This is a genomic window from Pseudonocardia oceanicola, from assembly GCF_047200735.1.
Taxonomy (GTDB): domain Bacteria; phylum Actinomycetota; class Actinomycetes; order Mycobacteriales; family Pseudonocardiaceae; genus Pseudonocardia.
On sequence record NZ_JBJZON010000034.1, the window covers coordinates 1 to 57671 of the forward strand.

Consider the following 57671-nt stretch of genomic DNA (forward strand, 5'->3'; position numbering starts at 1 on the left):
AACCATAATGCGCTCTCGGTAGCCCATATCGCGCGTTATGGTTCCCTAACGCGGTCGGTCAGCGGGCCAGCAGGGCCGTCAGCCTCTCCAGGGCGGGGCCGTAGGAGCCGGGCAGCAGGCGGGCCAGGACGTCGGGCACCTTCGCGCTGGAGGCGATGAGGACCCGGGTCTTCCGCTTCTCGACGCCCTCGAGGATCTCCGCCGCGGCCTTCTCCGGCGGGTAGCTCAGCAGCTTCGCGAACGCGGCCTGGTGCCGGGCGATCTCCGCCGGGTCGACGCCGGACCCGATCCGGGCGCTCGAGGCCACGTTCGTCCGGATCCCGCCCGGGTGGACCTGGGTCACGCCCGTGCCGGTCTCGGCCAGTTCGTGCCGCAGCACCTCGGAGAACCCGCGAAGGGCGAACTTGCTCGACGAGTACGCGGACTGCCCGGCCGGCCCGATCAGCCCGTAGAGGCTGGACACGTTGACCAGGTGCCCGCCCGGGGTCGCGGTCAGTGCGGGCAGCAGGTGGTGGGTGAGGATCACGGGCGCCCGGAAGTTGATGTCCATGACCCACTCGAACTCGTCGAGCGTGAGCTGGCGGAAGCGGCCGCCGAGGGCGACGCCGGCGTTGTTGACCAGCAGGCCGAGGCGCGGGTGGTCCGCGGCGATCCGCTCGGCGAGCGAGGTCGTCGCGCCCCGGTCGGCGAGGTCCACGACGTGCGTCTCGACCGTCAGGTCCGGGTGCGCGCCGCGGATCGTGCCCGCCACGGCCTCGAGCCCGGCCGCGTCCCGGTCGACCAGGACCAGGTCGCTGCCGCGGTCGGCGAGGCCGTGGGCCAGCCGCTCGCCGATCCCGCTCGCGGCCCCGGTGAGTACCGCGGTGCTGCCGGCGAAGCGGTACGGCTGCCGGGTCGCGGGCATCAGGAGGCCTCCTGCAGGCTGCGGGCGGTCGTGGGGGTGAAGCGCATGTCGCGGGTGAGGTCGGCCCGCGACATCTTCAGGGCGTCGGTGACGTAGTTCTGCTGCACCCGCCACGGCTCGCTGGTGCCCTGGCTCGGGAAGGCGTCGATCGAGCGCTGCACGTAGCCGGAGGTCAGGTCGAGCAGCGGGCGGCGCTCGGCGGAGGCGGGAGCGGTCGGCGCGGCGGCGGCGTACCCGTGCTTCTCCATGTGGTTCCGCAGCCGGCAGACGTAACGGGACGACAGGTCCGCGCGCAGGGTCCAGGAGGCGTTCGTGTAGCCGATGCAGTAGGCGAGGTTCGGCACCCCGGAGAGCATCAGGCCGCGGTAGGAGAACGTCTCGCCGAGCTCCACGGGCGCACCGTCGACGCTGATCTCCAGGCCGCCGAGGGGGAGCATCCGCAGCCCGGTGGCGGAGACCACGATGTCGGCCTCGAGCTCGCGGCCGGACCTCAGCAGGATCCCCTTCTCGGTGAACCGCTCGACGTGGTCGGTCACCACGGAGGCCGAGCCGTCGCGGATCGCCTGGTAGAAGTCGCCACCCGGGATCACGCACAGGCGCTGGTCCCACGGCTCGTAGCGCGGGGTGAAGTGCTCGTCGACGGCCTGCTCGTCGAGGAAGCGCAGGGCGATCCCGCGCAGCACCTTCTTCACGGTCTCGGGCCGGCGCCGGGCCAACTGGTAGAAGCCCTGGGTGACGGCGATGTTCTTGGCCCGGACGAGCTTGTGCGCGAGCCCGGCCGGGAGCCGGCGGCGCAGGGTGTCGGCGAACGTGTCCTTCAGCGGCAGCGCGGTCAGGTACGACGGCGAGCGCTGCAGCATCGTGACGTGCGCGGCCTTCTCCGCCATCGCCGGGACGAGGGTGACGGCGGTGGCGCCGCTGCCGATCACGACGACCCGCTTGCCGGTGTGGTCGAGGTCCTCGGGCCAGGCCTGCGGGTGCACGAAGGTGCCGGCGTAGTCCTCGAGGCCGGGGAAGTCCGGCTGGTAGCCGCGCTCGTAGGAGTAGTAGCCGGCGCAGAGGTAGAGGAACCGGCAGGTCCAGGTCTCGGTCGAGGCGGAGCCCGCGGAGCCGGCCGTCGACGCCGAGGTCGTCACGGTCCACCGGGCGTCCGTCGACGACCAGGAGGCGCTCTGCACGGTGGTGCCGTAGTGGATGTGCCGGTCGATGCCGGCCTCCCGTGCGGTGTCGCGGATGTAGGTGCGGATGCTCTCGCCGTCGGCCATCGACTTCTCGCCGCGCCACGGCCGGAACGGGTAGCTCAGGGTGAACATGTCCGAGTCGGACCGCACGCCCGGGTAGCGGAACAGGTCCCAGGTGCCGCCGATGGCCTCGCGCTGCTCGAGGATCGCGTACGAGTCGTGCGGGCGCTCCTGCTGCAGGCGGTAGGCGGCGCCGATGCCGGAGAGGCCGGCGCCGACGATCAGCACGTCGGTCTCGTTCATGTCAGCTCCCCTTCGATGCTGGCGACCGGTCCCAGTGTGGTGCGGCGGCTCGGCCGGGTGCTTATCCCTGCGCGACAATGATTTATCCTCACGCGACATGGGGCCCGTCGTGCGCGCCGCGTCGTTGCGTGGCCTTCCCGCGCTGGTCGACGCGCTGGGCGGTGATCCCGCCGAGTTGCTCGCGCGGTTCGGAGTCACGAGCGAGGCCGTGGCGAGCGACGACGCCGTGATCGGCGTCCGGAGCGCCGGGCTGATCCTGGAGACCGCCGCCGCCGAGCTCGGGCGGCCGGACCTCGGCCTGCTGCTCGCCGAGCGGCAGGACGCGGGGGTGCTCGGCCCGCTGGCCGTGGCGATCGAGAACGCACGGAACCTCGGCGAGGCGCTGGACAGTGCGTCGCGTTTCCTGTTCGTGCACAGTCCGGCGCTGTCGATCGCCCAGGTCCCGGACCCGGAGGAGGTGCGCGGGGTACTCGCGGTGCGCTACGGGGCAGCGGTCGACGGGGCCGCCGGGCCCCTGCCGCTGCCGCCGCAGGCCGCGGACCTCGGGCTGGGGCTGCTGCACCGGATCATCCTGCTCCTGCACGGCGGGCCGTACGGGCTCCGGTCGGCCCACCTGGCCCATCCGCCACTCGTTCCGGTGACGCGCTACACCGAGTTCTTCGGCGCCGACGTCCGGTTCGAGCGGAGCGCCGCCCTCCTGCGGCTGCCGGCGGCGCTCACCGCGGCGCCGGTGGCCGGGGGCGACCGGGTGCTGCGGACGCTCGCGCTGGACTACCTGGAGAACCACTTCACCGAGCCGGGCCAGACCGTGGCCGGACGGGTGCGGGGCACGCTGGCCCGCTCGCTCGGCTCCGCGCCGCCGCAGGTCGGCGAGGTCGCCCGGCTGCTGCGGCTGCACCCGCGCACCCTGCAGCGACACCTCGCCGCCGAGGGCACCACCTTCGAGCGGGTGCTCGACGACGTGCGCCGCGAGGCCGCGCACCGCCTCGTCACCACCACGGACCTGCCGTTCGCCCAGGTCGCGGCGATGCTGGGCCTGGCGGCGCAGTCGGGGCTCACCCGCGCCGTCCGCCGCTGGTTCGGCACCACGCCGACGGCCCTGCGCGGCGGCGACGCTCCGAAGCCGGGACCGCGGCCACCGCAGCGGCGGGTGCTCAGGCCTGACGGCCCGCAGCCGGTGTGACGCCCTGCCCCAGGACGTGGCGCCAGGCGAGCGCCGAGCCCCGCCCCGGAGATCGGGCCGACGAAGTAGACCCACCACCGGGGGAACTGCCACGCGACGATCATCGGTCCCAACGCGCGGGCGGGGTTGAACGAACCCCCGGACACCGGCAGCGTCGCGCAGATCCCCGCGGTCACGATCAGCCCGACGGCCAGCCCGCTGGACACCGGACCGGGGGTGCGCCGGTCCACCGCCATGACCGTCACCATCAGCAGGAAGGTGATGACGAACTCGGCGAGCAGCGCCGGTCCGCCCCCGCCCGGACCCGGGTGGGTGGCACCGAGCGCGAGCTGCTCCCGCGCCGTCCCGCCCCCGAAGAGGCCCCAGTTGACCAGCCCGGCCAGCAACCCGCCGGCGAACTGGGCCGCCGCGTAGGCCGGCACCGACCGCCACGGGAACTCCCCGACCGTCGCGAGCGCGATCGAGACGGCCGGGTTCAGGTGGCGCCGGAGTAGCCCTCCTCGCGCTTGTCGAACCGGGCGTAGGCGTCGGGCGCCTCGCTCAGCGGCATCTCCTTCGACACGACGAAGCTCGGCTCGGCGCGACCCGCGATGATCAGGTCACGCAGGTGGCGGTTGTAGGCGTCTGGATCAGCTGGTTCAGCGCGACGGCGGGCTGCTCCTCGCCCTCGCCGACCGTGGCCTGGTAGCCCACGGCGTCGACGCCCTTGTCGGTGCCGTCGCCCTCGGTCTGGTCGTGCACGGCCTCGATCGGGTCGCTCTGCGAGAAGTCGATCGGGATCGCGCCGATCTGCTCGGCCAGCCGCAGCCGCGACGGGACCTTGTCCACCACGAAGACCTTCGACGCGCCCTTGAGCAGCGACGAGTAGGCCGCCATCAGCCCGACCTCCTCGACGATGCCCATGGTCTCGTGCCCGAAGACCATCCCGGACTCGGCGGGCGTGCGGCCCTCGTACATGTGCAGGTCGGACCCGCAGATCGCGGTGGTCGTGACCCGGACGACCACATCGGTCGGGTCCTCGATCCGGGGATCCTCGACGTCCTCCACGTTGACCTGGAACGGCTCCGTACACCACGGCCTTCATGTGGTTCCTCCCGTCACGGCGATCGACAGCGCGGTCGGCCTACCCCCGCCCCCGCCGGGCGACCGACGGCGGCAGGGTGACTCCGATCACCGTGTGCCCGCCGGGCGGCGATCGCCGCAGCATCGCTCGCGAGCAGCCGGGCGCCCCGACGGTCCCGTGCCACCCGGAGCCGAACCGTCGCCCCGTGGCTAACCTCGGGGCAGTGCACCCCCTGCTGCGCGCGGCCGGCTCGCTGGCCGACCGCGCCCTCGGCCTCACCTCCCCGCCCGTCCCGTACGGCCGCACGCGGATCCACGTCCCCATGCCGGACGGGGCCGTGCTCGTCGGCACCCGCTACCGCCCGACCCGCGCCGACGGGCCGCTCCCGGTGGTGCTGATCCGGGCCCCGTACGACCCGCGCGCGGCCGGCCCGCTGTTCGCCGCGCCGCTCGCCCGTCGCGGCTTCCAGGTCGTCCTCCAGAACACCCGCGGCACCTTCGGGTCCGGCGGCCACTTCCGCCCCTTCACCAGCGAGCGGGAGGACGGCCTCGCGACGCTCGCCTGGCTGCGCGCCCAACCCTGGTGCGACGGCCGCGTCGCGACGACCGGCGGCAGCTACCTCGGCCACACGCAGTGGACGGTCGCGCCCCACGCCGACCCGCCGCTCACCGCGATGTCCCCGCACATCACGGCGGCCCGAATGACCGACACCTTCTACACCGGCGGCGCTCCGTCGCTGCTCAACGCGCTCGGGTGGACCGCGATGATCGGTACCCAGGAGCGCGGCGGGCTCCCGCTCCTGCCGCACCCGGTCCGGGCCGCCAAGCTGCGCCGGGCGCTGCGCCGGGTCCCGCTGCAGGCCGCGGACGTCGAGGTCGCCGGGGCGCCCGTGCCCTACTGGCGGGACTTCGTGGAGCACGCCGAGCCCGACGACGGCTACTGGGACGCCACCTACGGGGAGGCGCCCGCGTTCGACCGCACGGGTCCGGGCTCGCTCGCGAACCTGCCCCCGGTCAGCATGGTCACCGGCTGGTGGGACCTGTTCGTCGCCGAGCAGCTGCGCGACTACCGGGCGCTGCGGGCGGCCGGGGTGCCGGCACGGATCGTGGTCGGGCCCTGGCTGCACGGGGCACTCGAGGAGGTCCGGACCGGCCTGCGGACCGACGTGGCGTGGCTGGACCACCACCTGCGCGGCGGCCCGGCGCCCGAGGGTGCGCCGGTCCGGCTCTTCCTGCAGCGGGCCGACCAGTGGCTGGAGTTCGAGGAGTGGCCGCCGCCGGTGACCGCGCGGGAGCTCCACCTGCAGGCCGCGGGCCGGCTGGGTGAGGAACCGGGGTCGGGTGTGAGCGGCATCCGCTACGACCCGGCCGACCCCACGCCCAGTGTCGGCGGGCCACTGCTGCAGCCTCCGGGCGAGCAGGTCGACCAGGCCCCGGTCGAGTCCCGCGCGGACGTCCTCGTCTTCACCGGGGACCCGCTGCCCGCCGATCTCGACGTGGTCGGGCCGGTCACGGCGGTCGTGCACGTCCGGCCCGAGCTGGACCACGCGGACGTCTTCGTCCGGGTCTGCGACGTCGACGAGCGCGGCGTCTCCCGCAACGTCGTCGACGGCATCCGGCGGCTGGACCCACGGACCGTGCCCGCCGCGGACGTGACGGTGGGGGAGGACGGGGTCCTCGCCGTCGCCCTCGAGCTGTTCCCCACCGCCTACCGCTTCCGCGCCGGGCACCGGGTGCGGGTGCAGGTCGCCGGCGGCGCGTTCCCGCGGTTCGCCCGCAACGTCGGCACGGGCGAGCCGTTCGGCGTCGCGACCCGGGGCAAGCCGGGCGCGGTCGAGGTGCTGCACGACGCCGTCCACCCGTCCCGGGTAGCCCTGCCGGTGCTGTGAGTTTCGCGACCGTGCCGTCGCCCTGCCCCTCACGGCGCCCCGCCGGTCGGCGTGAGGAGTCGGTGACGACCCTCTCCCCACTGCGTCATCCGGACGCAACCGCTGGTCCGTAGAACACCGCACGTGACTTCTTCCCGAACCACCATCTACGAGTCCATCGGCGGTGCCGACGCGGTCGCCGCCGCCGTCGACCGGTTCTACGAGCGGGTGCTGGCCGACCCGGCGCTCGTCGGCTACTTCGACGGCCTCGACATGGCGCGCCTCAAGGGCCACCAGCGCAGCTTCATCGCCGCCGCGATCGGCGGGCCCGAGCTCTACGAGGGACGGCCGATGAAGGAGGCGCACGCGAGGTTCCGCATCCGTCCGGCGCACTTCGACCTGGTCGTCGGTCATCTCGTGGCCACGCTGACCGAGCTCGGCGTGCCGGCGGAGACGATCGGCACGATCGGCGAGACCCTGGGCCCGCTCAAGGCCGACATCGCCCCGCCGGAGAACACGCTCGCCGGCTGACCCCTCACCCGCCGGGCCGGGTGCGGCGCGGCGTAGCCGACCGGTGCCGGCCCCCGTGCGGCCAGGTGCGGCCAGGTGCGGCCCGACGGTGCCGATCGAGGCCGCCGGGGTCGGAGCCGCGGCGGGGACGTCACACCCGGGTTGCGGCCGGGGTCCCGCAAATGGTGCACTGGCCGGGTGAGTGCTGAGGGGCCGTCGCGGCGACACGCGTACTGCGTGTGCCTGCTGGCCACCGATCAGCTCTCCGTCGACGACCGGCTGTGTCGCCGGGCCCGGTAGCGCTCCCCCCGACGTCCGGTCGGGTGGCGCGTCGCGAGCCCGCCCACCCGCACCAGCCGTGAGGACGTCGTCCATGAGCACCACCCGTACCGCGCGCGGCGCCGTCACTCCGGGGCCGATCACGCCGGGGCCCGTCGCCGCAGGGCCCGTCACCCCTGAGTCCGTCGACTCTGCCGGCCCCGCAGGCCCGACCGGTCCCGCCGGGGCGCCGGCGCGTGGACGCGGCTCCCGCCTGGGTCGGCTGGGCGTGCGGGTCGGCGCCGCGGTGCGCGCCGCGCACGCCGCCTCCGTGCCGTTCTGAGCCCCGTGCGGTTCTGAGCCCCGTGCCGTTCTGAGCCCCCTGCCGTTCTGAGCCTGTGCTCCACGTCGCTGCACCCAGCTCGCCGGTCTCCGTCACGACGACGGAGGACCCACCGGTGTCTCCCTTGCTGGCGACCCCGAATGACCGTACATTAGGCCCGGCTTCCCGGAAAGTGAGAGCTCCCCCCGAAAGGCCGGCCGATGCCCACGCCCGACCAGATCACCCAGGCCGTCCCGGCCGGAGCCGAGGCCCACGCCGCCGCCGGGATCGACGTCCGGAACCTCGCCGGCGGGACGAGGACCTGGGCCGCGGCGGGCCGGACGGTGTCACGCGACGACGGTGCCCGGGGCACGGTCGCCTGATGGTCGTCGCGGCGGCCCTCGGGCTCCTGATCGGCGCGGTCATCGGGGGACTCGGCGGCGGGGGCGGGGTCCTCACCGTGCCCGTGCTGGTCTACCTCCTGGGGCAGGACGCCCAGGACGCCACGACGAGCAGCGTCATCATCGTGGGTGTCGCCGCGGTGGTCGGCGTGCTCGCGCGGGGCCGCGGAGACGTCGCCTGGCGCACGGGGATCGCCCTGGGTCTGGTCGGCATTCCCGCCGCCTACCTCGGCACCCTGCTCAACCGGCACGTCGGCGAGCCGGTGCTGCTGATCGCCTTCGCCGTGCTCACGCTGATGGCGGCCGTCGCGATGCTGCTCGACTCCCGCGCCCGGCGAGGGGACGACGGCGAGGAGGGCTCCGGCTCCGGCCGCGCCACCGCGTCCGTCGCGCGCCACGGCCGCTCGCCCGGCGGGGCGGCGCTCGCGGCCCGGGCCCCCGCGGGCCGCGGTGCCCGGCTCCTCGTCCGGGGAGCCAAGGTCGTGCTGTGCGGGGTCGCCGTCGGCTTCCTCACCGGCTTCCTCGGCGTCGGCGGCGGCTTCCTCCTCGTCCCCGCGCTGGTGATCGTGCTGGACATGCCGATCGCCCTGGCGGCCGGGACGTCGCTGCTGGTGATCGTGTTGAACTCGATCTCGTCGCTGGTGTCGCGGATCGGCGACCTGCACCTCGACTGGCAGGTCGTCGCGCCCTTCACCCTCGCCGCTGTCGTCGGCACGCTCGCCGGCAAGCGCATCGCCGACCGGCTCTCCGGCGCCACCCTCGGCAAGGCCTTCGCGGTCCTGCTCCTCGCGGTCGGTGCCTTCGTCGGGGTGCAGAGCATCCTTGCCCTCTGACGGTGCCGGAGCTCCGCGGCGGTCATTCGATCCCGGGGTCGTCGGGGTGCTGGTACAGGTCGAAGACGCTGGAGCCGATGTTGCGGGCGATGTGGTCGAGCTGGCCCGCGTGAGCCAGTAGTTGCCGTCGGTGCGCCGGGTCGGCGATCTTCCCGGCCAGGCCGGTCAACCGGGTCCCGAGGGCCAGCAGGTCGTGGATGATCAGGGTGTTGAGGTCGTGCGCGATGCGGTCCCGGTCGTCGTGACGGCTGCGGAGTTCCTGTTCCACCCGGACGCGGGCGGCGGCGGCCACGAGTGCGGCGTGCCCGGCCAGCGAGGCGACGGCCTCGATCTCGCGGGGCCGGTAACGCTCCCGGCCGCGGGCCCGGCAGACGCCGAGCGAGCCCCATGACCCGCTGGCGCCGGTCATCGGTGCGAGCAGGAGCGGCCCCACACCGATCCCGGTGAACGGCGACCCGTCGGTCCGGGGATCGCCGTCGGCATCGTCGACGACGAGGGGCTCGTCCGCGGGCACGACCGCTGCCCCGGCGTGGTCCGCGTCGCGGATGCGCAGGCCTTCCAGGTGGGTCACCAGATCGCCCTCCGCGACGGCGACGAGCAGCTCGTCCGGGTCGTCGGTGGGAACGAGCAGCAGGGCGCCGTCACTGTCGCCGAGGTCGCGCACCGTGGTGACGAGGTGCTCCAGCACGACCGTCGGTTCGGCGCCGGCGAGCAGATCGGTGGTGATGCCGGTGGCGGCGGCCTGCCAGGCCTGCCGCTTCCGCGTGTCGGCGAGCAGCACGGCGTTGTCGATCGCCACCCCCGCGGACACCGCGAGGGCCTGGATGAGCTCCTCGTCGTCGGCGGTGAACGCCCCGTCGTCGTGTTTGTCGGTCAGGTAGAGGTTGCCGAACACCTCGTCGCGGACCCGGATCGGCACGCCCAGGAAGCTGCCCATGGGCGGATGGCCGGGCGGGAAGCCGCACGAGCGCGGGTCCCTGCTCAGGTCCCGCAGGCGGATCGGGTGCGGATCGTCGATCAACGCCCCGAGTATGCCGTGGCCCTCGGGCAGGTGACCGATCGAGGCGACGGCGTCCCCGGGCATGCCCTCGTGGACGAACTCCACGAGGTTCCCGTCCGCGCCGAGCACCCCGAGAGCGGCGAAGTCCGCCCCGATCAGGGCGCGGGCCTCGCTCACGATCCGTCGCAGCAGCACCGGCAGGTCGAGGTTCGAGCCGACCGCCCGGTGCGCGCGCAGAAGTCCGCGCAGCCTGCTCTGGGTGGCCAGGACCTCCTCGGCCCGCTCGACGAGCTGCTCGAGCAGCTCGTCGAGCTCGAGCCGCGGCACGTCGACGAAGCTCAACGGCTCGTCGGGCCGGGGGCCGACCGCGCCGGAGCCCGCCGTCCCGCGCGCGCCCGCCACCGTTCCGGCGGGGGTCGCAGACGTGTCGGGCCGACCACCGGGTGGCTCGGCCTCGTCGTGCGGACCGTGCCGCACCGGCCGGTCGTCGGTGTCGGGAGGAGTCGGTCTCGGGGCCGGGACGGCTGCCCGCTGCCGCGACTCCCACATCCGTGCCGTCGCGAGCGCCTGCTCGGCGCGGGCGTGCCAGCGCTTCGCGGTGACCGTGTGGTCGACGGCGGCCGGGGGCCGGAGGTGGGCGGCCAGCTGCTCGCTGTGGCGAGCGGCCTCCTCGCAGGCCCGGTGCAGCGCCCGGGAGGTCTGTGCGAGCGTGCGGCTCAGTTCCCGGGCCCGGTCCGTGTACTCCCGTTGTCGGTCCTGATCCATGAGGTGCTCCTCGGGCCCGATCATCCGCCTCCTCGGGTACGGCCGGTAGGTGTCGTCCGCACCTGTCTGCCTAGCACCTCGGGTCGCCCGGCGACACCCCGGCAGGTGACCGGCAGGTGGCGGGCCCGGGTCTCCCGGGGTGCGGGTGCCCTCAGGGGGTCGCAGGCGGGCCGGAACGTCTCGTCGCCGGCAGCAGACGAGGGACGAGCCGCACGTAGCCGACCATCCCGATGATCTCCACGAGTGTCTGGGCGACGACCACGACCGCGGCCACCGCGAAGACGTCCGGGAGGGCGAGCGCGAGCGGCAGCACGACGAGGGAGTTACGGGTGGCGCCGGTGAAGACGATCGCGCGCCCCTCCGGCGGGCCGAGCCGGAACAGCCTCGCCACCACCATCCCCAGCGGGGCCATCACGACGAGGAAGATCACGTAGAACGGGGCGACGGCGGCGACGGCCGACAGGTCGCCGCCGAGCGCCGGTACCTGGGAGGCGACCACGACGAGCAGGGTCGCCACCATCAGCGGGACCATCAGCGTCCCGGCCCGGTCGGCGACCCGTTGCCCGGTGCGCGACCGGGCGGCCCAGGCCTGCGTCGACCACGCGACCGCGAGCGGGATCACGATCAGGACGAGGAAGGCCTCGACGAACGGGCCGACGTCGACCACCTCGGCCAGACCGGAGCCGAGGAACAGCAGCAGGAACAGCGGCAGCAACACCATCTGCGCGATGAGCAGCAACGGCGTGGCGGCGAGGAGCCGGTCACTGCTGCCCCCGGCGAGTCCGGAGAACACGATCACGTAGTCGACGCACGGTGCGAGCAGCACCAGCAGGACCCCGACGCGCACGGCCCGGTCGGCGGGCAGGAAGCCGACCATGGCGGCCACGACCAGCGGGACGACGACGAAGTTGACGACCAACGCCGCACCGAGGAACCGTCCCGCCCGCAGCGAGCGGGCCAGCTCCCGTGCGGGGACCTGGAGGAAGGTCACGGAGAGCAGTGCACCGAGGACGGGGTTGATCGCGAGCGCCAGGCCGGGGCCGGCGCCGGGGGCGACGAGGCCGACCAGGAGCCCGGCGACGATGGCCCCGAGATAGATCGGGACCTGGTGGCGGTCCGTCCACGCGACCGCCCCGGCGTCGGTCGTGCCGGGCGTCCTCACCTCGGCGGCTCCGACCGCGCGCCGCCGTCCGGGCTCACCGCGACCCGCCCCTGCGGCTCCTGCCGGCGACGGTCCGGGGCCGGCCCCGTCGGGTACGCACCGACTTCACGACGTCACCTCCGGGCGACCGCCCGTCCACGTGGGGACGACGATAGGCCGTGCCGGCGTACGGCCCTCACCGTGTGCCGCATCGCCGGATCCGGTGCCGGCCGGCCCGGCACCTCGTCGAGGCCTGGCGACGAGACGTGCCCGCCGCAGGGCTCCGTGCGGGTTCCCGCGGTCAGGTGGGGCGACGTCTCGGGGCGTCGGCCGGGTGAGGCACGACGAGCACCGGCCGATGCTGGCGGGCGATCAGTCCGTGGGAGACCGAACGCTCGACGATGCGGTCGAGGACCTTCCCGGGGCCCTCGCCCCGGGAGCCGACGATGATCATCAGCGCGTCGGTCTCGTCGGCGACCGTGGCGAGCAGCCCGACGGGGTCGCCGCGCCAGGCGTGGTAGCTCCACCCGGTGTCGGCGTCGGCCAGGGCATCGGCGACGTGTTGCTGCTGAGCCACGAGGACGCGCTGCGCCTGCTCCTCCCAGTCGGCCGCGTCGGGGTCGATCGGGTAGTCGGCAAGATCGACGCCGTGCACGACGTGCAGCTGGGCCTGCAGTCGGCGAGCGAGGTCGGCGGCGACGGGCAGCGCGGCCTCGCTGGAGGCGTCGCGGCCGTGGCCGAGCACCAGGTGGGCCTGCGGGGGTCGGGCAGGTTCGACCTGCCGGTGGATGCGCCGCTCGTCGAGCTGCTCGACGCCCTGACGATCGGAGCCCGGCTGGGCAGGCGGGTTCATGGTCGTCTCCTTCCCGACGGCTCAGAGGTGGCCGCCACCGACGGTCCAGCCGGCCAGGGCGGCGGCGAGGCCGACGAGCACGCTGCCCACGACGTTGAGCGTGCCGAGCAGCCGGTCACCGCCCTCGGCCAGGCCGAGGGTCTCGTAGCTGAAGGTGCTGTAGGTGGTCAGTGCGCCGCAGAAGCCGGTGCCGGCCAGCGTGGCCACGACGGGGCCCGCCGAGGCGGTGACCACGCCGAGGACGAAGGAGCCGACGATGTTGACGGCGAAGGTTCCCCACGGGAAGCGGCCGGGGAACCAGCCCTTGAGGGTCCGGTCGGTGAGGAACCGCAGCGGGGCCCCGACGGCTGCCCCGAGTGCCACGTACAGCGCGTTCATCGTCTCTCCTGCTCGGGTGAGCGGGGAGTCGGCCGCCCTGCAGCGTGATCGGCCCCCGCTGCGCTGTCGCGCCCGTCCGGAACGCCGTCGGGTCGGGCGGAGCGGCCGTCGCGGGCGACGAGGCGCGTGGCGCCGACACGGGCCACGGCCGCGCCCGCTGCGGCACCGAGGACGGCGAGGACCGGCGTGGCGACCACGTAGCCGATGGCCCACGGCAGGTGCCCGGTGCGGGCCAGGGCGAGGGTGTCGACGGTGTAGGTGGAGAAGGTGGTGTAGCCGCCGAGAAACCCCACACCGAGCAGGGGTCGCACCAGCGGGTGCGCGTCGACGAGCTCGGTGATGACGACCATGAGTATCCCGATGAGGACACAGCCGGTGACGTTGGCCAGCAGGGTCGACCACGGCCACTGGGCCGGGACGTGCGGCAGCGCCGACCCGAGGCCGTACCGGGCCTCCGCGCCCAGCGCCCCACCGGCTGCCACGGCCCCGACCACCGTCACGAGCCGGGGCTGCCGCCGGCGAGGGCCCGGTTCCGGCTCCCGATCGGGATCGATCTCGGCATCGTGCTCGGCCTTCCTCACCGGGCCGGGCTCGATGCCCTGCTCGGTGTCCTGCTCGGTGCCGGGCGGCAGCTCGCGCTCGGCGCGACGGTGCTGTCCGTCGTCACCGCTGGAGGGGTACGGCAGTGGCACGCTCAACCACCTTCTGTGCACTCGCGGCGAACCTCGTGTGTCCGAGCGCGGCGCGGCAGATCCGCCGGGGTCGGCCGCCCGGGCCCCGCGCTCGACAGGGGTCGAGGTCGAGGGCGATCGGCACACGTCACCGACGCCACGGGGGACAACGGCTGGATCACGGCGCACTCCTACCAGGGTGGGTAGGGGCCATCAGCCCGCCATCGGGCGGTCAACGGCGAGCTCCATCGCCGAGCAGGCACTGTAGCCCCACTGCGGCCGACAGGCCACCCGGGCGACCAGCAGCGGACTCCGATCCCCGCCGCCTGCGGGGATCCGGGGGGTGGCCGACGAGGCCGGTGCGGGCTATCTCACCGGTCCAGGCGATGGAGATCGCCTCAACCGCCCGTCAGGGCTGATGGCCCCTACCCCCGTTGCGACCGGGTAGGTGTGCCATGGGCGAGCTTCTCCCCACCCCCTCCCTTCCGCCGCGCGGTCCGGCCCGGCTGCGCGGCCCGTGGTGGTCCGCCCAGCCGGGCACGAGTCGGCCCGGCCCGCACCGCCGAGCCGGGGCACGAGCACCGAGCCGATCACCGGCGCGCGCCGTCGACCCCACCTCGGCGACCGGACCGGCAGGCCCAGGGTGCTACGCAGGTCCGCGCCGGTGGGCACCTGGCTGATCTTCGCGCTCGGGACGCTGCTGGTGATCGTCGCGCTCTCGACCCGTGTCCACCTCCTGGTGGTCCCCGCCGCGGTCGCCAGGAGGTGACGGATCCGAGGGCCCACCCCCGGCGAGTCCGACCTGAGCACGCACACCGCGGCGACCACGCGCGCGTGCTGTTGCCGCACAGACCTGACAGGTCCCACCGAGGAGCAGAGCGAGGATGAAGCTGTCCCGTCGCCAACGCCGCACCCTCGCCGCGCTGGCCCATCAGATCGACGTCGAGGATCCCGAACTGGCCAGGGAGGTGCACCACTCCCGGACCACCGGTGAACACGCCGAAGCTCATCGCGAAGGTGCAGGTGGCCCTGGGAGTTCTTCTCCTGGCGAGCGGGTGGGTCCTGGCGAGCAGCGGGAGCGTCGCGGTCGGCGCCATCCTGATGGCCACCTTGCTGGATCCCCTGGAACTTCGACCGGCCCTGACACACCGTCGCCGTGAGTGCTGCATCGGCAGTCGGGCCCGACCACGGAACCCGAGCACCGGCCTGCGCCTCGCCCCCGGCGTGCCGACCACCACCCGGGACGCCTCGGACGGGCACGATGCCGGGCGCGGGACTTGTGGCGCGGGGTGACGGGACCTTCGGCCGGGGCCCTGCCGAGGGCGTGATCCGCATCCTCGGCACCCATGACCAGCGCCGCGGCCGCCTCCTCCGGTACCGACGACCCCGGGGTCCGCCCCGGCCTGGGTGTGCTCCTCGTGGCCTGCGTCTCCACGCTGGTGGTCAACGCGAACACGTCGGCGGTCAGCATCCTGATCCCGTCGATCAGCACGGACCTCGGCACTCCGATCGACGTCCTGCAGTGGGCGGTCACGGGTTACCTCCTGGTCGGCGCGGCGACCATCGTCACCAGCGGGGCCCTCGGCGACGTCTTCGGGCGGCGGCGGATCTTCATGGGCGGCCTGCTGCTGTTCGTGGCCTCCTCCGTGCTCATCGCTCTGGCCCCGACCGGCGGTGTGGTCGTCCTCGGGCGGGTGATCGCGGGCGCGGCCGGCGCGACGATCCTGGCCTGCGGCCTCGGCCTGCTCTCCGTGGCGTCCTCGGGGCAGGGCCAGATGTGGGGTGTGTCGCTGTGGGGCGGCGCGGCGGCCGTCGGCGCGGCGGCAGGGCCGGTGATCGGGGGTGTCCTCAACGAGGCCTCGGGCTGGCAGGGCCTGTTCTGGGTCAACGCCGCGATCGCGGCCGCGTGCATCCCGCTGACCTGGGCGACCGTGGCGGAGTCGTCCGACCCGGAACGGTCACGGCGCATCGACTGGGCCGGCACCGTCCTCATCGCCGGGGTGCTCGTGCCGTTCGTCTTCGCGGTGACCGAGGGATCGTCGTGGGGGTGGGTCTCGGTGCCGACCCTGGTCTGCCTGGTGACGACCGTGCTCGCGGCCGTGGGCTTCGTCCTCGTCGAGCGCCGGGTGTCCGCACCGCTCATCGACCTCGCACTCCTGCGCAACGTCCTGCTCGTGGGAGCGACGATCGCGATCCTCATCGGTGCCGGGGCGATCGCGGCGATCACCTTCATGATCAGCCTCTACTTCCAGAACCCGCTGGCCTTCGGCATGAGCAGCTTCCAGGCCGGGCTCGCGACACTCCCGGTGGCCGCCGCGGTCGTGGTCGTCGCCCCGGTCGTGAGCCCGCTGGCACACAAGTTCAGCGCCCGGGTCGTCGTCACGGCCGGGTTCGTGGTGCTCACCGCGTCGTTCGCCGTGCTCGCCGCGGTGCGACCCGGTTGGAGCTACGTCGCCTTCCTGATCCCGCTGCTGGGCATCGCGGTCGGGCTGGCCCTCTCCAACGGCCCGGCCTCCTCGGTCGCCACCGCCTGTGTGCCCACCGAACAGGTCGGCTCTGCCTCCGGCATCTCCAACATGGCCCGCTACGTCGGCGGCGCGGTGATGACCGCGGTCGCTGCGGGGATCGTGGCCCGGGTGTCCATGGTGAAGGCCGAGGCGGGCCAGGCGGGCGCGGACGCCCTGGCGGCCGGGTTCGCCCGTGCGTGTCTCGTGCTCGCCATCTTCTCCGCCTTCGGGATCCCACTGGGGTGGCTCGTGGCGCGGCGCACCCGCCGTCCCCGCGCCTCCGACCTCGCCGCGGCGTCCGCGTCGACGATCTACACCCTGCCCCCGCGCGGCGACGGCGAGGGCGGCGACGGGAGGAACGACGGCGGGGCCGAGGTCGGTGGCGACGACCTGGGCGGCGCAGGCCGGCACCGTCTCGGCTCCCGGCGGTGAGGTCGGGCGCGCTGACAGCCCCTCACCACACCCCCCACAACGACGAGCGACGCTGACCCACGAGGAGTCATCCCCGCTGGTCAGCGCCGCTCTGTGCGCCCGGATCAGGCCGCCTGCTTGGTCTCCCAGAAGATCTTGTCGATCTGGGCGATGTAGTCCAGCAGCTCCTGGCCGTCCTTCGGGTCGACCGAGGCCTTGGTCCCGCCGGGGCCGCCGCCGGCCTTCTTGGTGGCCTTGTTGAACAGCTCGTGCAGCTCGGGGTACTTCTCGAAGTGCGGCGGCTTGAAGTAGTCCGTCCACAGCACCCAGAGGTGGTGCTTCACGAGGTCGGAGCGCTGCTCCTTGATCTGCAGGGCCCGCTCCCGGAACGCCGGGTCGTCGTTGCCCTGGTACTTCTCCTGGATGGCCTTGACGGACTCGGCCTCGATGCGCGCCTGGGCCGGGTCGTACACGCCGCAGGGGAGGTCGCAGTGCGCGGTGGCCTCCAGCCGCGGGCGGAGAATGCGGGACAGCCGCATGGGTCCTCCCTGGTGGTGATCGTTCTGGCGTGCCCGACCCTACTCCCGGGGGCGGGGGGCCAGCAGGCCGGAAGGTGGGGTGGAGCGGGTGTTCCGGACACGCGTCACAGGGCATCGCCGCGGGTGGCGTGCGGTGACGGTGCGCGGCCCCTCCATGTCCACCACCCTGTCCGACGACGACGTCGTGCTGGTCCGGTTCGGCGGGCCCGCCCGACCGGGTGACGTGGTCCTGGTGTGCTGGCCCGCCCGTCCCGAGCAGCTCTCGGTGAAACGCGCGGTGCGGCCGGAGGGCGCACTGTGGTGGGTCGAGGGGGACAACCCGTTCGGGTCCACCGACTCGCGCACGCTCGGCCCGGCCGAGGTGGTGGCCGTCGTCACGCGGCGGTTGTGGCCCCGGCCCCGGCGACTCTGAGGTACGGTCCTCACCAGTACCCGACAGCCGATCCCTCGCCCGTCCCGCCGCATCCCGCGGGGCCTGTCGCGAGGGGGCCGTCCGGCACCGATCCGGCGAGACCTGCCCCCGGTGCACGGCGAGTAGGGACGCGCGTGAGCGTCCACCGCACCCGTACCGGAGTTCTCGTCATGACCGTCTCCCCGGAGCGCACCCTGTCCTCGGACCTGACCGCGGGCACGCCCGCCCCGACCCGCGAGGAGATCTTCGCCTCGCACGAGGGCGGCAAGCTGACCACCGGCCTGTCCGCGCCGCTGCGCGACGCCCGCGACCTCGCCATCGCCTACACCCCCGGGGTGGCCGAGGTCAGCCGCGCCATCGCCGCCGAACCGGCGCTGGCCCGCCGCTACACCTGGACCGACCGGCTGGTCGCCGTGGTCAGCGACGGCACCGCCGTCCTCGGCCTCGGCGACATCGGCCCGCGCGCGTCGCTGCCGGTGATGGAGGGCAAGTCCGCGCTGTTCAAGACCTTCGGCGGGCTCGACTCGATCCCGCTGGTGCTCGACACCACCGACGTCGAGGAGATCGTCGAGACGCTGGTCCGGCTGCGGCCGAGCTTCGGCGCGGTCAACCTCGAGGACGTCGCCGCGCCGCGGTGCTTCGAGCTGGAGCGCCGGCTGGTCGAGGCGCTGGACTGTCCGGTCATGCACGACGACCAGCACGGCACCGCGATCGTGCTGCTCGCCGCGGTGCAGGGCGCCTGCGCGGCCACCGCGCGGGACCTGCGCAGCCTGAAGGTCGTGGTCTCCGGTGCGGGCGCCGCGGGTGTGGCGTGCGCACGGATCCTGCTGGCCGCCGGCGCGTCGGACGTCGTGGTGCTGGACTCGCGCGGGGTGGTCGACACCGCCCGGGGCGGGGAGAAGGGTGCGCTGGCCGCCGAGACCAACCCCCGGGGGGTCAGGGGCGGCCTGGCCGACGCCCTGCGCGGCGCCGACGTCTTCGTCGGGCTCTCCAGCGCCACCCTGCCCGAGGAGCTCCTCGCCACGATGGCGCCGGAGCCGTTCGTGTTCGCGCTGTCCAACCCGGACCCCGAGGTTCACCCGGAGATCGCCGCGCGGTACGCCTCGGTCGTCGCCACCGGGCGCAGCGACTTCCCGAACCAGATCAACAACGTGCTGGCCTTCCCGGGTGTGTTCCGTGGGGCACTCGACGCCGGCGCGCGGCGGATCACCGAGTCGATGAAGCTCGCCGCCGCGAACGCGATCTTCTCCGTGGCCACGGACGACCTCGCCGCCGACCGGATCGTCCCCAGCCCGTTCGACCCGCGGGTCGCGCCCGAGGTGGCGGCCGCCGTCGCCGAGGCCGCCCGGCAGGACCCGGCCGCCGGGGTGACCGAGAGCGATCACCGGTAGGCCTCTCACCTGCTGTTCTTCCGCCGGTCGGCCGAGTCGATCACGGAGTGTGCGCGGAGGTGCCGTAACTCACTCGGGTCGGAGTCGTCCGGTCGAGCGGCGTGCCCGGATCGAGTGGAGCAGCCGCTCGTTGTGCTCCGTGACGGGGCCCGTCGGCCCCGGTCACACGGCGAGCACGTGGGGGGCACGGTGAGCGGCTTCGGAGGGCAGGGCGAGGCGGCGGACGAGCCTGCCCGGTCGGGCGTCCCCGACGGAGCCGGCGCGGACCCGACCGAGGAGGAGGGCCTTCTCGACGGGGCCGGCGGGTCCGACGGGCCGGACGGCGCGGGACCGGGCGACCTGCCGGGTCCGGTGCGACGGGCGGACCTGCGGCGCGCGGACAACCGCCCGCCCCGCCCCGGGCAGGCCCGCTTCGCCGACCGCCTCGCCCGGGCGATCTCCGCGCCCTCGGGCGGCCCGGTGCCGGACCAGGCCCGGCCGCGGGCGTCGAGCTCGCCGGGGCGCCCCGGCCTCCCGGAGTACGAGGAGCAGACCGAGCCCGAGGCGCGCACCGATCCCGGCGCGGTACGGCTCGTCGCCCCGCCCGAGCAGGTCAGCGGCCCGCACGCGCTCCCGCTCGAGCCCCCGACGACGGACGCCGGCGGTCTGCGGGCGGTGTCGCCCGCTCTGCGCGACGCCGCGTTCGGCACCGCGTCGCTGCCGCCGTCGGCGCTGTTCGGCGAGCGCCTCGACGTGGTGCCGCTGCCGGCGGAGCCCGCGGTCGTCTGCGACGGTGCCGGCCGGATCCTGCGCGTCAACGACGCCTTCCTGCGCCTGGCCGGCCGTCCTGCCCACCCGCTCGGCCTGCGTCTGGGCGGGCTGCTCACCGGGCCCGACGCCGACGCCCGCCTGCTCCGGGCCGACGGCACCGCGGTGCGGGTGCGTGTGGTCCGCTGGGAGCTGCCCGCCGATCTGCACACCGTCGTCCTCGTGGAGCTGGGCGAGCGCGAGCGCGGCGACCGGCGCTGGACCGCCGAGCTGGAGCGGCTGGCCCGGGTCGGGACCTGGACGTTCGACCTGGCCACCGCCTGCTTCTGGCGCAGCCCCTCGCTCGAGGAGCTGTACCGCGACGTCGGCGTGGTGCCGGACGGCCCGCACGGGCCGGTCGAGGGCGAGCAGGTGGCCGCGCTCTGCCGGGCGCTGCGCACCGGTTCCGGCCCCACCGATCAGCACGTCGAGCTGCGGCTGCCGGGTGAGCGCGTGCTCAGTTGCCGGGCCGGTGTGGAGCGCGGTCCGGACGGTGTGCCCGTGCGGCTCGCCGGCATGGTCCGGGACGTCACCGCGCAGCGGCTCGCCGAGAGCGGCCGGCACTCCGCCCGCCGCTTCGCCGACCTCCTCTCGACGGTGCCGGCCGGCGTCGGGCTGTTCGACGCCGCGGGCCGGCTCACCGACGCCAACGAGGCCTTCTGCGCACTCCTCGACCGGCCGGCGGCGGAGCTGCGCGGACGGACGGCCCTCGACCTGACGGCCGACGCCGAGCCAGGGCCCGACACGGCGGCGCTGCCCGGCTGGCTGCGCCGCATCCCGACCGGCGGCGGCAACGGCTACCGGGTCCCGGCCGTCACGCTGCGGCGCGGCGACGGGACACGGGTGACCGCCGCGCTCGCCGTCACCGCCTCGACCTCGGCCGAGGGCGACCCGTTCTGGCTGGTCGTGGCCACCGAGGTCGCCTCGGCGGGGGTGCCGCGCGAGGCGGACACCATCGTCGACGAGCTGACCGGGCTGCCGAACCGGGCGGCCGCGCTCGACCTCGTCGCCGACCTGCTCGCCGGCCCCGGCGGCGATCGGGTCGCCGTGGTCTGCGGCGACCTCGACGACTTCGCGCGGGTCAACTCCGCCCTCGGCCACGAGGCCGGGGACGAGCTGCTGGTCGGCACGGCCCAGCGGCTGCGCCGGGAGCTCCCCGCGGGCTGCACCCCGGCCCGGCTGGCCGGCGACGAGTTCGTGGTGATCTGCACCGACCACGACCCGGTCGGCGGGCCCGAGGTACTGGCTCGCCGGGTGGCCGGGCTGATGGGCGGCACACTCAGCGTGCACGGGCGCCCGGTGCAGGTCACCGCCACCGTCGGCGTCGCCACCCCGGACGCCCGGCCGGAGGATCCCGTCGAGGCCGCCGACCTGCTGCGCTACGCCGAGGTGGCGATGCACGAGGCCAAGCGGACGGACCGGGGCGGTGTCGCCACCGCGTCGCCGGCCGTGGTCGGCTCGGCCGACCGGCAGCTCGAGCTCGAGGGGGAGCTGCGCGCCGCACTGGTCGAGGACCGGCTCGCGCTGCAGTACCAGCCGGTCGTGGGGCCGGACGGGTCCGTGGTCTCGGCGGAGGCGCTGGTCCGCTGGCCGCACCCGGAGCGCGGGACGATCCCGCCGGGGGATTTCCTGCCCGTCGCCGAGCGCGCGGGGATGCTGCGCGACCTCGACCTGTGGGTGCTGCGGACCGCCGTGAACGAGGCCGTGACCTGGCCGGGGCACGCGGCGGTGGCCGTGAACCTCGCCGGTCTGCTGCCCAGCGAGCCCGGTTTCCTCGACGAGGTGACCCGGATCGTCTCCGGATCCGGCCTGCCGTGGGACCGGCTGATCCTCGAGCTGGTGGAGACCGGCCTGGTCGCGCTGCCGCAGGCCGCGCGCGACGTCATGGCCGAGCTCACCGCGCGCGGTGTCCGGTTCGCCGTCGACGACTTCGGCACCGGATACTCCTCGCTGGCCCGGCTCAAGGAACTGCCCACCCAGACGGTCAAGGTGGACAGGGCGTTCGTCACCGGCGTCGGGTCGGACCCGGCGGACTTCGCGGTCGCCCGCGCCGTCGTCGACATGGCCCGCGCGATGGGGCGGACCACGGTGGCCGAGGGCGTCGAGACGGCCGAGCAGTTCCACGTGCTGCGCGGCCTGGGCGTCGACGCCTACCAGGGCTGGCTGTTCTCGCGGCCGCTCGTGCCGGAGGACCTGCGCCGGGTGCTCGCGGGCGGCCGGCTGCCGACCCCCGCCCGGTCGGCGGGCGCCTGACCGCGGCCCCCGGACGTCGAAGCGATCACGCTCGGCCGTCCGGCTCGCCCCTGTCGGTGCCGCCGGATAGCCTCGTCGGACCATGGCGGCCGGAGGGCGGTCGCCGGGACGAGGGGAACCCGGGTGATCGAGTTCCGCGACGTGACGAAGCGGTTCCCGGACGGGACCGTCGCGGTCGACGGGCTGGACCTGACCGTGGACGCCGGGCGGGTGACCGTCTTCGTCGGGCCGTCCGGCTGCGGCAAGACCACCTCGCTCCGCATGATCAACAGGATGGTCACGCCCACCTCGGGCACCATCACGGTGGACGGGCGGGACGTGACCACGGGCGATGCGGCGGAGCTGCGCCGCGGCATCGGGTACGTGATCCAACAGGCAGGGCTGTTCCCGCACAAGACGATCCGGGACAACATCGCCACCGTGCCGCTGCTGCTCGGCTGGCCCAGGCGCAAGGCGCGGGCGCGGGCGGACGAGCTGATGGAGGTCGTGGGCCTGGCGTCGGAGATGGCGGGCCGCTACCCGGCCCAGCTGTCCGGCGGCCAGCAGCAGCGCGTCGGCGTGGCCCGCGCGCTGGCCGCCGACCCGCCCGTGCTGCTCATGGACGAGCCGTTCAGCGCGGTCGACCCGGTGGTGCGGGAGAGCCTGCAGGAGGAGCTGCTGCGGCTGCAGGGCGAGCTGGGCAAGACGATCGTGTTCGTCACCCACGACATCGACGAGGCCGTGAAGCTCGGCGACAAGGTCGCGGTGTTCCGCACCGGTGGCGTCCTGGCGCAGTACGACGAGCCGGGCGTGCTGCTCGACCGGCCCGTGGACGGGTTCGTCGACGGCTTCGTCGGCCGCGACCGCGGCTACCGCAAGCTGGGCTTCCTGTCCGACGAGCTGCCGCTGGCCGAGCTGCCCACCGTGCGCGTCGGCGGGTCGGCGCCCCCGGGCTGGTCGCTGGTCGCCGATGCGGACGGGCGACCGCTGGGCTGGGTGCACGGCGGGGGCACCGTCGAGGAGGCGGCCGTCGTGCCCGGCGGATCCCTGTACGAGGTCGGGTCGGGCTCGCTGCGCAGCGCGCTCGACGCCGCGCTCTCCTCGCCGTCGGGCCGCGGGGTCGCGGTCGACGGCGAGGGCCGGGTCGCGGGCGCGCTGAGCGCCGACGACGTGCTGCGCGCGCTCGCCGCGTCCCGGGCGGACGAGGCGGCCTGATGGTCTGGGACTGGATCCCGCGCAATCTCGGCATGCTCGGCACGCTGCTGGGCGAGCATGTGGTCCTCGCGCTGGTCCCGGTGCTGGTCGGACTGGTGCTCGCCGTCCCGATCGGCTGGGCCGCGTCCGCCCACCGGGCGCTGCGCGGGGTGCTCGTGCCCGCCGCCAGCGTGCTCTACACGATCCCGTCGCTGGCCCTGTTCATCGTGCTGCCGGCGGTCATCGGCACCCAGATCCTCGACCCGCTCAACGTCGTCGTCGCGCTCACGATCTACACCGTCGCCCTGCTGGTCCGCTCGGTGGCCGACGCGCTCGGCGCCGTCCCGTCCATGGTCGTCGCGTCCGCCACGGCGATGGGGTACCGGGCCGGCCGCCGGTTCGTCTCCGTCGAGCTGCCGCTGGCGGTGCCGGTGCTCATCGCCGGGCTGCGGGTGGCCGCGGTGTCGAACATCAGCCTGGTCTCGGTCGGCGCGCTGATCGGCGTCGGCGGGCTCGGGCAGCTGTTCACCGACGGCTACCAGCGCAACTTCCCGCTCGAGATCCTCACCGGGATCGTGCTGATCCTGCTCCTGGCGCTGGTCGTCGACGGGGCGCTGGTCCTGATCGGACGGGTCACCACGCCCTGGGCCCGGGCGGGGGCGGCCGCGTGAACGCGTTGTTCTCCTGGCTCCTCGAGCCCACGCACTGGACCGGTCCGGCGGGCATCCCGGCCCGGCTGGTCGAGCACCTGTGGTACACGGTCCTCGCCCTGGCGCTCGGCGCCCTGGTGGCGCTGCCGATCGGCGCCCTCATCGGGCACGGGCGGCGCGGCGGCTTCCTCGTCGTCGGCACCGCCAACGGGCTGCGGGCGCTGCCCGAGCTCGGCCTCCTCACGCTGCTGGTGCTGCTGATGGGGATCGGGCTCCTCCCGGTCACCCTCGCGCTCGCCGTGCTCGCGGTCCCGCCGTTGCTCGCCGGCACCTACTCCGGCGTGCGCAACGTCGACCCCGGTGCGGTCGACGCCGCCCGCGGCATGGGGATGCGCGAATGGCAGGTGCTGGCCAAGGTCGAGCTGCCCAACGCGCTGCCGCTCGTGCTCGGCGGCCTGCGCGGGGCGGCGCTGCAGGTCATCGCAACCGCTGCGGTCGCCGCGTACGTGAGCTTCGGCGGGCTCGGCCGCTTCCTGATCGACGGCCTGCGCACCCGCGAGTACCCGCAGACGGCGGCCGGCGCGATCCTGGTGGCCGTGCTCGCACTCGTCGTCGAGGCGCTGCTCGCGCTGGTGCAGCGCGCGGTCGTCTCACCCGGGCTGCGCGGCGGCGACCGCCGCCCGCCCCCCGCCACCGGCGGGCGGGCCACGCCGGCCCGAGATCCCGCCGACCCCGATCCCGTCCCCACCCGAGAGCCCGCAGGAGCCGAACCGTGAAACTGGCCCGTCCCCTCACCCTCGTCGCCGCCGGCGCGGCCCTGATCCTCGGGCTGGCCGCCTGCGGAGGCGGGGGCTCGAACGACCCGTTGGGCTCCGGCGGCACCCAGGCCCCGGCCGCGCCCGACGTCGTCCGGATCGGTTCCGCCGACTTCCCCGAGAACCAGGTGCTCGCCGAGATCTACGCGCAGACCCTGGAGTCCAAGGGCGTCAAGGTCGAGCGGAACTTCAACATCGGCAGCCGCGAGGTCTACTTCCCGGCCCTCACGGACGGGTCGATCGACCTGATCCCGGACTACACCGGCGTACTGCTGCAGTACATCGACAAGAACGCCACCGAGACCGAGTCCGACCCGGTCTACGCGGCCCTGCAGCAGGCCGTCCCCGCGCCGCTCACCGTGCTCGACAAGGCGGCGGCGGAGAACAAGGACGCCGTCGTGGTCACCGGTCGGTTCGCGCAGGAGAACAACCTGAAGGAGATCGGCGACCTCGCCCCGATCGCGGGGGAGATGGTCTTCGGCGGCCCGTCGGAGTTCCAGACCCGGCCCGACGGGATCCCCGGGCTGGAGGAGACCTACGGCCTGACGTTCAAGGAGTTCCGCGCGCTCGACACCGGGGGCCCGTTGACCGTGGCGGCGCTCAACGACGGCACCGTGCAGGCGGCGGACCTGTTCACCACCGACCCCGCCATCGAGGACAACGGCTTCGTGGCGCTCGCGGACCCGAAGAACAACTTCGCCGCGCAGAACGTCGTGCCGCTGATCAACGCGAGCAAGGCGACGGACACGGTGAAGCAGGCCCTCGACGCCGTCCAGGCCACGCTCACCACCGAGGACCTCGTCGAGCTCAACCGCACGCTCGCCGGCCCGGACAAGCCCGACGTCGGAACGGTCGCCAAGAACTGGCTCGCGCAGCAGGGCCTGTCGGGGTGAGCATCGGGACGATCGCCGCCCTCTACCGCTACCCGGTCAAGTCGATGCTGGGCGAGCCGGTCGAGGAGATCGCGGTCGGCCCGCTCGGCGTCGCCGGGGACCGCCGGTTCGCGCTGCTCGACGAGGAGACCGGCCGGGTGGCCACCGCCAAGCACCCGCGCCGCTGGCGGCAGCTGCTGCAGTGCCGCTCGACCACCGCGCCCGACGGCGTGCGGGTCACCCTGCCGGACGGGCGCGAGGTCGACGCCTCGGCCGCGGACGAGGAATTGTCCGCGCTGCTCGGGCGCCGGGTGCGGATGGCCGACGAGCGCCCGGCGGGGGCCGAGGTCGAGCGGCCCGACCCGGTCGACGTGCTCGCCGAGGGCGTCGAGGCCGAGGTGGACTACGCGCTCCTCGAGATCGCGCAGGGCACCCCGGGCGGCGCGTTCGTCGACCACTCGCCCGTGCACCTGATCACCACCGCGACGCTCGACGCGATCGGCGTCGGCGCGGCCGAGGCGCTCCGCTACCGGCCCAACGTCGTCGTCCGGACCCCGGAGGGCTCTCCGCCCTTCGCCGAGAACGACTGGCCGGGCCGGGAGATCACGCTCGGGGCGGTGCGGCTGCGCGCCACGCTACCCACCCCGCGCTGTTCGGTGCCCACCCTGGAGCACGGCGCGCTCGGCCGCGCCCCGGACGCGGTCCGCCCGCTCCTGGCCCGTCGGGTCGAGGTCCCCGGTTTCGGTCTCCTGCCCTGCGCCGGGGTGTACGCCGAGGTCGTGACCGGCGGGACGGTCCGGGCGGGGGACGAGGTGCGGGTGGGGGAGTAGGCGACCCTGACCGCTCCGCTCAGGGAGGGATCGGGGGTCGTCTCGGATCCGGGGGCCCGGCGCCTTCCTACCGTCCGCGGGGTGCACACCCTCACCGGACCGGCGCCGGGTCCCGTGCCACTGCCGGACCGTCGCGGCCCGCTCGCGAGGCCCGGCCGTGACCACGTCCCCGCGTGGTCCCCCCACGGGGGTACCCGTGCACGGTATGGATCTCGTTGCTCCCCTCTGCCTACGCTGGCCGCGACCGATGAGTGGACGCGAGCGGGGGAGTCGACCTCTTCATGGCCTGGTTCGACGCCGTCCTCGCGTGCGTGTCGCTCGGCCTCGGGCTGCTGCACCTCGTCCGGCTCGCCACCGCGCGCCGCGACGGCCGCCCGGTCGCCGGGGAGGCGGCGCACGCGGTGATGGGGTTCGGCATGGCGGCGATGTTCTCCCCGCTCGGCGACCCCGTCCCGCCGGCGTTGTGGTTCGCCGCCTTCGGAGCGAGCGCCGCCTGGTTCGGCGCCCTCGCCCTGCGCACCGGCCTCCGCGCCGACGACGCCGGGCACCACGTCGTCTGCGGCGTCACGATGCTGTTCATGCTGTCCCTGGGCACCGCCGACGCGACCGGGCACACCGGCCACCACGGGACCGCCGCCGGTACCGGCCCCTGGGTCTCGGTGGTCGCGATCGTGCTGGTGGGCTACTTCGCCTGGCACGTCCTGCGCTGCGGGGACCGGCTTTCCGCCGCCCGGATCACCCCCGCCGAGCCGGCCGCCGAGCCCGTGCCGGCCGGTGCGGCCGCCGAGACCGCCCGGCCCGTGGACCCTCCGACGGGCTGCCGCCACGGCCGGGCCGTCGTCCCGGGCCGGCTCGGCGCGCTGCGTGACCCGCGGGCCGCGGCCACGGCACATCTCGTGATGGCCGCGGCGATGGCCGTGATGCTGCTCGGGATGATCTAGACGCGGTTCACGAGGTCCGTCACCAGGAGCGCGACGAAGAGCACGGAGGCCGCGCCGAGGAACAGGTTGGACAGCCACCCCGACCGGCCGTTCCCGCCGACCCGCCGCGAGTTGAGCAGCAGCATCAGCGTGACGGCGAGGAACGGCATGAAGAGCGAGCCGAGCACGCCGTAGACCAGCGTGAGGCCGAACGGCTTGTCGAAGAAGAGCAGCGCCATCGGCGGGAGCGTCAGCCAGAGCAGGTAGCCCCGGAAGGGCAGCGACCGCTCGGCGACGCCGGCTTCGTAGTGGTGCGCCCGCGGCCCGCCGTCCGCCTCGGCGGCCCGGCCGTGCGGCAGCCGGATGGTGCGGGTCCAGTCGGTGAACATGAGCGAGACGCCGTTCCACACGCCGAGCAGCGACGTGGCGGTCACGGCGAAGAAGCCCACCAGGAACAGCAGGCGAGCCCAGGCCCCGTACCGGTCGCCGAGCGCGTCGCCCAGCGTCAGCAGCCCGGTGTCGGACTCGGTCAACCGCCGGCCCAGCAGCATCGCGGCGCCCACCACCAGCATCGCGACGACGAAGATGCCGGTCATCACGTAGCCGACCGCGTTGTCCAGCCGCATCATCGACAGCCACCGGGTGCCGTGCCAGCCCTTGCCGAACATCCAGTACCCGTAGGCCGCCATGGTGATCGTGCCGCCGACGCCGCCGATCAGCCCGAGCACGTAGACGGTCGAGCCCGGCGGCAGCCGCGGGATCAGTCCCGACGCCAGGTTCCCCGCGACGTCGGGCACCGTGAGGCCCGCGATCACCAGCACGGAGACGAAGGCGACGAGCACGAGACCGGTCATGAGCCGTTCGAAGGCGTGGTAGTGCTGCAGCCACACGAGCACCAGCCCGACGACGCCGGCGATCATCGCCCAGTACCGCACCGACAGCCCACCGAACAGGGCGTTGAGCGGGAGCCCGACCGCGGACATCGCCGTCGCGCCGTACACGAAGCCCCACACCACGATGTAGACGCCGAAGAAGCCCGTGGCCCACCGCCCGAGCCGCCGCCAGCCGTCGAGCAGGGTGGAGCCCGAGGCCAGGTGCCAGCGCCCGACCCCCTCGCCGAGGGCGAGTTTGAGCACGGTGCCCAGGAGCGCCGCCCAGAGCAGCACGGTGCCGAAGCGGGCGCCCGCCACCATCGTCGCCACGAGATCGCCCGCGCCGACGCCGGTCGCCGCGGCCAGGAGGCCGGGTCCCAGTTGCCGGAGCTTCCCGCCGAACCCGGTGGGCGGGGTGAGCTCCGCGGTCCGGACGGTGCCCTGCTGCGTGCTCACGGCGACCTCCCCGCAGTTCGACGACCCTGTCGGAGGAGAACGGTAGGAGTGTCCGGTGCGTCCCGCAGAGTCTGGCTGCGACCGGGCTCACCCATCGTGCAAGGGTGCGGACTGTAGGTTTCCGCCGTTACCGTCGTAACGGGTTCGACGAGAGAGGCGAAGAGCGGCCGTGGCGAGCATCGAAGAGGTCAGGGACGGCATCGCGCAGGCCAACGACAAGGCCTCGGAGAGCATGGGGGCGCTCGACCAGGCGCGCTCCAGCATCGAGGAGGCGCAGCGTGCCCTGCAGCAGGTGACCGAGGGCAGCTCGCAGAGCGACGTCGAGCAGGCCAACGCGTACTACGCCGAGGCGGCCAGCAAGATCGACGACGTCCAGCAGGCCATCAACGCGGCGATCGAGGCGGCCGAGGGCGTCGCCGCCCGGCTGTAGCCCGGGTTGTGCGCCGACCGGAGGGCACCCGAGTGAGCATCGCCGAGCTGCGCGCCGCGATGGAGGGCGTCGGCGGCTCCACCGGTGAGGCCCGCGCGCACGCGCAGCGCGCCGCGGAGCGCCTGGGCGAGGCGGCCGCGCTGCTCACCGAGCTCACCGAGCGGACCGGGGCGGACCTGCCGGTGGCGGAGGTGCAGAAGGCGCGGGAGGAGGTCGACGAGCTGGTGGCCACGGTGGGCCTGGCGGGCGAGGCGATCGCCGACCTGAGCGGTCGGCTCTGACCGTGGCACCCGGGAGGAAGGCGCGACGCGAGCGCATCACCGCGGCGTTCGACGCGTTCCACGCGGCCGCCGCGCGGGCGCTCGGCGCGGCCGCACGGCGACGGGAGTCGGCCATCCGGGCCCACGCCGAGGCCATGTTCGAGCTGTGGCTGCGGCGCGAGGGCGTTGCAGCCGTCCGTGGTGACCCGTCGATGGCTCCGGCGTTCCGCTCGCCCGTGCTCGCCGCCGCCGTCGACCGGGCCGACCGGGACCACCTGGCCGGGCTGTCGGGCTGGCTGTCGGACGGGCCGCAGGCGCTCGCCGACATCGTCGCCGGCGCGGCCCCGGGCCCGGCCGGCGCGCGGGGCTCCGGATGGCTCGACGAGGTGGTCCGCGCGGCCGATCCCGGCGCGCCGGGTCCGGACCTGCTGCGCAACGAGGGCGTGAAGGACCACCCGGAGCTGTGGCGGATCGGCGCGGGACACCTGGAGATCGGCGACACGTTCCCCGTCGCGCTGCCCCTGCTCGACGAGGCGCACCTGCGGATCGACTCGGTGCCGGAGTCCCGGCCCGCGGCCGAGGCGTCGATCGAGCAGCTGCTGATGCGGATGCTCGCGTGCTTCCGGCCGGGGATCCTGACCGTCGACGTGTGGGACGTCGGCCAGTACGGCCTGATGCCCGCGCTGTACCCGCTCGCGCGCACCGGCCTGGTCACCTCGCACGACCCGAACCGGCTCGGGGACCTGCTCGACGAGCTGTCCGAGCGGATCCGCAAGGTGCACAGCCGGGTGCTGGTCGGGGGCTTCCCGTCCCTGCGGGCACATGCCGCGCACGAGGGCAGGCGCAGCGAGCCGTGGGTCGTGGTCGTGCTGGCGGGCAACCGGACCGCGCTGCCCGACGACCAGCAGCGGCAGCTGCAACGGATCGCCCGCAGCGGGCTGGCCTGCGGCATCCACCTCGTCCTCCTCGACGTCCCGCTGACCGTCGCCGCACCCGTCGAGACCCTGCGGTTCACCCGGCACGGCGTGCGCTGCTCGATGACGGGGCCGCACGTGCGGGTGGAACCGGACCCGCCGCTGCCCCGCCAGCAGGTCACGGACGCGTGCACCGCGATCGTCCGGGCGCACGAGGCGTGGCGGGCCACGGTCTCGACCTTCGCCGACCTGCTACCGCAGGATCGCCAGGGCCGACTGACCTCGGAGTCCGGGGTCCGCGCCCCCATCGGCTTCACCGACGGCATGCACGTGGAGCTCGCGCTCGACGACGCCTCCCCGCACGCGCTGATCGGCGGACCGAGCGGGTCGGGCAAGACCAACCTGCTGCTGGCCATGATCGGGTCGATGGCCGCCCGGTATGACCCGGACGAGCTGCACTTCTACCTGCTCGACTTCAAGGAGGGCGTGTCCTTCGCCCAGTTCGCGCCCGGTCGCCGGGACGCCAGCTGGCTGCCGCACGCCCAGCTGATCGGGATCAACGTCAACACCGACCGCGAGTTCGGGCTGGCACTGCTGCAGTTCCTCGCCGACGAGATGCGCCGCCGCGCGGAGGCCGCCAAGTCGTTCGAGGTGACCAAGCTCGAGGAGCTGCGCCGGGCCGACCCGGGTGGGGACTGGCCGCGCATCGTCGCGGTGGTCGACGAGTTCCAGTACCTGTTCGCGGAGAAGGACCAGGTCACGAAGCAGGCGACCGCGCTGCTCGAGGACGTCGCCCGGCGCGGTCGCTCGCAGGGCATCCACCTCGTCTTCGCCAGCCAGGACGTCTCGGGCATCGAGGCCTTCTGGGGTCGTCCGGCGATCTTCGAGCAGTTCGTGCTGCGGATCGCACTGCCCCGGGCGCGGCGCGTGCTGGCCAACCTCAACGACGCCGCACTCGCCCTGCCGCGCTGGCACGCGGTCGTCAACCACGAGTCGGGGATGAAGCACGGCAACGAGATCGCCCGGATCCCCGACGCCGGCGCGGGGTCCGACCTCGACGAGGTGCAGCGCGCCGCGCACGAGCGCTACGTCGGCCCCCCGCCCCGGCTGTTCGACGGCGCCCGCTCGCCCACCGTGCCGGACCTGCTGGCCGCGGTACCGCCCGGTGGTGCCCCGCGCGCCCTGCTCGGCCAGGTGATCGACATGGCGGGCAGTGCCGCGGCCGTCGAGCTGCCGGACGCGCCGGGTCGCAACGTCGCCGTCGTCGCCTCGGGGCCGGTCGAGGCGATGCGGGTGATGGGCGCGGCCACGGCCGCGCTGGTGGCGACGGCGCCGGCCGAGGCGCGGTTCGTGGTCGCGCCGCTGGTGAGCGAGCTGCCCGCCGGGGTCCTGGCGGAGCGCGAGGTCGAGACCGTGGGCCTCGGCGGCATCCGCGCGCGCATCGAGGACCTGGCGCGGGAGGTGAAGGACCGGGTCGCGAGCGGCGACCGGCGCCCGGTGTTCGTGCTGCTCCTCGGGGCCGACGCCGCCGACCCGCTGCTCGACCGGGCCGGTACCGAGGCGCTGCGCACGGTGCTGCGCTTCGGCCCCGAGGTCGGGGTGCACGTGGTGGGGTGGTGGCGCTCGGCGACCCGGCTGCGGCAACTGCTCACCCTGTCGGCGAGCGTCGACGACGTCGGCGCCTGGATCGGGCTCGACGTCCAGGGCTCGGAGCTGGGGGCGCTGGCCCCGGGCCTGGGTACGACCTGGGCACCGCGGCCCGGCCGCGGGCTGTTCTTCGACCGCGCGACGCACGCGCGGCCCGAGGTCGTGATCGTGCCGGGGCCGCTGGAGGAGGACGGATGAGCACGGCGGACCAGCCGGAGTCGCCCGCCGCCGCGTACCGGCGGATCACGAGCGGGATCGACGAGGCCGTCGGCGCGGTCCGGCGGCAGGACGAGCTGCGGGCCTCCCGCCTCGAGGAGACGCTGGCCCGGTTCGACGAGCGCATGCGGCGGGTGGGTGAGCGCGCGGCCTTGACCCGCTTCTCGGTGGAGCTGCACTGGGAGTCGGCGCTGGAGGCGTTGTGGGCGGAGCCGTGGATGACGGTCCGCCCCTTCCCGCGCCCGGACCCGCGCGCCGAACCCGGCCGGCTGGACCGCTACGAGCGCGAGGTCGAGCGGACCCACACGGAGCTCATGGGCCTCGTCGCCCGCCGCCGCTTCGGCTTCCGCCGCTGACCGGATGCAGTAGGGAACCATAACGCGCTCGGGAGCCGGGGTTTCACGCGTTATGGAACCATACTGCGCTCGGGAGCCGGGGTTTTATGCGCTATGGAGCCATACTGCGCACAGGAGCGGGGCTTCGGATGTTATGGAACGAACCATCGTGCGCTCGACCGGATGGCCCTAGCACAGCATGGGCCCGTGACGCAACACCTCGGTCGAACTGTGGACGGCCGGCCGGTGCTGTGGATCGTCGGCCGTGGCGGGAGTCCCGAGGGGCGCCGAGCGGAGTCGCGTCCAGGACGGTGGCGTCATGTCGAAGACACAGCGCGCCGGGATCGCCCATCTGGAGATCTTCCGAGGATCGGAAGCCGTCCGAGCCGGCTTCCTCGTTGCGGCGGACCTCCGCGGCGATCGCGTGGTTCGCCTGTTCCGGGACGTCTACACCTGGGCCGGTGTGCCCATCACCCACGAACTCAGAGCGCGGGCTGCCGCCCTGGCGCTCCCGACGGGCGCCGTCGTCACCGGCCGGTCCGCCGCGACGGTGCGCGGCGCGCAGGTCTGCTGGACCGACGACCCCGTCCACGTCGTGGCGCCTCTGGAACTGCGAATCGGGCGCCGCACCGGGGTCCTGCTCAGGCGGACGGCGCTGCGACCCGGCGAGTGCGCCCCCTGGGGGGACGGTCTGATCGCCTCGCCGCTGCGCATGGCTCTCGATCTGGTGCTCGGACGGCCGCTACCCGAGTCGGTGGCCGACCTCGATCAGGTGCTCAAGGCCGGGCTGATCGACCGCGACGAGTTCGTCGCGGCTCTTCGAGCGAGGCGGGACAACGGCATCGTGCTGGCCCGGCAGGCGGTACAGCTCGCCACCGGGGTCGCCGACTCCATCCCCGAGTCCCAGCTCCGGGTGCATCTCGTCCTGGCCGGGCTCGAGCCCGTCGCACAGCATTGGATCGAGGTCGACGGCGAACAGGTCGCCCAGGTGGACTTCGCGTTCCCGGCTCGGAAGGTCGCGGTCGAGTACGACGGCGGCTGGCGCAACAACGAACTGTGGGCGCTCAATCACGATCGAGCTCGCCTCAACCGGATCCAGGCCGCCGGGTGGGATGTCGTGTTCGTGACGGCGGCGCTCCTCCGGCAGCCACGGAAGCTGGTCGCCGAGGTCCGCGGCGCCCTGGCCCGCTGACGCACTACGGAACCAGAATGCGCTCAAGGACCCACGTCGAACGACATCATGGTTCCATAACGCGCTACACCGCCACTCCTGGACGTGTGATGGAACCATGATGCGAATCAGTCGTCCTCGTCGTCGCGGGCGAGGAAGGTCGCGAGGCGTTCGACGGCGTCCTCGTAGCTGGGGTGTTCGTCGACGAAGGCCCGGAGACGGGCGGCCAGCCACTCGACGCTGACCGCCTCGTCCCCTCGGCGTTCGACCAGTTCCTCGATGCCCCGGTCGGTGAAGTACACGAGATCTGCGCAGGATCAGGCGGCGCTCACGAGAACGCCTTGTCGATCAGCTCGCGCTGCTCGACCTCGTGCACCTTCGACGACCCGGCGGCCGGCGCGGCCATCCGGCGGCGGCTGACCCGGGTGAGGCCCCCGAGCCGCTCCGGCAGCTTGTCCGGCAGCTCGAGACCCATGTGCGGCCAGGCGCCCTGGTTGGCCGGCTCCTCCTGGACCCAGCGGATGTCCGCGGCGTTCGGGTAGCGCTCCAGGATCGAGGCCAGCTGGCGGTCCGGCACCGGGTACAGCTGCTCGACGCGCACGATCGCCGTGTCGGTGATCTCGCGCTTCTGCCGCTGCTGGTGCAGCTCCCAGAAGATCTTGCCGCTGCACAGCAGGACCTTCTTGACCGACGTGGCGGCGCCGTCCGCGGAGCGGAACTCCGGGTCGTCGATCACCGGGCGGAAGCGGCCGCCGGTGAAGTCCGAGATCGGCGAGAGCACGGCCTTGTTCCGCAGCATCGACTTCGGGGTGAAGACGACGAGCGGGCGGCGGACGCCGTCGAGCGCGTGTCGGCGCAGCAGGTGGAAGTAGTTCGCCGGCTCCGACGGCAGCGCGACCGTCATCGAGCCCTCGGCGCACAGCTGCAGGAACCGCTCGATGCGGCCGGAGCTGTGGTCGGGGCCCTGGCCCTCGAGCCCGTGCGGCAGCAGCAGCACGACGTCGCTCATCTGGCCCCACTTGGCCTCACCGGACGAGATGAACTCGTCGATGATCGACTGGGCACCGTTGACGAAGTCGCCGAACTGTGCCTCCCACATGACCAGCGCGTCGGGGTTGGCCACGGAGTAGCCGTACTCGAAGCCGACCGCGGCGAACTCCGACAGGGCCGAGTCGTAGGGCAGGAACCGGCCCTGGCCCTCGGCCAGGTTGCGCAGCGGGTAGTACTCCTCGCCGGTCTTCCGGTCGATCAGCACCGAGTGCCGCTGCACGAAGGTGCCGCGCCGCGAGTCCTGGCCGGACAGCCGGATCAGCTTGCCGTCCATCGCCAGCGAGCCGAAGGCGAGCAGCTCGCCGAAGGCCCAGTCGACGTCGCCCTCGCGCGACATCTTCGCCCGCTTGGCCAGCACCGGCTTGACGCGCTGGTGCGGGGTGAACCCCTCGGGCAGGTGCTCGTGCACGTCGCCGACCCGGTGCACGACCTCGAGCGGGATCGAGGTGTCCAGGTCCATCGGCACGGACTGTTCCTTCTCGACCGAGGAGGAGACGGCCGGCGGCGTCTTCTCCAGCTCCCGGACCTCGTTGAACACGTGCTCGAGCTGGTTGGAGAAGTCCTTGAGCGCGTGCTCGGCCTCCTCCATGGTGATGTCGCCGCGGCCGATCAGCGACTCGGTGTAGATCTTGCGCACCGAGCGCTTGGCGTCGATCACGTCGTACATCGCCGGCTGGGTCATCGAGGGGTCGTCGCCCTCGTTGTGGCCGCGGCGCCGGTAGCAGATCATGTCGATCACGACGTCGTTGTTCCAGCGCTCGCGGTACTCGACGGCCAGCTTGGCCACCCAGACGCAGGCCTCGGGGTCGTCGCCGTTCACGTGGAAGACCGGTGCGCCGATCATCTTCGCCACGTCCGTGCAGTACTGCGACGAGCGGGAGTGCTCCGGCGCGGTGGTGAAGCCGACCTGGTTGTTCACGACGACGTGCACGGTGCCGCCGGTGCGGTAGCCGCGCAGCAGGGCCAGGTTCAGGGTCTCCGCGACCACGCCCTGGCCGGCGAACGCCGCGTCGCCGTGCATCATGATCGGCAGCACGGTGAAGCCGCCCTCGCCCTTGTCGAGCAGGTCCTGCTTGGCGCGGACGATGCCCTCGAGGACCGGGTCGACGGCCTCCAGGTGCGAGGGGTTCGAGGCGAGCGAGACGACCGTCTCCCCGTCGCCGAACATGCGGAAGTACTTGCCCTCGGCGCCCAGGTGGTACTTGACGTCGCCGGAGCCGTGCGCCTGGCCCGGGTCGAGGTTGCCCTCGAACTCGCGGAAGATCTGGCTGATCGGCTTGCCGACGATGTTGGCGAGCACGTTGAGCCGGCCGCGGTGCGGCATGCCGATGACGACCTCGTCGAGCTCGTTCTCGGCGGCCTTGTCCAGCACGGCGTCGAGCAGCGGGATGACGGTCTCGCCGCCCTCCAGGGAGAACCGCTTCTGCCCGACGTACTTGGTCTGCAGGAAGGTCTCGAAGGCCTCGGCGGCGTTGAGCTTGGAGAGGATGTACTTCTGCTCGACGACCGAGGGCTTCTGGTGCGGCACCTCGATGCGCTCCTGCAGCCAGGCGCGCTGCTCGGGATCGGCGATGTGCATGTACTCCGTGCCGACGGTGCGGCAGTAGGAGTCCCGCAGCAGGCCCAGGACGTCGCGCAGCTTCATGTGCGCCTCGCCGCCGAACCCGCCGACGGCGAAGTCGCGGTCGAGGTCCCACAGGGTCAGGCCGTGGGAGAGCACGTCGAGGTCGGGGTGGCGGCGCTGGCGGTAGTTCAGCGGGTCCGTGTCGGCCATCAGGTGGCCACGGGTGCGGTAGGACTCGATCAGCTCGAGGACGCGCGCGGTCTTGTCGACCTCGCCCTCGGGGAAGTCCTGCACCCAGCGGACGGGCTCGTAGGGCACCCGCAACGAGGTGAAGATGTCGTCGTAGAAGCCGTCGTCGCCCAGCAGCAGGCGGTGCACCCGGCGCAGGAAGTCGCCGGACTCGGCGCCCTGGATGATCCGGTGGTCGTAGGTCGACGTCAGCGTGATGATCTTGCTGACGCCGATCTGCGCGAGCCGCTCCTCGGAGGCGCCCTGGAACTCCGCCGGGTACTCCATCGCGCCGACGCCGACGATCGTGCCCTGGCCCTGCATCAGCCGCGGGACGGAGTGGTTGGTGCCCAGCGTGCCCGGGTTGGTCAGCGAGATCGTGGTGCCCTGGAAGTCCTCGGCCTTGAGGCTGCCGGTGCGGGCCTTGTGGACCATGCCCTCGTAGGCGGACCAGAACTGTGCGAACGACATCCGCTCGCAGGCCTTGATCGACACCACGACGAGCGAGCGCTGCCCGTTCTTGCCCGGCAGGTCGATGGCCAGGCCCAGGTTGACGTGCTCGGGCTGGACGACGGTCGGCTTGCCGTCCGCCTCGGCGAAGTGCCGGTTCATCACCGGGAAGTCGTGGAGCGCCTTCACCACGGCGTAGCCGATGAGGTGGGTGAAGGAGATCTTGCCGCCGCGGGTGCGCGTCAGCTGGTTGTTGATGACGATGCGGTTGTCGGCGAGCAGCTTCGCCGGGACCGCGCGCACGCTCGTCGCCGTCGGCACCGACAGCGAGGCGTTCATGTTCTTGACGACGGCGTTGGCCGCACCGCGGATCGGCGTGACCTCGTCGTGGCTCTCCGCGGCCGGCTTCGCGGCCTGGGAGGTGCTGCCCGCCGCGGGCTTCGCGGGAGCGGCGCCGTTGGACGCGGTGCGGTCGGCGGACCGGCGGACCTCCGTCGGCTCGGCGGGACTGGTGGTGGGTGTGCTGGCGGGGGGCACGTCCTGCTTTCCGGTGCGAGAGGAACCGTTGGTGGTGGCGGAGCGGTCGGCCGCCGCGACGGGGTCGGCCTCGGTGGCGCCGGGCGAGGAGTCGGTCGCGCTGCTGGCGGCACTGCGGTCGGCCTGCCCGGCCTCCGCGCGCTCGGCCTCGCCCCGGGCGGTCGGGCTGTCCTCGGCCGGGGCGGCGCCGGAGAGCGACCCGCCCGGCTTGTAGTCCGCGAAGAAGTCGTGCCAGGCCGGGTCGACGGTCTGCGGGTCGTCGAGGAACCGCTGGTACATCTCCTCCACGAGCCACTCGTTCGGGCCGAACTGAGTGGCGCCGAACTCCCCGGTATGGCCGGTCGTACTACTGGTGGACACGCGCTCTCAACCGCCTTGGTTCGCTTGAAGCTCTTCAGTCGCCGATGACCGCCCGCCCAGGGTAGTCCTCCCCGGCCGGGAGCCGGTACGTGCTCGGCCGCCTCGTGACGTCCGTCCGGCGGGTGCCCGTCCGTCCCGCTCAGAAAACGGGGAGGGCGCCGATCGTGGGTACCACGGCGGTCCGGACGGAGGTCTCCGCGATCACGGTGCCCTCCGCGAGGCCGCACGAGGAGTCGCGCCGCAGCGTGTCCCGCTCACCGGCGTACTGCCCGTCGACCGGGTCGACGAGGAGTTCGGTGCGGGTGGTGCCGACGTCGTGCACGAGCGCGAGGCAGAGGTTGCCGTCGAGGTCCTTGACCTCGTCGACGAGCGAGACGCCCGGGAGCTCGAGCAGCGCGGCGTAGAGCGGCGCCCGCAGGTCCGCCGGGACCGAACAGGTGCGCAACGCGTCCACGGCACTGCGGAACGGGCCGGTGTAGGTGCGTCCCAGCGGCGCGTCCGCCAGCAGCCGGGCGAGCAGCTCGCCGGGCTCGCGGGGCAGCAGCGCGAGGAACTCGGGGGTCGGGACCGCCCAGTTCCCGGCCGGCCGGCGGGGGGCCGAGTCGTGCAGCTCGGCGTAGAAGTCGCCGTACTTCGCGCGGAACCGGCCGGTGGGCCAGGCGTCGCGCAGGTCGAAGCCGGCGTCGTCGGCCGCCTCGCCCGAACCGGCCAACCACGTGACGCGCCCGGTGAGCACGCGGTCGAGCAGCCAGTCGGCGTCCTGGACCGCCGGCGTCCACTGCTGCAGCAGGTGCTCGGAGAGGTGCACGTGCACCGGCTCGGTCGGGTCCGGGCCCATGAAGGTGCCCATCCACCACGCGTGCGTCGCGATGTACCGGTACTGGTCCGGTTCCATCGGTTCGTCGGACGTGCGCACGGGCAGATCGGGCACCACGCAGCTCCCGGGGTCGGCAGGTTCACCCGGCATTGTGGAACGGGCCCGACACGGGCCGTGACGCCACCCCCGGTTCGCGTCCACGGCGTGCTGCTCCGCCCGGGGATCAGGGCAGCGACAGCGCACGATGAGGGCAGGGTCAGGGCAGGGTCAGGGCAGCCACTCCCGCACCTGCCCGAGGATCTTCGGGGCGTCGTCCGTGACGGGGTTGACCTGCAGGTGGGTGACGCCGACCTCGTGCAGCGCCGCGATCCGCTCCTGGACGAACCCCGGCGGGCCGATGAGCGTCGACTGCTCGATGAACTCGTCGGGCAGCGCGGCCGCGGCCTCCTCCCTGCGCCCGTCGAGGTAGAGGTCCTGGACGGTCTTCGCCGCGTCCGGCCAGCCCTGGCGCTGCATCACGGTGTTGTAGAAGTTCTTGCCCCGCGCGCCCATCCCGCCGATGTACAGCGCGAACATCGCGCGCGCCGCCTGCCGGGCCGGCTCCCACATCTCCTCCTCGATCGCGAGGAAGCCGCCGCCGGTGATCTGCAGGGGGCCGAGCTCGGGCGACCGCTTCGCCAGACCGGCGGCCAGCGGCGCGCCGAACGCCTGCTGCATCCGCTCCGGGACGACGGCGTGCGGCAGCCAGCCCTCGGCGAGCTCGGCCGTCGTCTCGACGTTCTTGTCGCCGAGCGCCGCGATCCAGATCGGGATGTCCGCGCGCCGCGGGTGGTTGATCAGCTTGAGCGGCTTGCCCAGCCCGGTGCCCCGGCCCTCGGGGACCGGGATCGTGTAGAGGCCCTCGTGCTCGATCCGCTCGCGCCGCCAGACGGCCCGGCAGATCTCGACGACCTCCCGGGTCCGGCTGACGGGCTTGTCGAACGGCACGCCGTGGAAGCCCTCGATCACCTGCGGGCCCGAGGTGCCGAGCCCGAGGACCGCCCGGCCGCCGGACAGCGCGTCGAGGCCTGCCGCGGTCATCGCGATCAGCGTCGGGGTGCGGCTGTAGATCGGCAGGATCCCGGAGCCGATCTCGATCCGCTCGGTGCGGGCGGCGAGGTAGCCCATGAGCGACACGGCGTCGAAGCTGTAGGCCTCGGCGACCCACACGACGTCGAGCCCGGCCTTCTCGAGCTCGACGATGCGGGCGGCGCCCGCCACCGGGTCGTCGCTGTACGGCAGCTGGGTCGAGAGCTTCACGACAGCGAGACTGTCAGATCGGGTCCCGGTTCACACCGTGCGCCGGTCGCGACCCGCCCAGAAGGGGGCGCGCAGCTCCTTCTTGAGGATCTTCCCGGTGGGGTTGCGCGGGAGCTCGGAGACGACGTCCACGCCCGCGGGGCACTTGTAGGAGGCCAGGTGCTCGCGGCAGTGCGCGAGCACGGCCTGTTCGTCGAGCGCGGCGCCGGCCGCGTCCTGCGCCGGCACGACGATCGCGCGCGGCACCTCGCCCCACCGCTCGTCCGGCACCCCGATCACCGCCACGTCGGCGATCCCCGGGTACTCGGCCAGCACCCGCTCGATCTCGGCCGGGTACACGTTCTCGCCCCCGCTGACGATCATGTCCTTGACCCGGTCGGTCACGTAGACGTAGCCGTCGGCGTCGAGGTGCCCGCCGTCGCCGGAGCGCAGCCAGCCGTCGGATGTGATCGCGGCCGCGGTCGCCTCGGGTTGGCGCCAGTACCCGGCCATGAGCTGCCCCGTGCGCACCCGGATCTCACCGGGCTGCCCGGTCGGCACCGGGGCGCCGGTGGCGGGGTCGCGCACCTCGATCTCGACGCCGTGGATCGGTGTCCCCGCCGAGACCAGCCGGTGGGTGACGGCCGGGTCCTCGTGATCGGCCGGACCCAGGGCGGTCACCACACCGCAGGCCTCGGTCATGCCGTAGACCTGGTGCATCCGCCCGGGGAAGAGCGGGAGACAGGCGCGCATCACCGGCAGCGGCATCGGCGAGGCGCCGTAGGAGAGGACCTCGAGCGCGGAGAAGTCCCGCTCGGCCACACCGGGGACCTGCGCGATCGCGGCCAGCAGCGCGGGCACGAGGAAGGTGTGCGTGATCCGTTCGCTCTCCAGCTGCTCCACGACCACGGCCGGGTCGGGCGTGCGCAGCATGACCATCCGGGCGCCGGCGTGCAACGCCACCAGGGCGTAGCTCGTGCCGCCGACGTGGAACAGCGGCATCGCCACCTGGACGACGGCGTCGGGGCGCACCCGGAAGCTCTCGGCCACGTTGGTCGAGTGCGTCAGCATCGCGCGGTGGGTGAGCATCACACCCTTGGGGAAGCCGGTCGTGCCCGACGTGTAGAGCTGCACGAAGCACGCGTCCGGGTCGACCTCGGCCGGCCCGGCGGCGGGCTCGTGGGCGGCGAGCCAGGCCTCGTACTCGTCCGCCTCGCCGCCCACCCGGACGAGGCGGCGCAGCGTCGGCACCGTGTCCCGGAGCGCCTCGGCCGCCTGTGCGAACTCCGGGCCGACGAGCAGGAGCACGGCGCCGGCGTCGTTGAGCACGTAGACGATCTCGGGCGGGGCGAGCCGGAAGTTGACGACGGCGTTGGCGGCCCCGATCCGCGCGCACGCCAGCGTCATCTCCAGGCAGGAGGGGTGGTTGAGGTCCAGCACGGCCACCCGGTCGCCGGGACCGACCCCCTCGGCCCGCAGTGCCGCGGCCAGCCGGTCGACCCGCTCGTCGAGCTCGGACCAGGTGCGCCGCACGCCCGCGAACCGCAGCGCCTCGGCCTCGGGGCGCTCGGCGGCCCGACGTCCCAGCAGGCCGGAGACGTCGGCGGGGCGGTCGGGGGACAGCGTCATCGGTGCTCCCTGGGTCGTGTGAGGCGGATCACGACAGGCGTCACTCTAGCGTCGCGGAGAAGCGGAGATCGAGGGACGAAACGGACGCACGCGACCCCGTCGACCGATCGGCGCCGAACACGGGCAGGATGGCGGTCGGAGGACGGTGCGGTGAGGAGAGGCGTGGGACGCGACCCCGACGGCAGCGGCCGGATCGAGGTGTCCGGCCTGGCCAAGCGGTTCGGCCCGGTGGAGGCCGTGCGCGGGCTGTCGTTCTCCGTCGGGCCCGGGGTGGTCACCGGCTTCCTGGGGCCCAACGGCTCCGGCAAGACGACGACCCTGCGCGTGATCCTCGGCCTCGTCGCCCCGACCGCCGGGACGGCCCTGGTCGAGGGCGCCCCGTACGCCGGGCTGGCGGCACCGGGACGGGTCGTCGGCGCGGTGCTGGAGGCACCGGGCACCCACCCCGCCCGGACCGCCCGGCGGCACCTGCAGGTGTGCGCCTCGGCGATCGGCGTCGCGGAGGAGCGGGTCGACGAGGTGCTCGCGCTCGTCGGGCTCGGCGAGGCCGCCGATCGGCCCACCGGTGGCTACTCGCTCGGCATGGCCCAGCGGCTCGCCCTCGCCACCGCCCTGCTCGGCGACCCGCGCATCCTGGTGCTCGACGAACCGGGCAACGGCCTGGACCCGCAGGGCATCGCCTGGCTGCGGGAGTTCCTGCGGGGCTTCGCGCGCTCGGGGCGGACCGTGCTGGTGTCCAGCCACCAGCTCGCGGAGATCGCGCAGACCGCGGACCGGCTCGTGGTCGTCTCGGCCGGTACCTGCGTCTACCAGGGCGGGACGGACGGGCTGCACGGCCGCCCGGCGGTCCGCGTCCGCTGCTCCGACCCGGTCCGGCTCGCCGAGGCCCTCGCCGCGCGGGGGGTCTTCGAGATCGACCACGTCGCGGACGGCGGGCTGGCCGTCGCGGCCGACGCGGTGCTCGTCGGCGACACCGCGTTGGCCGCGGGCGTCGCCGTCCACGGTCTGGTCGAGGAGCGGGCGGACCTCGAGGCGACGTTCCTGCGGCTGACCGGCGGAGGCGTGGCGTGACGACCGACCTGCTCCCCACCGCGGGGGTCCTGCGGGCCGAGGCGCTCAAGGCCCTCTCGGTGCGCACCTGGTGGGCGCTCGCGATCCCGGCCGGCCTGCTCGCGGTCATGGTCAACCTGTTCGGTGGCCTGTTCAGCTCGGCCGTCGGCGGGGTCGACGGGACCGAGGGCGTCCCGGGGATCCTGCTGGCCTCGCTGGCCTACGCGCTGTCGCTGACCTCCGTCTTCGCCGCGCTGCACGGCGTGGTGCTCGCCACCGCGGAGTTCCGGCACCGCACCGTGACCACGACCTACCTGCTGGCCGGGCGGGTGCCGACGCTGCTGGCCAAGGCCGCGGTGGCCGCCGGGATCGGAGCCGGGTACGCGCTGCTCGCGCTTGTCCTCGGGTTGCTGGCCGGCCTGCTCGGACAGGGTGCGGCGCCGCTGCCCTCGGTCGGTGGGCTCGTGGCGCTGAGTGGACTCGGGATCGGGGTGTGCGCGCTCTGGGCGGTCCTCGGGGTCGCGCTCGGGACGCTGATCGTCAACCAGGCCGGTGCGGTCGTGACGCTGCTGGTCTACGTGCTGGCGGTGGAGAATCTCGTCTCGCTGATCCTCCGCACCGGGACCGAGGAGGGCGAGGTGCCCACGGCGATGGCCCGGGTCACGTCGCTCCTCCCGGCCAACGCCGGCGACGTCGCGCTCTACGACCTGCCCGCCCGCGAGCTCGGCGGCCGCTTCGCCCCCTCGATCGTCGAGAGCCTCGCCGGCGTCGCCGCGCCGCCGCCGGCATGGGGCGCGCTGCTCGTACTCCTGGTCTGGGCGGGCGCCGGGATCGCCGTCGCGTGGGTCGTCGGCGGGCGTCGCGATGTGACCTGAGGCCGGTGTGACCAGGGCGCACGTCGTCGAGCGGCGGACTGTCGGACCCGCGTCCTAACCTGGATCCGTGCCCGACCCGCTCCCCGCCACCTCCCCCGACCGGGGTAACCGGCCCGCCGGATGGCTGCGCCGGCTCGCCCGCGAGTGCCTGCGCCACCGCGGCGTCACGATCGGCGCGCTGGTGGCGTCCGTCTTCGGGGTGAGCCTCGACGCGGCGGGCCCGTTGCTGACCCGGGTCGCGGTGGACGACGCGGTCCGCGGCGTCACGGACGTGCTGCTGCCGATCGTGCTGGCGATCCTCGGCCTGGCGGTCGTCCGCTTCACCGCCTCCTTCCTGCGCCGCTACCTCGCGGGGCGGATGGCGCTCGACGTGCAGCACGACCTGCGCCGCCAGGTGTTCGCCTCCGTCCAGCGGCTCGACGGGCGCCGGCAGGACGCGCTGCGCACCGGCCAGGTCGCCTCCCGGGCGATCACCGACCTGCAGCAGGTCCAGTCGCTGCTGTCGATGGTGCCGCTCACCGCGGGCACCGTCGCGCTCGTGATCGCGTCCGTGGCGGCGATGCTGTGGCTGTCCCCGCTGCTCACCGTGGTGTCGCTGGTCATGCTGCCGCTGGCGGCGTACGTCACCAGCCGCACCCGCCGCTCGCTGTTCCCCGCCACCTGGTCGGCGCAGCAGCGCGCCGCGGACGTGGCGCAGCAGGTCGAGGAGACGGTCACCGGCGTCCGCGTGGTCAAGGGCTTCGGCCAGGAGACCCGCGAGGTCGGGGCGCTGGAGCGGCTGGCCCGGCGGCTGTTCGGCGAGCGGATGCGCGCCGCGCGGATGACGGCCCGGCTCAACCCGGTCCTGCTCGCGCTGCCCACGCTCGGGCAGGTCGCGGTGATCGGCATCGGCGGGCTGATGGCGGTGCGCGGGTCGATCTCGCTCGGCACGTTCCTGGCCTTCACCACCTACGTCGCACAGCTGGTCGGGCCGGCCCGCCTGGTCGGTTCGCTGATCGTCAGCGCGCAACTCGCCCGCGCCGGCGTCGAGCGGGTGTACGACCTGGTCGACGCGGAGCCGGACGTGCAGGACCCGCCGTCGCCGCGGGCATTGCCCGCCGGCCCGGTCGGGGTGCAGCTCGACGGGGTCCGGTTCGGCTACGAGCCGGGCCGGCCGGTGCTCGACGGGGTGTCCCTGCGCGCCGAGCCGGGGGAGACCCTCGCCGTGGTCGGCACCGCCGGATCGGGGAAGTCCACGGTCGCGCTGCTCCTGCCCCGCTTCTACGACCCGTGGGACGGGGCCGTGCGGATCGGCGGCGTCGACGTCCGGGAGCTGCGGCTGCGGGACCTGCGCGCCGAGCTGGGCGTGGTGTTCGAGGAGGCCTTCCTGTTCTCCGACACCATCCGCGCCAACATCGCCTACGGCCGGCCGGACGCGAGCGAGGAGGAGATCCGCACCGCGGCGGCGGCCGCGCAGGTCGCCGCGTTCGTCGAGGCGCTGCCCGAGGGCTACGACACGCAGGTCGGCGAGCGTGGGCTCACCCTCTCCGGCGGGCAGCGGCAGCGGATCGCGCTGGCCCGCGCCCTGCTCACCGATCCCCGCGTCCTGGTGCTCGACGACGCGACCTCGGCCGTCGACACCGCCACCGAGTCCGCCATCCACGAGGCCCTGCGCGAGCTGACCGCGGGGCGGACCACGATCCTCGTCGCCCACCGGCGCTCCACCCTCGCCCTCGCCGACCGGATCGCGGTGCTCGACGCCGGCCGGGTCGTCGACGTCGGCACCGAGGAGGAGCTGCGCGGGCGGTGCGCGCTGTTCCGCGAGCTGCTGGCCACCGGGGCCGAACCGGTCACGGACCTCGACCGGGAGCCGGCCGGGCACCCCGCCGCGGCGCCGGAATCCGGGTTCGCGCCCCTGCCGGCCGCCGCGCCGGCCGTGGCCGTACCCGCCGGAGGTGTCACGTCGGAGCTGTGGCCCGCGGCGGCCGCCGCGGAGGCGGAGTCGGACCGCGGGGTCCGGGCCGCGGCCGCCGAGGCGGGCACCGGGCGCACCGGCGGATCGCCCGGCCGGTCGGGCCCCGGGGCGTCGGGCATGGTCGGCGGGATCGCCGCCACCCCGGAGCTGCTCGATGCCGTGGCCAAGCTCGCGCCGGCCACCGAGACCCCTCGCCTCGGCGGCGCCGACCCCACCGCGCCGGACCCGGGCTTCCGGCTCGCCCGCCTGCTCCGGCCGGTGCGGTGGACGCTCGCCCTGGGGATGTCCCTGGTCGCGCTCGACGCCCTGGCCACCCTGGCCTTCCCCTCCGTGGCCCGGTTCGCCGTCGACGGCGGCATCACCGCGGGCTCGACCCGGATCCTGCTGATCGCCACGCTCATCGGGATCGGCATCGTGCTGGCCGACGCCCTGGTCGTCGCCGCGCAGACCGTCGTCACCGCGCGGGCCGGCGAGAGCCTGCTCTACCTGCTGCGCACCCGCAGCTACGCCCACCTGCAGCGACTCGGGCTGGACTGCTACGAACGGGAGCTGTCCGGGCGGATCATGACCCGGATGACCACGGACGTCGACGCGCTGTCGACGTTCCTGCAGACCGGGCTCGCCCAGGCCGTGGTCAGCCTGCTCACCCTGGTCGGCGTCGCCGTCGCGCTGCTGGTCACGGACGCGGAGCTCGCCCTGGTGGCGCTCGCGGTGCTGCCGATCCTGCTCGTCGCCACCGTGGTGTTCCGCCGGCTGTCGTCGCGGGCGTACGCGGAGGCCCGGGAACGGGTCAGCGTGGTCAACGCGGACATGCAGGAGAACGTGACCGGCGTGCGCGTCGCCCAGGCGTTCGTCCGGGAGGAGCGCAGCGCGGAGACCTTCGGCGCCCGCAGCGACGCCTACCGGCGCACCCGGATCCGGGCGCAACGCTACATCGCGACCTACTTCCCCGGCGTCGCGTTCCTGTCGGACATCGCCCAGGCCGCGGTGCTCGGCGTCGGCGCCGCCCGGGTCGCCGCGGGGGACCTCACCCCCGGCGTGCTCACCGCGTTCCTGCTCTACCTCGGGCTGTTCTTCTCCCCGGTGCAGCAGCTGTCCCAGGTCTTCGACGGCTACCAGCAGGCCCGCATCGGTCTGCTGCGCATCGCCGACCTGCTGCGCACGCCGACCTCCGTGCCCGCCGTGCCGGGGTCGGACGCCGCGGTGGTCCCCGGGCGGCTGCGCGGCGAGGTCGAGCTGCGTGGCGTCACCTTCCGCTACCCGGAGGTCGAGCGGCCCGCGCTGGCCGACGTGGACCTCCACGTGCGCCCGGGGGAGACGATCGCGCTGGTCGGGGCCACCGGCGCCGGGAAGTCCACGATGGTCAAGCTGCTCGCCCGGTTCTACGACGTCGGCGAGGGTGCCCTGCTGGTCGACGGCGTCGACGTGCGGCGCTACCCGCTCGAGGGGTACCGCCGGCGGCTCGGGTTCGTGCCGCAGGAGCCGCACCTGTTCACCGGTGACATCGCGGCCAACATCGCCTACGGCCGCCCGGACGCGAGTCAGGCGGAGATCGAGGCCGCGGCCCGGGCCGTCGGCGCGCTGGAGATGATCCGCGCCCTGCCCGGCGGGTTCCGCACCCCGGTGGGCGAGCGCGGGCAGGGGCTGTCGGCGGGGCAGCGCCAGCTCGTCGCGCTCGCCCGCGCCGAGCTCGTCGACCCGGACCTGCTGATCTTCGACGAGGCCACGGCGGCCCTCGATCCCGCGACCGAGGCGGCGGTGCTGGCGGCCGGCGACCGGCTGACGGCGCGCCGCACCGCGTTCGTCGTGGCGCACCGGCTGGCCACGGCGGCGGCGTCGGACCGGATCGTCGTGCTGCACGGCGGTCGGATCGTCGAGGAGGGCCCGCACGCCGAGCTGCTGGCGGCCGGCGGGCGGTACGCCGCGCTGTGGCGGGCCGGCGAGCTGGAGCCCGCCGCCGACGCGGAGACCGAGGACCTCTCCGCCGCCCGCTCCGCCTGACCGCCGCCGCGGCGCTCGGTCTGCGCTCCGACGCGCGCCCGCTCGGCTCGAGCGCCGCCGCGGATCACTCGGTTCGCGCTCGGGCACGCGCGCTCGGGCGGGCCGGTGCGCACCGAGGATCTCCTGACCGAGCTCATGGACCACCCCTCGACGCACCCGCCGGGCACGCTGCCGCCGACGTGCAAGGACGGTGACGTGGGCGCCCGAACGTAACGGGCGGCCCCACGCCGTCCGATCTCCTCTGTGTGTGCGGGCCCGCGGCGTCTTCCGAACGGAGTTCTGAGAGATTCCTGCCCGATATCGGGCAGGAATTTGGAGTTCCGGGCGATCATCGGGCACAGTTCCACCCGTGCCTGCCGCCCTGGACCGCTCGACGCACCCCGATGCGTATCCCGGCCCGCACCCGGACCTGGTGAGTCACCTGGTCCGCAGCACCGCGCTCGACCCGGGCGAGGCCGCCCGGGTCGTCGACGAGGTGCTCGCCTACTTCGCGGAGCCGACCGAGGACTTCGTGCGGCGGCGGCATGCGGAGCTCCGCGCCCGCGGGCTCCGGAACGACCGGATCTTCACCGTGATCCGGGACGAGCTCGACGCGCGACGCGTGGCACCCCCGCCGCTGTCGACGCGTCAGCTCCGGCGACTGGTGTACGGCTGAGCGGAGCGTGCGGAGCGAGCATCTGCACCGAGCGGAGCGTGCGGAGCGAGCATCTGCACCGAGCGGAGCGTGCGGAGCGAGCATCTGCACCGAGCGGAGCGGGCGGAGCGAGCATCTGCACCGAGCGGAGCGTGCGGAGCGAGCATCTGCACCGAGCGGAGCGTGCGGAGCGAGCATCTGCACCGAGCGGAGCGTGCGGAGCGAGCATCTGCACCGGGCGGAGCGTGCGGAGCACCAGCGGCGCCGGCGAGAAGCGAGGAGGAACACCGATGTGCGGCATCGTGGGATACGTGGGCGCGCAGGACGCGGCGCCCATTCTGATCGAGGGCCTCAACCGGCTCGAGTACCGCGGCTACGACTCGGCCGGGGTCGCCGTGATCCAGCGCGGCCAGCTGAAGGTGTGCAAGGTCAGCGGCCGGGTCGCCGACCTGCAGGCTGACCTGCCCGCGCGGTTCAAGGGTGCGCCGGGCATCGGGCACACCCGCTGGGCCACCCACGGTGAGCCCAGTGTGGACAACGCCCACCCGCACGTCGACAGCGCCGGGCGGATCGCCGTGGTGCACAACGGGATCATCGAGAACGCCGAGGAGCTGCGCGCCAAGCTGCAGGCCGACGGTGTCGAGTTCACCTCGCAGACCGACACCGAGACCGTCGCCCACCTCGTCGCCGCGGCCTTCGCGACCGGTGGCGCGGAGGACCTCGAGCAGGCCGTCCGCTACGCGCTGCGCCAGGTCGTCGGCGCGTACGGCATCGCCGTCGTGGACACCGAGCATGCCGACCGGATCGTCGTCGCACGCAACGGCTCGCCCGTGCTGCTCGGCATCGGCGAGAAGGAGATGTTCGTCGCGAGCGACGTCGCGGCGCTGGTCGGACACACCCGTCAGGTCGTCTACCTCGACGACGGCGAGCTCGCGACCATCACCGCCGGCGGCTACCGGACCTTCACCCTCGACGCGCGCTCCACGGCGAAGACCCCGTCGGAGGTGGACTGGGACGTCGTCGGCGCCGAGATCGGCGACCACGCGCACTTCCTGGTCAAGGAGATCGCCGAGCAGCCGCGCTCGATCGAGCGGGCGATCCGCGGGCGCATCGACGAGCGCTTCAGCACCGCCCACCTCGGCGGGCTCAACCTCACCGTGCGCGAGGCGCGTGAGTTCCGCCGCGTCAAGATCCTCGGCTGCGGGTCCGCCTGCTACGCCGGCGACCTCGGCGCCCAGCTGATCGAGGACCTCGCCCGGGTGCCCGCGACGTCGGAGTCCGCCTCGGAGTTCCGGTACCGCAACCCGGTCGTCGAGCCGGACACGCTCTACGTCGCCGTCAGCCAGTCCGGCGAGACCGTCGACACCCTCGCCGCCGTGCAGGAGCTGCAGCGCAAGGGCGGCCGGGTGATCGGCATCGTGAACGTCGTCGGGTCGACGATCGCGCGGCAGGTCGACGGCGGCATCTACATCCACGCCGGCCCGGAGATGTCGGTCGCGGCGACCAAGTCCTTCACCTCGACGGTCGTGGCGTTCGCGCTGCTCGCGGTGCACCTGGGCCGCATGCGCGACCTCGCACCGACCGAGGGCCGGCGGATCCTCGACGGCCTCGCCTCGCTGCCCGGCCAGATCGAGGAGGTCCTCGACGCCGAGAAGCGCGACGGCACGATCGAGCGGGTCGCCCGGGAGATCGCGCAGCACCACAGCGTGCTGTTCATCGGCCGCCGCCGCGGCTGGCCGGTGGCGAAGGAGGGCGCGCAGAAGCTCAAGGAGGTCTCCTACGTCCACGCGGAGGCCTACGCCAGCGCCGAGCTCAAGCACGGCCCGCTCGCCCTGGTCAGCCCGGAGCTGCCGACCGTGGCCTGCGTGCCGGACGACGACCTGTTCGAGAAGAACATCTCGACCCTCGCCGAGATCCGCGCCCGCAAGGGCCCGGTCGTCGCGCTGGCGCACCGCGAGCTCTCCGCCGAGCTCGCCGACCGCACCATCGTGATCCCGCGCGGCGAGCCCGAGCTGGACCCGATCCTGATGTCGGTGCCGCTGCAGCTCCTGGCCTACCACGCCGCGGTGGCGCTGGAGCGCGACGTCGACCGTCCGCGCAACCTCGCGAAGTCCGTGACGGTGGAGTAGATCCTCGCCTGCCGTGCGCCCCGCTCGTCCTACGGGCGGGGCGCAGTGGCCCGACCGTCAGGGGGCGGTGCCGCGCTCCAGTCGGGTCAGCCGCGAGCGGATGTCCTCGAGGATGGTCCGTACCGGCGCCGACAGCCCCGACGCCGCCTGCTGGCTGCGCGTGAACGCCACGCCCGCGACCGCGGAGGAGACCGCGAGCCTGAGCTTGTCCGGGTCGGCGCCGGTGGAGACCAGGGCGCGGCGGATGGCGTCGTCCTCCGGGCCGGCGGCCAGGCCGAGCAGCAGGTGCTCGCAGCCGATGTAGTTGTGCTCGAGGCGGAGCGCCTCGGTGGTCGCGCGCTCGAGTGCGGCGGCCAGGTCGGTGCCCTCGCCCAGCCCGCGGGCCTCGGCGAGGACGTCCGGCGGCTCGACGTCGAGCGTCGCGAGCACCGTCAGCGCGAGGTTCCCGCCCTCCTCGACGACGGCCGCGAGGAGGTCGACGGTGCTCGGCCGGTCCGCCTCCAGCGCGGCCCGCACCGCCGTCCGCGCCCGCGCGGTGAACCTGTTCCAGCCCGGCGTTCCGCTCATGTCCGCTCCTCCGGCAGGGGGAGCGCCACCGGCTGCCGCGACCGCCTCCGCCAGGGCCTGCTGGCACACCGACGACACCGGGATCCCGGCCTCCTTCACGGCGGCGGCCAGGTCGTCGGGCAGATAGATGTTGATCTTCGGCACGAGCTGCTCCCAGTGTGGGGTTATAACCCCACGTATAACCCTCTTTCTCGGGCGACGGCAACGCTCACCACGGTGCGTCGTGCTCCGGCGACGTGCGGTAACGAGCCGGTGCTGTCGAGCGAGCCTGCAGGCGTCGACGAGGACGGAGGGGCCGTGTTCAGGTCAGCGATATCCAGGCACAAACCATCAGCGCCGCGGCCGAGGCTCACCTGCGTATGACGGACCCACTCGTCATCCCCGATGCGGTGCTGACGCAGGAGTACGCCGATGCTGTCAACGACCTGCTCGCGGCGCGGATCCGGCCGTTCCTGGACGGCCTCCGCGCACAGCTGGACCTGGTGGTGTGCGAGGAGACGATCGGCGGGACCCGGGTCGTGGTGATCGAGCCGCGCACGATCCGGCGGAACCGGAAGGGTGTCGCCGGCGTCTTCACCCACGGCGGCGGGTTCGCGCTGCTGCACGGGCACGACTACAACGCGTACCGGATGGCGCACGATCTCGGGATCGTCGTCTACTCCGTGGACTACAGCCTCAGTCCGAAGGCCCGGTTCCCGGCGGCGTTCGAGGAGACGCAGCGGGCCTACCAGGCGGTGGCACGGCGGCATCGGACCGTGGTGGTGGCGGGATCCTCGGCGGGTGCGAACCTTCTGATCGGCACGGTGAGTGCCGCCACCCGAGGGCGTCGACCCGCGGCCGCAGGATTCTTCGCGCCTGCCGTCGACCTTCGCCCGATCGGGGACAGCTACGTCGCCAACGACGGCCGCGATCCCCTGCTGGCTCGGGACACGGCGGAGAAGTTGTTCGCCGCCTACCATGGCACCGCCTCCGCGGTCGATCCCCGGATCTCGCCCCTCCTGGCCGACTTCAGCGGCGGCTTCGTCCCGACGATGATCACCACCGGAACGCGGGACCTGCTGCAGAGCGATGCCGTGCGGTCCACCCGCGTGCTGCGTGAGGCCGGTGTGTCGGTCCGGCTGCGGGTGTGGGAGGGGATGTGGCACGCGTTCGAGAGCGTGCCGGGGCTGCCCGAGGGCGACGAGTGCATGGCCGAGGTCTTCGGCTTCCTCGACCGGCACCTCTGAGCGGCCGGGCTCAGGCGGCGCGGCGGGGGCCGGCGAGCCAGGGGGTCGTCGGGCCCGCGAGGGGGGTGCTCATCGGGAGGTGGGGGTGGCCGACGTAGGTCTCGACCGGGCCGTCGGTGGTCCAGCCGAGGCGGTGGAAGAAGCGCTCGTTGGGCAGCTGGACGTGGGCGCGCATCCGCAGGCCGTCGCGGGCGCCGGCGGTCTCGACGGCGAAGCGGACCAGCGGGCCGCCGATCGCGGCGGAGCGGAACTCGGGGAGGACGGCGAGGCGGTCGCCGAGCCACTCGCCGGGGCGGCCGGTCGGGTAGAGGCGGACTGCGCCGGCGGGGCGGCCGAGGTGGGTGGCGAGGACGTGGACGACCCCACTGTCACGAGGGTCGCGGGCGTCGTGCGTGTCGAGGTCGGAGTCCTCGAACACGCCCTGCTCCTCGACGAACACCGCGCGCCGGATCGCGTGGTGCGCGGCGCGGGCGGCCGGGTCGGTGGCGGGGCGGCAGGCGACCGGGTCGACGCCGACCAGCACGTTGGCCGCCCGGACGGGCCGGATCCGGGCTGGACGCACCGTGCCGCCGGACTGCTGATCACAAAGCCGCGGGTCACGGCGGAGTCGCGGGTCAGGGGGCCGCGGGTCGCCGGGCCGACCGACCCCGTGGGGCGCCGGAACCCCGGCGCGCTCCGGCATCACGGCGGTCATGCGCCCGGGCGCTTCCCGATCTGCAGCAGCGGCGCGCCGCCACCGGAGCCCGCGCCGCACGGCGTCGTCCCGCCCGACTGCTGGACCAGGTCGAGCGACGAGCAGGCCTGGCAGCGCGCGCACCCGGCGACGGCGGTGTCCGCGCCCAGCCCGCGCTCGGCGAGGAACCCGGCGACCTTGCGGTAGATCGGCTCGGTGTACTCGCGCGCCGGCGCCGGCACCGCCTCCATCAGCGAGCCCGCGACAGGCCGCAGCGGCACCACGAACGGGTAGACCCCGATGTCGACGGCCCGCCGGCACATCTCCACGGTCAGGTCCGGGTCCTCGCCCATGCCGAGGATCACATACGTCGACACCCGGCCCTCGCCGAACAGCTGCACCGCGCGCTCCCACGTGCGGAAGTAGGTGTCGACGCCGGTGCGGAACTTGCCGGGCGCGACCCGGGCCAACACCGCCGGGTCGAAGGACTCGACGTGGATGCCGACCGAGTCGACACCCATGCCGTGTACCTGGTGGAGCACGTCCAGCGAGCGCGGCGGCTCGAACTGCACCTCGACGGGCAGGCCCGCGGCCTCCTTCACCGCCTGCCCGCAGCGGGCGACGTACAGCGCGCCGCGGTCGGGGGCGACCGAGGAGCCGGTGGTCAGCGTGGCGTCGACGGCGCCGTCGAGGTCCCGGGCCGCGACGGCGACCTCGGCCAGCATCTCGGGCGTCTTCCTCGCGATCGTGGCGCCGGCGGCGAGCGAGACGCCGATGCCGCAGAACCCGCACTGGTCCGGGTGGCCCCAGTAGTTGCAGGCCTGCACCACGGTGGACGCGAGCGAGTCCAGGTGCAGCAGCGCGATCCGGTGGTACGGGACGCCGTCGGCGGTCTCGAGGTCGTAGAAGCGCGGGCGTCGCGTTCCGGAGACCGAGGCGACCTTCACGCCGTCGCGGTAGATCCCCTGGCCCCCGTCCTCGGCGCGCAGCGCGTAGGGGGACGTCGTGTTCGGCGGGACGGTGACCGGCACGCCCTCGATCCACAGCATCCCGGAGTCCGACGGGCCGGCGCCGCCCGTACGGGAGGTCTCCAGCTCGGTCTCGATCCGCAGGCCGACGCTCTGCAGGTCCATGATCAGCGCCGCGGTGTCGACCGCAGGCGCACCGACGGCCTCGCCGGGGCTGCGCTCGTCGGTCAGGGTCATGCGAGGGCTCCTCCACTATCGGACACGGTCGTCTCCCATCAGAGAATTCACTATGGTGGACGCGTGCGCAACATCGTCAACGCGAGTGGGTCCGGGGTCGTGAGGGTCGCCCTGCTGACCCACTCGACGTCCCCCCGCGGTGGGCACGTCCACACGCTGGGGCTGGGCGAGGCCCTGCACCGGGCAGCCCTGCCGGTCCATCTGTTCGCCCTCGGCGACCCCGTGAAGGGGCTCTACCGGCCGGTCGACCTGCCGCACACGATCGTGCCGGGGCCGCGCCGCGAGGGGACCACGCTGACCGAGCGGACCCTCGACGGCATCGAGCGGCTCGCGACCGCGCTGGCCGAGCGGATCGGGGAGTTCGACGTGCTGCACGCGCAGGACTGCATCGCCGCGCGGGCGGCGCTCGCCGCGCGCGCACGGACGGCCGCCGAGGTGACGGTGCTGCGCACCGCCCACCACGTCGACGAGTTCACCACCCCGATCCTCGTCGAGTGCCAGCGCCGGGCGATCACCGAGCCGGACCGGGTGCTCGTGGTGTCGGAGCAGTGGCGCGGCATCCTCGCCCGCGACTTCGGGGTCGGGGCGACGATCGTGCCCAACGGTGTGGACCGGCACCGCTTCACCGGCCCGGTCGCCGTGCCGGCGTGGGCGCACGACCGGTTCCTGCTGCTCGCGGTGGGGGGCATCGAGCCGCGCAAGGGCACCGTGCACGCCTTCCGTGCGCTGGCCCGGCTGCGTCGGGAGGGGCTCGACCCGGTGCTCGCGATCGTCGGCGGGCACTCCTTCCAGGACTTCGCGCCGTACCGGGAGACCGCGCTCGCCGAGCTGCCCGAGCTGGGGCTGGAGCTCGGCCGGGACGTGGTCGAGCTCGGCACGCTCACGGACGCGGAGCTGGCCGGCTGGTACGCCGCCGCGGCCGGCCACGGGGCGCTCTGCTACCCGTCGACCGCGGAGGGCTTCGGGCTCGTCGCGATCGAGGCGATGGCGCTGGGGGTCCCGGTCGTCGCCGCCGACCTGCCCGTCTTCCGCGAGCACCTCACCGACGGGGTCGACGCCCTGCTGCCGGCCGTCGGCGACGAGGAGGCGCTGGCCGCCGCGCTCCGCCGGATGATCGAGGAGCCGGACGTGCGGGCGTCACTCGTGCGCGAAGGAGCACGCACCGCGGCCCGCTTCACCTGGGAGCGCTCCGCCGAGGTCCACGCACAGATCTATGCGGAGCTCACCTGCGCGAACGACGCTCTCACTCACACCTGCTGACCGGGAGCGCCCCGGGGCGGCGCGCCGCCTGCCCGGCAACCGAACGGGCGCTGCCGCGCACACCTGCCGGCGAAGGAGCCGCCGACCGCGGACCGGGTGCTACTCCGCCAGCAGTCGTGCAACCCGCGACTCGGCGACCGCGCGCCGCGGGTCGCCGGCGGGCAGCATGTCGACGAGCAGCTCGTGCGCCTCGAGGTCGTCCAGTCCCAGCCGGTGGGTGGCGTAGGCGTGCACGAGCTCGATGTCGTCGGACTCCAGCACGGCCCGGCGCAGCCCGACCTCCAGCTCGTCCCGCGCGCCACGGATCTCCGGGGCGTCGGACCGGGGGAGGAGCGGTCCCGGGCAGGCCCGCAGCGCGTCGGCGATGCGGCCCTCGCGCAGTGCCCGCCGGACGGTCCCGAAGTCGGTGTCGACCACCGCGTCGAGCCGGTACGGGCGGGTCTTGAGCACGTCCGTGCCGATCAGCGAGCGCAGCCGGTGGATCTCGCCGCGGACGGTGGTCTGGTTGCCGTCGTCGCCGTAGAGGAGATGGGCGAGCCGTTCGGCGGTGAGGCCGTCCGGGTGCAGCGCGAGGGCGGTGAGGATCTCGGCGGGCCGCAGGGTGAGGGCGTGGCTCTCGCCGTCGAGCACCACGGTGGGGCTGCCGTCGCCGAGGAAACGCAGCGACAGCGCGTGCCGCGGGGCCTCCACGGTGGTGGCGCGACCGCTGTGCCGGGCCGCGCGCAGCAGGAAGCCCTCGGCCAGCGGTTCGACGTGCATCTCCCGCCCGTCGGCCAGCCGGACCCGGTCGGTACCCCCGACGATCTGCTGCAGGTCGACCCGTTCGGGCCACTCGCCGTACGGCTCGCCCGCGATGATCCGCCCCGTGGGCGTGACGAGCGCGCCCGGCGTGCCGCGCAGGCTCTGCAGGTGCGGCTGGTTGCGGGCGCGCAGCCGCTCGTCGGCGATCGCCAACTGCATGCGCATCTGGTTCTCGGCGAGCTGGGCGGTGGCCGTGACCAGCGCGAGCATCGCGGGGTGGATGGTGCGCCGCGGGCCGGTGATGTCGATGGAGCCCACGACCCTCCCGGAGTCCGGGTCCGTGACGGGGGCGGCCACACACGTCCAGGCGTGCACCGCCCGGACGAGGTGCTCGGTGGAGTGGATCTGCACGGGCCGGCCGACGACGAGGGTCGTGCCCATCGCGTTGGTCCCGATGGCCTCCTCGGACCAGCAGGACCCCTCGACCAGGCCCACCCGGTCCGCGGGGCGCAGGATCGCGGACGCGCCCTCGCGCCACAGCACGATGCCCTGCTCGTCCGTGACCACGACGACGTGCATCGCCTCCTCGGCGATGCTCACCAGGTTGCTGCGCAGCAGCGGCATGACCTTGTGCAGCGGGTGCGCGGCGAGCCGGGCGGCGCCCTCGGAGGGGTCGAACCGGAACGGCGGCAACGCGGTGCCGGGATCGATCGCGGCGGCGAGGCTGCGCTCCCAGGACTCGGAGACCAGCCGCCGAACGGTGGCGTCGCCCGTGTCGTCGAGGACCGCCTCGAGGAGCTCGTCGATCCCGCGCGACGGGCGGGAGACGGGCAGGCCGGACCCCGGCTCGCGCTCGACCACCCCGTCGACTGGCATCGGCTCCCCGACTGTCCGCGTGCTTGCCGCACCCATCATCGTTCACCCCCACCCGGATCAGCAAGGCGAGGTTGCGCCTGTCCGGGCGGCCGGCGTGGACGTGCAACGAACGGGCAACGTGATTCACCTTACCGTCGCCGCGACAACGACCCGTCGACGTTCGAAAGGCTCAGCGATGACCGCAGAACTCGCCGATATCAGGGTCCTCGACGGGCGCCCGCCGCAGCCCGCGCGCATCCCCACGGTCGCCGGGGTCCCGGACACGGGCCGCGGGGACTCCCCGTTCGCCACCGTCCGCCACGGCCGGATCCTGGTGGTCGACGGCGAGGGCATCGTCCGCCTCGGCCTGCGCCAGCTCTTCGCCGCGGAGCCGGACCTGCGGATCGTGGGCGAGGCCGCGACCCCGCGCGACGCGCTCGTCGCGGCGGACCGGTTGCGGCCCGACGTCGTGCTCCTCGACGTGGACCTCGGCCGCGGCGACTCGGCCGGCATCGACGTGGCCCGCGCGCTGCTGCAGCGCCACCGCGGCACCCGGATCCTGGTGCTCACGGCCTGCCGCGACCGGGAGACGATGCTGCGCACGGTCCGCCTCGGCGTGCACGGCTACCTGCGCAAGGGCGCCGACACCGCGGACATCGTGGCGGCCGTCCGCACGCTGCTGCGCGGCGACGCGGTGTTCGACTCGCGGATCACCACGATGATGATGGACGCGCTGCGCGAACCCCGCGAGCCCGCCGCGCCCGCCGGCCCGCTGCTCACCGAGCGCGAGAACCAGGTGCTCAAGCTGCTGGCCACGGGCATGTCGAACCGGGAGATCGCCACCGAGCTGGTGATCAGCGAGGCGACCGTGAAGTTCCACGTCCGGAACCTGCGCGACAAGCTCGACGTCCGCCGCCGCACCGAGATCGTCTACACCGCGACCCGTCAGGGGATCGTCTGAGGACGACACCGACCCGCGCGGCCGGCGTGCCGACGGGGCCGCCGGCCGCGTGGCGCACCGCTGTGCGGGGTCGCACATCCGCGCGCGCAGGCCTGACGCCGCACTATGGAACCATAACGCTCAAATCCGGGCCT

The 57671-nt window shown here is 74.0% G+C and carries 47 protein-coding genes, 2 pseudogenes and 2 riboswitches; of the genes and pseudogenes, 29 read left to right on the forward strand and 20 right to left on the reverse strand.

Going from position 1 to position 57671, the window contains the following annotated elements:
- Positions 1-58 precede the first annotated feature (58 nt).
- Both ACL02T_RS31010 and ACL02T_RS31015 read right to left on the reverse strand, forming a co-directional pair.
- Positions 59-904, reverse strand: coding sequence for an SDR family NAD(P)-dependent oxidoreductase (locus ACL02T_RS31010; protein WP_412834358.1), 846 nt, complete (start codon positions 902-904; stop codon positions 59-61).
- On the reverse strand, positions 904-2388 hold the full coding sequence (locus tag ACL02T_RS31015) for a flavin-containing monooxygenase (RefSeq protein WP_412834359.1): 1485 nt from the start codon (positions 2386-2388) through the stop codon (positions 904-906). Before ACL02T_RS31015 ends, ACL02T_RS31010 begins: the two co-directional genes overlap by 1 nt.
- 97 nt (positions 2389-2485) lie before the next feature.
- On the opposite strand from ACL02T_RS31015, the gene ACL02T_RS31020 reads away from it, so the two are divergent.
- Entirely contained in the window at positions 2486-3571 is a 1086-nt protein-coding gene (locus ACL02T_RS31020; RefSeq protein ID WP_412834360.1) for an AraC family transcriptional regulator, read from the forward strand.
- A gap of 89 nt (positions 3572-3660) precedes the next feature.
- Here ACL02T_RS31020 and ACL02T_RS31025 read toward each other — a convergent pair.
- Positions 3661-3993 (reverse strand): annotated as a pseudogene (locus ACL02T_RS31025) (aquaporin); the annotation flags it as partial.
- Between the two features lie 53 nt (positions 3994-4046).
- Positions 4047-4655 (reverse strand): annotated as a pseudogene (locus ACL02T_RS31030) (alcohol dehydrogenase catalytic domain-containing protein).
- Between the two features lie 184 nt (positions 4656-4839).
- Here ACL02T_RS31030 and ACL02T_RS31035 point away from each other — a divergent pair.
- The 5 genes from ACL02T_RS31035 to ACL02T_RS31055 all read left to right on the forward strand — a co-directional run bounded on the left by ACL02T_RS31035 (position 4840) and on the right by ACL02T_RS31055 (position 8825).
- Positions 4840-6522, forward strand: coding sequence for a CocE/NonD family hydrolase (locus ACL02T_RS31035; protein WP_412834361.1), 1683 nt, complete (start codon positions 4840-4842; stop codon positions 6520-6522).
- A 123-nt stretch (positions 6523-6645) separates the two neighbouring features.
- On the forward strand, positions 6646-7032 hold the full coding sequence (locus ACL02T_RS31040) for a group I truncated hemoglobin (RefSeq protein WP_412834362.1): 387 nt from the start codon (positions 6646-6648) through the stop codon (positions 7030-7032).
- Positions 7033-7384: 352 nt separating this feature from the next.
- Positions 7385-7612: a hypothetical protein gene (locus tag ACL02T_RS31045; RefSeq protein ID WP_412834363.1), complete on the forward strand. Its 228-nt coding sequence runs from the start codon at positions 7385-7387 to the stop codon at positions 7610-7612.
- Between the two features lie 200 nt (positions 7613-7812).
- Positions 7813-7974, forward strand: a complete 162-nt coding sequence (locus ACL02T_RS31050) for a hypothetical protein (RefSeq protein ID WP_412834364.1) — start codon at positions 7813-7815, stop codon at positions 7972-7974.
- Complete coding sequence (locus ACL02T_RS31055; protein ID WP_412834365.1) at positions 7974-8825, forward strand: sulfite exporter TauE/SafE family protein; 852 nt, start codon at positions 7974-7976, stop codon at positions 8823-8825. The genes ACL02T_RS31050 and ACL02T_RS31055 overlap by 1 nt, the downstream gene beginning before the upstream one ends.
- A 22-nt stretch (positions 8826-8847) precedes the next feature.
- Here ACL02T_RS31055 and ACL02T_RS31060 read toward each other — a convergent pair whose 3' ends face one another.
- The 5 genes from ACL02T_RS31060 to crcB (ACL02T_RS31080) all read right to left on the reverse strand — a co-directional run bounded on the left by ACL02T_RS31060 (position 8848) and on the right by crcB (ACL02T_RS31080) (position 13654).
- Entirely contained in the window at positions 8848-10590 is a 1743-nt protein-coding gene (locus ACL02T_RS31060) for a GAF domain-containing protein (RefSeq protein WP_412834366.1), read from the reverse strand.
- A gap of 151 nt (positions 10591-10741) precedes the next feature.
- Positions 10742-11752, reverse strand: a complete 1011-nt coding sequence (locus ACL02T_RS31065) for an arsenic resistance protein (RefSeq protein WP_412834367.1) — start codon at positions 11750-11752, stop codon at positions 10742-10744.
- Between the two features lie 280 nt (positions 11753-12032).
- Entirely contained in the window at positions 12033-12584 is a 552-nt protein-coding gene (locus ACL02T_RS31070; RefSeq protein ID WP_412834368.1) for a universal stress protein, read from the reverse strand.
- Positions 12585-12605: 21 nt separating this feature from the next.
- A complete protein-coding gene (gene crcB, locus ACL02T_RS31075) occupies positions 12606-12962 on the reverse strand; it encodes a fluoride efflux transporter CrcB (RefSeq protein ID WP_412834369.1) in 357 nt (118 codons plus the stop codon).
- Entirely contained in the window at positions 12959-13654 is a 696-nt protein-coding gene (crcB, locus tag ACL02T_RS31080) for a fluoride efflux transporter CrcB (RefSeq protein WP_412834370.1), read from the reverse strand. Before crcB (ACL02T_RS31080) ends, crcB (ACL02T_RS31075) begins: the two co-directional genes overlap by 4 nt.
- 176 nt (positions 13655-13830) lie before the next feature.
- Positions 13831-13895: riboswitch (Fluoride riboswitch) on the reverse strand.
- A 111-nt stretch (positions 13896-14006) separates the two neighbouring features.
- Positions 14007-14068, forward strand: a riboswitch (Fluoride riboswitch).
- Between the two features lie 911 nt (positions 14069-14979).
- On the opposite strand from crcB (ACL02T_RS31080), the gene ACL02T_RS31085 reads away from it, so the two are divergent.
- On the forward strand, positions 14980-16572 hold the full coding sequence (locus tag ACL02T_RS31085) for an MFS transporter (protein WP_412834371.1): 1593 nt from the start codon (positions 14980-14982) through the stop codon (positions 16570-16572).
- 104 nt (positions 16573-16676) lie between these two features.
- On the opposite strand, the gene sodN is transcribed toward ACL02T_RS31085, so the two are convergent.
- Entirely contained in the window at positions 16677-17090 is a 414-nt protein-coding gene (sodN, locus tag ACL02T_RS31090) for a superoxide dismutase, Ni (RefSeq protein WP_412834372.1), read from the reverse strand.
- 133 nt (positions 17091-17223) lie between these two features.
- Between sodN and ACL02T_RS31095 the strand changes: the two genes are divergently transcribed.
- The 9 genes from ACL02T_RS31095 (at position 17224) to ACL02T_RS31135 (ending at position 27213) form a co-directional block, all read left to right on the forward strand.
- Complete coding sequence (locus tag ACL02T_RS31095; protein ID WP_412834373.1) at positions 17224-17502, forward strand: S26 family signal peptidase; 279 nt, start codon at positions 17224-17226, stop codon at positions 17500-17502.
- Positions 17503-17672: 170 nt separating this feature from the next.
- Entirely contained in the window at positions 17673-18893 is a 1221-nt protein-coding gene (locus ACL02T_RS31100; RefSeq protein WP_412834374.1) for an NAD(P)-dependent malic enzyme, read from the forward strand.
- Between the two features lie 189 nt (positions 18894-19082).
- A complete protein-coding gene (locus ACL02T_RS31105; protein ID WP_412834375.1) occupies positions 19083-21932 on the forward strand; it encodes an EAL domain-containing protein in 2850 nt (949 codons plus the stop codon).
- Positions 21933-22055: 123 nt separating this feature from the next.
- Positions 22056-23126 carry an ABC transporter ATP-binding protein gene (locus ACL02T_RS31110; protein WP_412834376.1) on the forward strand — a complete coding sequence of 357 codons (1071 nt, stop codon included), beginning with the start codon at positions 22056-22058 and terminating at the stop codon, positions 23124-23126.
- Entirely contained in the window at positions 23126-23776 is a 651-nt protein-coding gene (locus ACL02T_RS31115; RefSeq protein ID WP_412834377.1) for an ABC transporter permease, read from the forward strand. The genes ACL02T_RS31110 and ACL02T_RS31115 overlap by 1 nt, the downstream gene beginning before the upstream one ends.
- Positions 23773-24531, forward strand: coding sequence for an ABC transporter permease (locus tag ACL02T_RS31120; protein ID WP_412834378.1), 759 nt, complete (start codon positions 23773-23775; stop codon positions 24529-24531). Before ACL02T_RS31115 ends, ACL02T_RS31120 begins: the two co-directional genes overlap by 4 nt.
- On the forward strand, positions 24528-25463 hold the full coding sequence (locus ACL02T_RS31125) for an ABC transporter substrate-binding protein (protein ID WP_412834379.1): 936 nt from the start codon (positions 24528-24530) through the stop codon (positions 25461-25463). Before ACL02T_RS31120 ends, ACL02T_RS31125 begins: the two co-directional genes overlap by 4 nt.
- The gene (locus ACL02T_RS31130; RefSeq protein WP_412834380.1) at positions 25460-26272 is read left to right on the forward strand and encodes an MOSC domain-containing protein; all 813 of its coding nucleotides are present in this window, start codon (positions 25460-25462) and stop codon (positions 26270-26272) included. The genes ACL02T_RS31125 and ACL02T_RS31130 overlap by 4 nt, the downstream gene beginning before the upstream one ends.
- Before the next feature lie 281 nt (positions 26273-26553).
- The gene (locus ACL02T_RS31135; RefSeq protein ID WP_412834381.1) at positions 26554-27213 is read left to right on the forward strand and encodes a DUF5134 domain-containing protein; all 660 of its coding nucleotides are present in this window, start codon (positions 26554-26556) and stop codon (positions 27211-27213) included.
- On the opposite strand, the gene ACL02T_RS31140 is transcribed toward ACL02T_RS31135, so the two are convergent.
- Entirely contained in the window at positions 27210-28520 is a 1311-nt protein-coding gene (locus ACL02T_RS31140) for an Nramp family divalent metal transporter (protein ID WP_412834382.1), read from the reverse strand. The two genes, ACL02T_RS31135 and ACL02T_RS31140, sit on opposite strands and share 4 nt — an antisense overlap.
- A 169-nt stretch (positions 28521-28689) precedes the next feature.
- Between ACL02T_RS31140 and ACL02T_RS31145 the strand changes: the two genes are divergently transcribed.
- The 5 genes from ACL02T_RS31145 to ACL02T_RS31165 all read left to right on the forward strand — a co-directional run bounded on the left by ACL02T_RS31145 (position 28690) and on the right by ACL02T_RS31165 (position 33514).
- A complete protein-coding gene (locus ACL02T_RS31145; protein ID WP_037053182.1) occupies positions 28690-28950 on the forward strand; it encodes a hypothetical protein in 261 nt (86 codons plus the stop codon).
- A gap of 32 nt (positions 28951-28982) precedes the next feature.
- Positions 28983-29231, forward strand: a complete 249-nt coding sequence (locus ACL02T_RS31150; protein WP_412834383.1) for a hypothetical protein — start codon at positions 28983-28985, stop codon at positions 29229-29231.
- 2 nt (positions 29232-29233) lie between these two features.
- Positions 29234-31969, forward strand: a complete 2736-nt coding sequence (locus ACL02T_RS31155; protein WP_412834384.1) for an FtsK/SpoIIIE domain-containing protein — start codon at positions 29234-29236, stop codon at positions 31967-31969.
- Positions 31966-32343, forward strand: a complete 378-nt coding sequence (locus ACL02T_RS31160; protein ID WP_412834385.1) for a hypothetical protein — start codon at positions 31966-31968, stop codon at positions 32341-32343. Before ACL02T_RS31155 ends, ACL02T_RS31160 begins: the two co-directional genes overlap by 4 nt.
- A 298-nt stretch (positions 32344-32641) precedes the next feature.
- A complete protein-coding gene (locus ACL02T_RS31165; protein ID WP_412834386.1) occupies positions 32642-33514 on the forward strand; it encodes a putative endonuclease domain-containing protein in 873 nt (290 codons plus the stop codon).
- Between the two features lie 107 nt (positions 33515-33621).
- Here ACL02T_RS31165 and ACL02T_RS31170 read toward each other — a convergent pair whose 3' ends face one another.
- The 5 genes from ACL02T_RS31170 to ACL02T_RS31190 all read right to left on the reverse strand — a co-directional run bounded on the left by ACL02T_RS31170 (position 33622) and on the right by ACL02T_RS31190 (position 41406).
- Complete coding sequence (locus ACL02T_RS31170) at positions 33622-33795, reverse strand: DUF6104 family protein (RefSeq protein ID WP_412834387.1); 174 nt, start codon at positions 33793-33795, stop codon at positions 33622-33624.
- A 26-nt stretch (positions 33796-33821) separates the two neighbouring features.
- Complete coding sequence (locus ACL02T_RS31175; RefSeq protein ID WP_412834403.1) at positions 33822-37601, reverse strand: multifunctional oxoglutarate decarboxylase/oxoglutarate dehydrogenase thiamine pyrophosphate-binding subunit/dihydrolipoyllysine-residue succinyltransferase subunit; 3780 nt, start codon at positions 37599-37601, stop codon at positions 33822-33824.
- Between the two features lie 220 nt (positions 37602-37821).
- Positions 37822-38613, reverse strand: a complete 792-nt coding sequence (locus ACL02T_RS31180; protein WP_412834388.1) for a hypothetical protein — start codon at positions 38611-38613, stop codon at positions 37822-37824.
- Positions 38614-38766: 153 nt separating this feature from the next.
- Complete coding sequence (locus tag ACL02T_RS31185) at positions 38767-39798, reverse strand: LLM class F420-dependent oxidoreductase (RefSeq protein WP_412834389.1); 1032 nt, start codon at positions 39796-39798, stop codon at positions 38767-38769.
- A 30-nt stretch (positions 39799-39828) separates the two neighbouring features.
- Entirely contained in the window at positions 39829-41406 is a 1578-nt protein-coding gene (locus tag ACL02T_RS31190) for a long-chain-fatty-acid--CoA ligase (RefSeq protein WP_412834390.1), read from the reverse strand.
- A gap of 162 nt (positions 41407-41568) precedes the next feature.
- Here ACL02T_RS31190 and ACL02T_RS31195 point away from each other — a divergent pair, with 162 nt between their 5' ends.
- The 5 genes from ACL02T_RS31195 to glmS all read left to right on the forward strand — a co-directional run bounded on the left by ACL02T_RS31195 (position 41569) and on the right by glmS (position 50049).
- Entirely contained in the window at positions 41569-42477 is a 909-nt protein-coding gene (locus ACL02T_RS31195) for an ATP-binding cassette domain-containing protein (protein WP_412834391.1), read from the forward strand.
- A complete protein-coding gene (locus ACL02T_RS31200; RefSeq protein ID WP_412834392.1) occupies positions 42474-43331 on the forward strand; it encodes a hypothetical protein in 858 nt (285 codons plus the stop codon). Before ACL02T_RS31195 ends, ACL02T_RS31200 begins: the two co-directional genes overlap by 4 nt.
- A gap of 67 nt (positions 43332-43398) precedes the next feature.
- Complete coding sequence (locus tag ACL02T_RS31205; protein WP_412834393.1) at positions 43399-47286, forward strand: ABC transporter ATP-binding protein; 3888 nt, start codon at positions 43399-43401, stop codon at positions 47284-47286.
- 349 nt (positions 47287-47635) lie between these two features.
- A complete protein-coding gene (locus tag ACL02T_RS31210) occupies positions 47636-47941 on the forward strand; it encodes a hypothetical protein (protein ID WP_412834394.1) in 306 nt (101 codons plus the stop codon).
- Positions 47942-48210: 269 nt separating this feature from the next.
- Positions 48211-50049 (forward strand): glutamine--fructose-6-phosphate transaminase (isomerizing), encoded by a 1839-nt coding sequence (glmS, locus tag ACL02T_RS31215; RefSeq protein WP_412834395.1) that lies wholly within the window; start codon positions 48211-48213, stop codon positions 50047-50049.
- Between the two features lie 57 nt (positions 50050-50106).
- Here glmS and ACL02T_RS31220 read toward each other — a convergent pair whose 3' ends face one another.
- Positions 50107-50760: a Clp protease N-terminal domain-containing protein gene (locus ACL02T_RS31220; RefSeq protein ID WP_412834396.1), complete on the reverse strand. Its 654-nt coding sequence runs from the start codon at positions 50758-50760 to the stop codon at positions 50107-50109.
- A gap of 215 nt (positions 50761-50975) precedes the next feature.
- Between ACL02T_RS31220 and ACL02T_RS31225 the strand changes: the two genes are divergently transcribed.
- Positions 50976-51842 carry an alpha/beta hydrolase fold domain-containing protein gene (locus ACL02T_RS31225; protein WP_412834397.1) on the forward strand — a complete coding sequence of 289 codons (867 nt, stop codon included), beginning with the start codon at positions 50976-50978 and terminating at the stop codon, positions 51840-51842.
- Positions 51843-51852: 10 nt separating this feature from the next.
- Here ACL02T_RS31225 and ACL02T_RS31230 read toward each other — a convergent pair whose 3' ends face one another.
- Complete coding sequence (locus ACL02T_RS31230; RefSeq protein WP_412834398.1) at positions 51853-52404, reverse strand: MSMEG_0567/Sll0786 family nitrogen starvation N-acetyltransferase; 552 nt, start codon at positions 52402-52404, stop codon at positions 51853-51855.
- Between the two features lie 128 nt (positions 52405-52532).
- Entirely contained in the window at positions 52533-53720 is a 1188-nt protein-coding gene (locus tag ACL02T_RS31235) for an MSMEG_0568 family radical SAM protein (protein ID WP_412834399.1), read from the reverse strand.
- Between the two features lie 63 nt (positions 53721-53783).
- Here ACL02T_RS31235 and ACL02T_RS31240 point away from each other — a divergent pair, with 63 nt between their 5' ends.
- Positions 53784-54980: an MSMEG_0565 family glycosyltransferase gene (locus ACL02T_RS31240; RefSeq protein WP_412834400.1), complete on the forward strand. Its 1197-nt coding sequence runs from the start codon at positions 53784-53786 to the stop codon at positions 54978-54980.
- Between the two features lie 99 nt (positions 54981-55079).
- Here the strand turns inward: ACL02T_RS31240 and ACL02T_RS31245 are convergent, their stop codons facing one another.
- Complete coding sequence (locus ACL02T_RS31245) at positions 55080-56597, reverse strand: GAF domain-containing protein (RefSeq protein WP_412834401.1); 1518 nt, start codon at positions 56595-56597, stop codon at positions 55080-55082.
- Between the two features lie 175 nt (positions 56598-56772).
- Here ACL02T_RS31245 and ACL02T_RS31250 point away from each other — a divergent pair, with 175 nt between their 5' ends.
- Positions 56773-57537, forward strand: coding sequence for a LuxR C-terminal-related transcriptional regulator (locus tag ACL02T_RS31250; RefSeq protein ID WP_412834402.1), 765 nt, complete (start codon positions 56773-56775; stop codon positions 57535-57537).
- Positions 57538-57671: the final 134 nt, after the last annotated feature.

Excerpts from the sequence above, each read along its gene's own strand:
- ACL02T_RS31010 (WP_412834358.1), bottom strand. The coding sequence starts at position 904 with ATGCCCGCGACCCGGCAGCCGTACCGCTTCGCCGGCAGCACCGCGGTA.
- ACL02T_RS31015 (WP_412834359.1), bottom strand. The coding sequence starts at position 2,388 with ATGAACGAGACCGACGTGCTGATCGTCGGCGCCGGCCTCTCCGGCATC.
- ACL02T_RS31020 (WP_412834360.1), top strand. The coding sequence starts at position 2,486 with ATGGGGCCCGTCGTGCGCGCCGCGTCGTTGCGTGGCCTTCCCGCGCTG.
- ACL02T_RS31045 (WP_412834363.1), top strand. The coding sequence starts at position 7,385 with ATGAGCACCACCCGTACCGCGCGCGGCGCCGTCACTCCGGGGCCGATC.
- ACL02T_RS31050 (WP_412834364.1), top strand. The coding sequence starts at position 7,813 with ATGCCCACGCCCGACCAGATCACCCAGGCCGTCCCGGCCGGAGCCGAG.
- ACL02T_RS31055 (WP_412834365.1), top strand. The coding sequence starts at position 7,974 with ATGGTCGTCGCGGCGGCCCTCGGGCTCCTGATCGGCGCGGTCATCGGG.
- ACL02T_RS31060 (WP_412834366.1), bottom strand. The coding sequence starts at position 10,590 with ATGGATCAGGACCGACAACGGGAGTACACGGACCGGGCCCGGGAACTG.
- ACL02T_RS31070 (WP_412834368.1), bottom strand. The coding sequence starts at position 12,584 with ATGAACCCGCCTGCCCAGCCGGGCTCCGATCGTCAGGGCGTCGAGCAG.
- crcB (WP_412834369.1), bottom strand. The coding sequence starts at position 12,962 with ATGAACGCGCTGTACGTGGCACTCGGGGCAGCCGTCGGGGCCCCGCTG.
- ACL02T_RS31085 (WP_412834371.1), top strand. The coding sequence starts at position 14,980 with ATGACCAGCGCCGCGGCCGCCTCCTCCGGTACCGACGACCCCGGGGTC.
- sodN (WP_412834372.1), bottom strand. The coding sequence starts at position 17,090 with ATGCGGCTGTCCCGCATTCTCCGCCCGCGGCTGGAGGCCACCGCGCAC.
- ACL02T_RS31100 (WP_412834374.1), top strand. The coding sequence starts at position 17,673 with ATGACCGTCTCCCCGGAGCGCACCCTGTCCTCGGACCTGACCGCGGGC.
- ACL02T_RS31115 (WP_412834377.1), top strand. The coding sequence starts at position 23,126 with ATGGTCTGGGACTGGATCCCGCGCAATCTCGGCATGCTCGGCACGCTG.
- ACL02T_RS31135 (WP_412834381.1), top strand. The coding sequence starts at position 26,554 with ATGGCCTGGTTCGACGCCGTCCTCGCGTGCGTGTCGCTCGGCCTCGGG.
- ACL02T_RS31160 (WP_412834385.1), top strand. The coding sequence starts at position 31,966 with ATGAGCACGGCGGACCAGCCGGAGTCGCCCGCCGCCGCGTACCGGCGG.
- ACL02T_RS31165 (WP_412834386.1), top strand. The coding sequence starts at position 32,642 with ATGTCGAAGACACAGCGCGCCGGGATCGCCCATCTGGAGATCTTCCGA.
- ACL02T_RS31175 (WP_412834403.1), bottom strand. The coding sequence starts at position 37,601 with ATGTACCAGCGGTTCCTCGACGACCCGCAGACCGTCGACCCGGCCTGG.
- ACL02T_RS31190 (WP_412834390.1), bottom strand. The coding sequence starts at position 41,406 with ATGACGCTGTCCCCCGACCGCCCCGCCGACGTCTCCGGCCTGCTGGGA.
- glmS (WP_412834395.1), top strand. The coding sequence starts at position 48,211 with ATGTGCGGCATCGTGGGATACGTGGGCGCGCAGGACGCGGCGCCCATT.
- ACL02T_RS31225 (WP_412834397.1), top strand. The coding sequence starts at position 50,976 with ATGACGGACCCACTCGTCATCCCCGATGCGGTGCTGACGCAGGAGTAC.
- ACL02T_RS31235 (WP_412834399.1), bottom strand. The coding sequence starts at position 53,720 with ATGACCCTGACCGACGAGCGCAGCCCCGGCGAGGCCGTCGGTGCGCCT.
- ACL02T_RS31245 (WP_412834401.1), bottom strand. The coding sequence starts at position 56,597 with ATGCCAGTCGACGGGGTGGTCGAGCGCGAGCCGGGGTCCGGCCTGCCC.
- ACL02T_RS31250 (WP_412834402.1), top strand. The coding sequence starts at position 56,773 with ATGACCGCAGAACTCGCCGATATCAGGGTCCTCGACGGGCGCCCGCCG.